The sequence below is a fragment of the Burkholderia sp. RF2-non_BP3 genome (assembly GCF_001522185.1).
Classification (GTDB): Bacteria; Pseudomonadota; Gammaproteobacteria; order Burkholderiales; family Burkholderiaceae; genus Burkholderia; species Burkholderia diffusa.
In genome coordinates, this window is sequence record NZ_LOSU01000033.1 from 394,152 (window position 1) to 451,822 (window position 57,671).

50 protein-coding genes (2 of these 50 cut by a window edge) are annotated in these 57,671 nt (G+C 67.2%); 24 read left to right on the plus strand and 26 right to left on the minus strand.

The features are described 5' to 3' along the window. The 6 genes from WS45_RS18095 to WS45_RS18120 form a co-directional block, all read left to right on the plus strand. On the plus strand, positions 1–668 hold the 3' end of the coding sequence (locus WS45_RS18095) for an NAD-dependent succinate-semialdehyde dehydrogenase (protein WP_059700947.1). 805 nt of this gene lie to the left of the window's left edge; only the last 668 of its 1,473 coding nucleotides appear in the window; its start codon lies beyond the left edge, outside the window; it ends in the stop codon at positions 666–668. Between the two features lie 190 nt (positions 669–858). Next, positions 859–2,379, plus strand: coding sequence for a GGDEF domain-containing protein (locus WS45_RS18100; protein WP_059700948.1), 1,521 nt, complete (start codon positions 859–861; stop codon positions 2,377–2,379). A 215-nt stretch (positions 2,380–2,594) separates the two neighbouring features. After that, positions 2,595–4,553 (plus strand): phosphatase PAP2 family protein, encoded by a 1,959-nt coding sequence (locus WS45_RS18105; RefSeq protein WP_059700949.1) that lies wholly within the window; start codon positions 2,595–2,597, stop codon positions 4,551–4,553. Between the two features lie 321 nt (positions 4,554–4,874). Then, positions 4,875–6,980, plus strand: a complete 2,106-nt coding sequence (locus tag WS45_RS18110; protein ID WP_059700950.1) for a TonB-dependent siderophore receptor — start codon at positions 4,875–4,877, stop codon at positions 6,978–6,980. Between the two features lie 225 nt (positions 6,981–7,205). Then, on the plus strand, positions 7,206–7,499 hold the full coding sequence (locus tag WS45_RS18115; protein ID WP_059700951.1) for a hypothetical protein: 294 nt from the start codon (positions 7,206–7,208) through the stop codon (positions 7,497–7,499). Positions 7,500–7,811: 312 nt separating this feature from the next. Further along, entirely contained in the window at positions 7,812–8,669 is an 858-nt protein-coding gene (locus WS45_RS18120; RefSeq protein WP_059690502.1) for an alpha/beta fold hydrolase, read from the plus strand. 31 nt (positions 8,670–8,700) lie between these two features. Here the strand turns inward: WS45_RS18120 and WS45_RS18125 are convergent, their stop codons facing one another. Then, positions 8,701–10,047: an MFS transporter gene (locus WS45_RS18125; RefSeq protein WP_059700953.1), complete on the minus strand. Its 1,347-nt coding sequence runs from the start codon at positions 10,045–10,047 to the stop codon at positions 8,701–8,703. A 294-nt stretch (positions 10,048–10,341) separates the two neighbouring features. On the opposite strand from WS45_RS18125, the gene WS45_RS18130 reads away from it, so the two are divergent. The 5 genes from WS45_RS18130 to WS45_RS18145 all read left to right on the plus strand — a co-directional run bounded on the left by WS45_RS18130 (position 10,342) and on the right by WS45_RS18145 (position 15,494). Continuing rightward, entirely contained in the window at positions 10,342–11,379 is a 1,038-nt protein-coding gene (locus WS45_RS18130) for a LacI family DNA-binding transcriptional regulator (RefSeq protein ID WP_082721959.1), read from the plus strand. Between the two features lie 242 nt (positions 11,380–11,621). Further along, positions 11,622–13,403, plus strand: coding sequence for an IlvD/Edd family dehydratase (locus WS45_RS18135; RefSeq protein ID WP_059700955.1), 1,782 nt, complete (start codon positions 11,622–11,624; stop codon positions 13,401–13,403). 35 nt (positions 13,404–13,438) lie between these two features. After that, positions 13,439–14,632: a fumarylacetoacetate hydrolase family protein gene (locus WS45_RS18140; protein ID WP_059700956.1), complete on the plus strand. Its 1,194-nt coding sequence runs from the start codon at positions 13,439–13,441 to the stop codon at positions 14,630–14,632. Between the two features lie 146 nt (positions 14,633–14,778). Then, the gene (locus WS45_RS35680) at positions 14,779–14,949 is read left to right on the plus strand and encodes a hypothetical protein (protein ID WP_162999306.1); all 171 of its coding nucleotides are present in this window, start codon (positions 14,779–14,781) and stop codon (positions 14,947–14,949) included. Positions 14,950–15,095: 146 nt separating this feature from the next. Further along, positions 15,096–15,494 carry a cupin domain-containing protein gene (locus WS45_RS18145; RefSeq protein ID WP_059700957.1) on the plus strand — a complete coding sequence of 133 codons (399 nt, stop codon included), beginning with the start codon at positions 15,096–15,098 and terminating at the stop codon, positions 15,492–15,494. A 52-nt stretch (positions 15,495–15,546) separates the two neighbouring features. On the opposite strand, the gene WS45_RS18150 is transcribed toward WS45_RS18145, so the two are convergent. Next, complete coding sequence (locus tag WS45_RS18150; RefSeq protein ID WP_059700958.1) at positions 15,547–16,422, minus strand: aldo/keto reductase family oxidoreductase; 876 nt, start codon at positions 16,420–16,422, stop codon at positions 15,547–15,549. A gap of 100 nt (positions 16,423–16,522) precedes the next feature. Between WS45_RS18150 and WS45_RS18155 the strand changes: the two genes are divergently transcribed. Next, positions 16,523–17,452: a LysR family transcriptional regulator gene (locus WS45_RS18155; protein ID WP_059700959.1), complete on the plus strand. Its 930-nt coding sequence runs from the start codon at positions 16,523–16,525 to the stop codon at positions 17,450–17,452. Positions 17,453–17,563: 111 nt separating this feature from the next. Next, on the plus strand, positions 17,564–18,520 hold the full coding sequence (locus tag WS45_RS18160; RefSeq protein WP_059700960.1) for a mannuronate-specific alginate lyase: 957 nt from the start codon (positions 17,564–17,566) through the stop codon (positions 18,518–18,520). Positions 18,521–18,547: 27 nt separating this feature from the next. Here WS45_RS18160 and WS45_RS18165 read toward each other — a convergent pair whose 3' ends face one another. From WS45_RS18165 to xylA, 5 genes are all read right to left on the minus strand, one after another. Continuing rightward, positions 18,548–19,747 carry a sugar ABC transporter permease gene (locus tag WS45_RS18165; protein WP_059536111.1) on the minus strand — a complete coding sequence of 400 codons (1,200 nt, stop codon included), beginning with the start codon at positions 19,745–19,747 and terminating at the stop codon, positions 18,548–18,550. Further along, positions 19,744–21,303, minus strand: a complete 1,560-nt coding sequence (gene xylG / locus WS45_RS18170; protein WP_059690492.1) for a D-xylose ABC transporter ATP-binding protein — start codon at positions 21,301–21,303, stop codon at positions 19,744–19,746. The genes WS45_RS18165 and xylG overlap by 4 nt, the downstream gene beginning before the upstream one ends. A 69-nt stretch (positions 21,304–21,372) precedes the next feature. Beyond that, on the minus strand, positions 21,373–22,401 hold the full coding sequence (gene xylF, locus WS45_RS18175; RefSeq protein ID WP_059536104.1) for a D-xylose ABC transporter substrate-binding protein: 1,029 nt from the start codon (positions 22,399–22,401) through the stop codon (positions 21,373–21,375). A 108-nt stretch (positions 22,402–22,509) separates the two neighbouring features. Continuing rightward, positions 22,510–23,988, minus strand: a complete 1,479-nt coding sequence (gene xylB / locus WS45_RS18180; protein ID WP_059690491.1) for a xylulokinase — start codon at positions 23,986–23,988, stop codon at positions 22,510–22,512. A gap of 4 nt (positions 23,989–23,992) precedes the next feature. Then, entirely contained in the window at positions 23,993–25,315 is a 1,323-nt protein-coding gene (xylA, locus tag WS45_RS18185; protein ID WP_059690555.1) for a xylose isomerase, read from the minus strand. A 263-nt stretch (positions 25,316–25,578) separates the two neighbouring features. Between xylA and WS45_RS18190 the strand changes: the two genes are divergently transcribed. The 5 genes from WS45_RS18190 to WS45_RS18210 all read left to right on the plus strand — a co-directional run bounded on the left by WS45_RS18190 (position 25,579) and on the right by WS45_RS18210 (position 30,472). Next, positions 25,579–26,772 (plus strand): XylR family transcriptional regulator, encoded by a 1,194-nt coding sequence (locus WS45_RS18190; RefSeq protein ID WP_059690490.1) that lies wholly within the window; start codon positions 25,579–25,581, stop codon positions 26,770–26,772. 27 nt (positions 26,773–26,799) lie between these two features. Further along, positions 26,800–27,888 carry an aldose epimerase family protein gene (locus tag WS45_RS18195; RefSeq protein ID WP_059536093.1) on the plus strand — a complete coding sequence of 363 codons (1,089 nt, stop codon included), beginning with the start codon at positions 26,800–26,802 and terminating at the stop codon, positions 27,886–27,888. A 265-nt stretch (positions 27,889–28,153) separates the two neighbouring features. Then, positions 28,154–28,918, plus strand: coding sequence for a LysR substrate-binding domain-containing protein (locus WS45_RS18200; protein WP_059701036.1), 765 nt, complete (start codon positions 28,154–28,156; stop codon positions 28,916–28,918). A 110-nt stretch (positions 28,919–29,028) separates the two neighbouring features. Continuing rightward, positions 29,029–29,304 carry a formaldehyde-responsive transcriptional repressor FrmR gene (gene frmR, locus WS45_RS18205; RefSeq protein ID WP_006753040.1) on the plus strand — a complete coding sequence of 92 codons (276 nt, stop codon included), beginning with the start codon at positions 29,029–29,031 and terminating at the stop codon, positions 29,302–29,304. A 58-nt stretch (positions 29,305–29,362) separates the two neighbouring features. Continuing rightward, positions 29,363–30,472, plus strand: a complete 1,110-nt coding sequence (locus WS45_RS18210; protein WP_059536073.1) for an S-(hydroxymethyl)glutathione dehydrogenase/class III alcohol dehydrogenase — start codon at positions 29,363–29,365, stop codon at positions 30,470–30,472. A gap of 117 nt (positions 30,473–30,589) precedes the next feature. Here the strand turns inward: WS45_RS18210 and WS45_RS18215 are convergent, their stop codons facing one another. The 17 genes from WS45_RS18215 to WS45_RS18295 all read right to left on the minus strand — a co-directional run bounded on the left by WS45_RS18215 (position 30,590) and on the right by WS45_RS18295 (position 48,409). Then, positions 30,590–31,573, minus strand: a complete 984-nt coding sequence (locus tag WS45_RS18215) for a hypothetical protein (RefSeq protein WP_059700961.1) — start codon at positions 31,571–31,573, stop codon at positions 30,590–30,592. Then, a complete protein-coding gene (locus tag WS45_RS18220; protein WP_059690487.1) occupies positions 31,570–32,088 on the minus strand; it encodes a (2Fe-2S)-binding protein in 519 nt (172 codons plus the stop codon). The genes WS45_RS18215 and WS45_RS18220 overlap by 4 nt, the downstream gene beginning before the upstream one ends. Continuing rightward, entirely contained in the window at positions 32,085–34,733 is a 2,649-nt protein-coding gene (locus tag WS45_RS18225; RefSeq protein ID WP_257140522.1) for a xanthine dehydrogenase family protein molybdopterin-binding subunit, read from the minus strand. The genes WS45_RS18220 and WS45_RS18225 overlap by 4 nt, the downstream gene beginning before the upstream one ends. A 920-nt stretch (positions 34,734–35,653) precedes the next feature. Next, positions 35,654–36,628, minus strand: coding sequence for a type II secretion system F family protein (locus WS45_RS18230; protein ID WP_059690485.1), 975 nt, complete (start codon positions 36,626–36,628; stop codon positions 35,654–35,656). A gap of 38 nt (positions 36,629–36,666) precedes the next feature. Next, a complete protein-coding gene (locus WS45_RS18235; protein WP_059700963.1) occupies positions 36,667–37,644 on the minus strand; it encodes a type II secretion system F family protein in 978 nt (325 codons plus the stop codon). 33 nt (positions 37,645–37,677) lie between these two features. Beyond that, the gene (locus tag WS45_RS18240) at positions 37,678–39,045 is read right to left on the minus strand and encodes a CpaF family protein (RefSeq protein ID WP_059536051.1); all 1,368 of its coding nucleotides are present in this window, start codon (positions 39,043–39,045) and stop codon (positions 37,678–37,680) included. A 19-nt stretch (positions 39,046–39,064) separates the two neighbouring features. Continuing rightward, positions 39,065–40,273 carry an AAA family ATPase gene (locus WS45_RS18245; RefSeq protein ID WP_059700964.1) on the minus strand — a complete coding sequence of 403 codons (1,209 nt, stop codon included), beginning with the start codon at positions 40,271–40,273 and terminating at the stop codon, positions 39,065–39,067. A gap of 22 nt (positions 40,274–40,295) precedes the next feature. Then, entirely contained in the window at positions 40,296–40,739 is a 444-nt protein-coding gene (locus tag WS45_RS18250) for a TadE/TadG family type IV pilus assembly protein (RefSeq protein WP_059536043.1), read from the minus strand. Continuing rightward, a complete protein-coding gene (locus WS45_RS18255) occupies positions 40,736–41,269 on the minus strand; it encodes a TadE/TadG family type IV pilus assembly protein (protein WP_059690483.1) in 534 nt (177 codons plus the stop codon). Before WS45_RS18255 ends, WS45_RS18250 begins: the two co-directional genes overlap by 4 nt. Positions 41,270–41,282: 13 nt before the next feature. Continuing rightward, a complete protein-coding gene (locus tag WS45_RS18260; protein ID WP_059690482.1) occupies positions 41,283–42,554 on the minus strand; it encodes a pilus assembly protein TadG-related protein in 1,272 nt (423 codons plus the stop codon). Between the two features lie 25 nt (positions 42,555–42,579). After that, a complete protein-coding gene (locus WS45_RS18265; protein WP_059700965.1) occupies positions 42,580–42,879 on the minus strand; it encodes a hypothetical protein in 300 nt (99 codons plus the stop codon). 20 nt (positions 42,880–42,899) lie between these two features. Continuing rightward, positions 42,900–44,852 carry a type II and III secretion system protein family protein gene (locus WS45_RS18270; protein ID WP_059700966.1) on the minus strand — a complete coding sequence of 651 codons (1,953 nt, stop codon included), beginning with the start codon at positions 44,850–44,852 and terminating at the stop codon, positions 42,900–42,902. Positions 44,853–44,967: 115 nt separating this feature from the next. Further along, on the minus strand, positions 44,968–45,813 hold the full coding sequence (cpaB, locus tag WS45_RS18275; protein WP_059536027.1) for a Flp pilus assembly protein CpaB: 846 nt from the start codon (positions 45,811–45,813) through the stop codon (positions 44,968–44,970). A 35-nt stretch (positions 45,814–45,848) separates the two neighbouring features. Beyond that, positions 45,849–47,249: an ATP-binding protein gene (locus tag WS45_RS18280; protein WP_059700967.1), complete on the minus strand. Its 1,401-nt coding sequence runs from the start codon at positions 47,247–47,249 to the stop codon at positions 45,849–45,851. Positions 47,250–47,281: 32 nt separating this feature from the next. Beyond that, positions 47,282–47,821, minus strand: coding sequence for an A24 family peptidase (locus tag WS45_RS18285; RefSeq protein ID WP_059700968.1), 540 nt, complete (start codon positions 47,819–47,821; stop codon positions 47,282–47,284). A gap of 31 nt (positions 47,822–47,852) precedes the next feature. Further along, on the minus strand, positions 47,853–48,059 hold the full coding sequence (locus WS45_RS18290; RefSeq protein WP_059536016.1) for a Flp family type IVb pilin: 207 nt from the start codon (positions 48,057–48,059) through the stop codon (positions 47,853–47,855). Between the two features lie 167 nt (positions 48,060–48,226). Beyond that, positions 48,227–48,409 carry a Flp family type IVb pilin gene (locus WS45_RS18295; RefSeq protein WP_059451855.1) on the minus strand — a complete coding sequence of 61 codons (183 nt, stop codon included), beginning with the start codon at positions 48,407–48,409 and terminating at the stop codon, positions 48,227–48,229. Between the two features lie 254 nt (positions 48,410–48,663). On the opposite strand from WS45_RS18295, the gene WS45_RS35095 reads away from it, so the two are divergent. The 6 genes from WS45_RS35095 (at position 48,664) to WS45_RS18320 (ending at position 54,907) form a co-directional block, all read left to right on the plus strand. Beyond that, positions 48,664–49,197 carry a hypothetical protein gene (locus WS45_RS35095; RefSeq protein WP_156437217.1) on the plus strand — a complete coding sequence of 178 codons (534 nt, stop codon included), beginning with the start codon at positions 48,664–48,666 and terminating at the stop codon, positions 49,195–49,197. 250 nt (positions 49,198–49,447) lie between these two features. Continuing rightward, positions 49,448–50,686 (plus strand): glycosyltransferase family 87 protein, encoded by a 1,239-nt coding sequence (locus WS45_RS18300; protein ID WP_059700969.1) that lies wholly within the window; start codon positions 49,448–49,450, stop codon positions 50,684–50,686. Next, on the plus strand, positions 50,683–52,062 hold the full coding sequence (locus WS45_RS18305; protein WP_059700970.1) for a glycosyltransferase family 87 protein: 1,380 nt from the start codon (positions 50,683–50,685) through the stop codon (positions 52,060–52,062). Before WS45_RS18300 ends, WS45_RS18305 begins: the two co-directional genes overlap by 4 nt. Before the next feature lie 28 nt (positions 52,063–52,090). Further along, on the plus strand, positions 52,091–53,134 hold the full coding sequence (locus WS45_RS18310) for a glycosyltransferase family 2 protein (RefSeq protein ID WP_059700971.1): 1,044 nt from the start codon (positions 52,091–52,093) through the stop codon (positions 53,132–53,134). Positions 53,135–53,149: 15 nt separating this feature from the next. Beyond that, the gene (locus WS45_RS18315) at positions 53,150–53,533 is read left to right on the plus strand and encodes a GtrA family protein (protein WP_059700972.1); all 384 of its coding nucleotides are present in this window, start codon (positions 53,150–53,152) and stop codon (positions 53,531–53,533) included. A gap of 294 nt (positions 53,534–53,827) precedes the next feature. Next, positions 53,828–54,907 (plus strand): extracellular catalytic domain type 1 short-chain-length polyhydroxyalkanoate depolymerase, encoded by a 1,080-nt coding sequence (locus tag WS45_RS18320; RefSeq protein WP_059700973.1) that lies wholly within the window; start codon positions 53,828–53,830, stop codon positions 54,905–54,907. Positions 54,908–54,925: 18 nt separating this feature from the next. Here WS45_RS18320 and WS45_RS18325 read toward each other — a convergent pair whose 3' ends face one another. Both WS45_RS18325 and WS45_RS18330 read right to left on the minus strand, forming a co-directional pair. After that, positions 54,926–56,698: a histidine kinase gene (locus WS45_RS18325; protein ID WP_059700974.1), complete on the minus strand. Its 1,773-nt coding sequence runs from the start codon at positions 56,696–56,698 to the stop codon at positions 54,926–54,928. An 81-nt stretch (positions 56,699–56,779) separates the two neighbouring features. Next, positions 56,780–57,671, minus strand: the 3' portion of a protein-coding gene (locus WS45_RS18330; protein WP_059700975.1) for an HD domain-containing phosphohydrolase. 515 nt of this gene lie beyond the right edge of the window; 892 of the gene's 1,407 nt are visible here — the last part of the coding sequence; the start codon falls outside the window, past its right edge; it ends in the stop codon at positions 56,780–56,782.

Below are 57,671 nucleotides of genomic sequence, written 5' to 3' on the forward strand. Positions count from 1 at the left end.
TATTCGACGATGCGGAACTCGACGCCGCGATCGACGGGCTGATGGCCGCCAAGTTCCGCAACGGCGGCCAGACCTGCGTATCGCCGAATCGCGTGTACGTGCAGGCCGGCGCCTACGATGCGTTCGCCGCGAAGCTCGCCGCGCGCGTCGCCGCGCTGAAGGTCGCGCCCGCGACTGATCCGGCCGCGCAGATCGGGCCAATGATCAACGCGCGCGCGGTCGATAAAATCGCGCGCCACGTCGGCGACGCCATCGAGCGCGGCGCGCGCGTGCTCGCCGGCGGCAAGCGTCTGCCCGAGCTCGGCCCGAACTATTACGCGCCGACGGTGCTCGCCGACGCCACCGCCGACATGCAGCTGACCTGCGAGGAAACCTTCGGCCCCGTCGCCGCGCTGTTCCGGTTCGACACCGAGGACGAAGCCGTCTCGGCCGCGAACGACACGCCGTTCGGGCTCGCCGCGTATTTCTACACGCAGGACGTGCGCCGCATCGCGCGCGTGTCGGCGCGGCTCGAAACGGGCATCGTCGGCATCAACGAAGGCGCGCTCGCGAGCGAAGCCGCGCCGTTCGGCGGCGTGAAGGAATCGGGCTACGGCCGCGAAGGCTCGCGCTACGGCCTCGACGATTATCTGTCGATCAAGTACCTGTGCCAGGGCGGGCTCGACTGAGCCTGCGCGACGGCCGGGATTCGCCGCTGTCGCGTGCTCGTTGCGCGGCGCACCCCGGACGCACACGTTTGCGGCACCCGTGCGGTCATTGCGTCGCATGCCGGCCTCGATTTCCGGGCATCCCTGCCGTTAACCCGGATTTGACCAGCGCCGCTGCGATCGCAGCCCGCTTCCCGCACGAGCGCGAGCAATGCCTGCATCCATTCCGATCGAGAAAGTTGCCGACTGGGCCGGCCGCCACCACCTGATCGTCGGCGTGCTGGGCACGCTGATGTCGCTCGCCGCACTCGGCATCAGCGCGGCGACGCTGTGGGCCGCACGCATCGAGGTCGTCGGACATGCGCACGAGACGTCGCGCAACGTCGCGGCCGTCCTGGTCAGCGAGATCGCGCGCACCGTCGAGACGTCCAACAACGCGCTCGTCTCGCTCGCCACCGATCTCGGCAATCCCGCCGTCGCGCGCATGGACGCCGGGCTGCGTCACGACGTGCTGTTCGAGCGCACGGCCGCGCAATACGTGACCGGCATGGGCGTGACGGACCGCTTCGGCCATTTGATCGACGGCTGTTGCAGCTCGACCCACAACTGGGATTTCAGCGATCGCGACTACTTCAAGGTCCATCGCGATGCGGACAACGTCGGCCTGTACGTGTCCGAGGCGTATCGCGCGCGTTCGCGCGGCAACACGGAATCGATCGCGCTGTCGCGGCGCATCGAGCGGGCGGATCACACGTTCGACGGAATCGCGGTGGTCGCCATCGACCTCGCGTACTTCGATCGGCTTCTGTCACGCCTGAACGTCGGGCCGCACGGCGTCAGCGCGATCCTGCGCGCCGACGGCACGATCCTCGCGAGAAACCCGCCGTTGACCGATCACCAGATGGTCCGCCTGCGCCGCTCGAAGTCGTTCGAACGCATGGTGAGCCGCGAATCGGGCTTCTATGCGGCGCGCTCGAGCATCGACGGCGTCGTGCGGCTTTATACGTTCCAGCGGGTGCCCGGCACGCCGTTGATCGCGGTCGTCGCACCGGCCGAGCATGACGTGCTGGCCGGCACCACGCATTTGACGTGGACGGTCGGCGTGTCCGCGTCCGTCATCGGTGCGCTGTTCTGCGCGGTGGTGTGGCTGCTCGCGTTCGCGCTGCGGGACAACCTGCGCAAGCAGACGCTGCTCACCGACCTGACGCGCACCGATCCGCTCACGGGCCTGCACAACCGTCGCGCGCTCGATGCCGCGCTCGCCGACGAATGGGAAAGGCTGCAGCACGGCAGCGACGGCAGCCTGTCGGTGCTGTTCATCGACGCCGATCACTTCAAGCAGTACAACGACCGCTTCGGTCATGCGCAAGGCGACACCGCGCTGCGCTTTCTCGCCGAGTGCATTCGCGCGCATACGCGGCGGCGCGGCGATCTTGCCGCGCGCTACGGCGGCGAAGAATTCGTCGTCGTATTGCCCGACACGGATGAAAGCGGCGCCGCGAAAGTCGCCGAGGCGATTCGCCGCGCCGTGGAGCGCAGCCGGCTCGACGGGTTCGACGCGACGATTCCGGCTTTCACGGTCAGCATCGGCTACGCGACCGGGCACCGTGCGCACCCGCGGTCCGTGCACGCGTTGTCGCATCAGGCAGACCTCGCCCTCTATGCGGCGAAGCGTCAGGGCAGAAACCGCGTGTGCCGCGCCGACGCGGAATGGGTCGCCCAACCGGCGTGAGCGCGCCGGATCCGATCGTCTTTTCGAACGCGCGCGCTGGCAGGACCGAACATCGCCGACGGCCCGATCGCCCCCGCCACGATGTTCAGCATCACGAATTCACCAAATAGTGAGAATTTTGGCGCATCGACCGCGCCCCGAAACAAATCCGTAACGGCTGCGTCACGATCGCCCACGACAATCCGCCATCTTCGACACTCAGGATGGAGCCTTGCATGTTTGCGTCACGAAGCCGTTTTCCGCTGCACGTCGTAGCATTGTCGAGTGCGATCGTTCTCGCCGCGTGCGGCGGCGGCGACGATGTCGCATCGACCACCACGACCAGCGCGGCCATGCCGGCACCGCCGGCCGACCCCGGCTTCGTCGACAGCGCGCCCGTGCCGAGCGTGCCGGCTTTTGTCGACAACATCGCGACCAACCAGCGCGGCGACGCGCGCTATGCCACGCTGTCGACCAACGCGGCCGTGCGCGTGGTGAGCCGCTTCCTCGACCTGTGGCAGCCGGCGACGATGCTCGTCGATGCCGGCGTGAGCGCGCCGGCCAACGGCGGGTTTCCGGCGATCTCGCCGTCGACCTGCTCGGGCCTGCCCGGCAGCGGCACGCCGTGCGGCACGAGCCTGAACGACACGGTGCTGGCCGCCAACGTTCAATATGTGATCAACGCAACGACCGCACGCACGCAGCAACAGGCCGACGCCGCGTACTTCGACGACCGGCGCGCCAAGGGCTACAGCGTGACCGACGGCATGGGCCCGCTCACCGGCGCGTGGCGCACGGCCGCGCAGCAGACGACCAGCATCACCAGCGTGCCCGCCGACGCGACCACGGTGCTGTACAACGATTCCGGCAACAACGTCGGCGTCGGCAGCAGCACGAACGCGAGCTTCGGCAAGGTCGTCGACCTGCTCAACGAAATGGGCAACAACGCGTCGACCGAACCGTCGAAGCGCTTCTACAAATACGCGCGGCCGTACCGCTGGAGCACCAGCGTCGTCGTCGCGCCGACGCTCGTGCCGGCGGAAAGCACGACGCCCGCGACCGACGGCGGCTTCATCAGCGGCCACACGGCCGAAGCGGTGCGCGACGCGATGACGATGGCGTGGCTCGTGCCGGAGCGCTTCCAGGAGATGGTCGGCCGCGGCCTCGAACTGGGCGAGAACCGCATCCTCGCCGGCATGCACTCGCCGCTCGACGTGATCGGCGGCCGCATGCTCGCGCTTGCCGTCAGCGCGGCGAACCTGACCGCGTACGCGAGCGATGCGCAGGCCGCGTACGGCCAGGCGCATCAGGCGCTGCAGCAGCTCACGGGCACGACCGACACGACGTTCGCCGCCTTCGCGCACTCGGGCACGACGGCCACCGACCGCTTCGCCGATTACGCGACGAACAAGACGGCCTTCGCGCGCCGCCTGACGTTCGGCTTCGGCGCGATCGAGTCGACCGACGCGCCGCCCGTCGTGCCGAAGGGCGCGGAGATCCTGCTGCAGACGCGCTTCCCGTACCTGAGCGCGGACCAGCGCCGCGTCGTGCTGAAGACGACCGAACTGCCGTCCGGCTATCCGGTCATGGACGATGCGGAAGGCTGGGGCCGCCTCAACCTGTTCACCGCGGCCGACGGTTACGGTGCATTCAACGGCAACGTGATCGTGTCGATGGACGCTTCGCAGGGCGGGTTCAATACCGCCGACCTGTGGCGCAACGACATCGCCGGCGCGGGCAAGCTGACGCTGCAAGGCAGCGGCACGCTGACGCTGGCGGGCAACAACAGCTATACGGGCGGCACGCAGGTGAGCGGCGGCATGCTCGCCGCGGCATCGGCAAGCGCGTTCGGCAATGGCGACGTGTACGTCGGCTCGGGCGGCAGCGTGAGGATTGCCGCCAGCGCGCCGGTGGTCATCGCGACGCGCTATACGCAGCTCGACAACACGACGCTCGAACTCGACATCGACGGCAACGGGGGCGGCCGCCTGCGCGTCGGCGGCCCGCTCACCGTCGCGGGCGGCACGCTGCACGTGAAGTTCGTGAACGGTTATGCGCCCAAGGCCGGCGACACCATCGCGCTGATCGACGGTGCAGCGGCTTCCGCGAAGTTCTCGGCGGTGACGGTCGACGGGTTCAAGGCGACGCCGGTTTATACGGCGACGGGCGTGTCGGTCAGGTTGTCGGCGGCATAGCCCGCCTCGGCCCGTCGATCCTTGCCACGGCGCCCCCTGCTGGCGGCGCCCGCCGGTCTCGCCCGTTTCGTCGTCGAGTCGTTCGACGGCCGCCGCGCCACGACCGGACGCCGGCGCCTGCACACACCCCACCTTCCACGACGCGTCCCGCGTGACGCGCCGCTTGCAGCCCGCATCGCATCATCTCCGAGCGCATGAAATTGAGATTGCAAATGCCTCTCATTTGCATTAAATTTCGGCGCGAATGTACTGTTTGGAACATAGCCGTCGGCGCAAGGCCCCTCCACCGTGCCCGAATGCAATCCATATCAAGGGATGGGAATGAGCAGGAAGAACTGGGCGGCCGCACCGATGGCCATCGTCGTCGGCGCGGCCGGCCTGAGCACCGCCGACGCGCAGGAAGCAACGCTGCCCACCATCGAGGTCTCGGGGCAGCGCGCGAGCGCGCCGTTTCGCACGCGCGAATCGACGAGCGCGACGCGCAGCGAGGCAGACGTGATGGAGATTCCGTTCGCGGTCAGCAGCGTCGATGCGAAACTCGTGCAAACCGTCGCCGCGACACGCGGCGAGGACCTGTACGATTGGGTCGCGGGTGTCTCGCGGCAGAACAACTTCGGCGGCCTGTGGGACAACTACGCGGTGCGCGGCTTCGCCGGCGACGGCAACACGTCCGGTACCGACTACCTCGTCAACGGCTTCTCGTGGAACCGCGGAATCAGCGTCCCGCGCGACACGGTCAACCTCGAGCGCATGGAAGTGCTCAAGGGGCCCGCGTCGGCGCTATACGGCCGCGGCGATCCGGGCGGGCTCATCAGCTATACGACCAGGCAGCCGCAGTTCGCGCGCTCGAACACCGTCAGTGTGTCGGCCGGCAGCTACGGCGCATTGCGCGAGACCTTCGATTCAACCGGGCCCGTCACGAAGTCGCTCGCGTACCGCTTCGTCGCGATGAACGAGAACAACGGCAGCTTCCGCGATACGGTGTCGAGCAAACGCTACCTGTTCGCGCCATCGTTCACGTGGGACATCGGCGCGGACACGACGCTCCATTACGAATTCGAGAGCGCACGCCAGCGCGCGCCGCTCGATCGCGGCGTGGTCGCGGTGGGCGGGCAGCTCGGCGCGATTCCGGTTTCGCGCTTTCTCGGCGAGCCCCGCGACGGCGACTACGACGTGCGCAACACGGGCCACCAGTTCACGCTCGAGCATCGCATCGATGCCGGCTGGTCGATCAACACCGGTTTCGCGCAGCGCACCACCGACCTGTCCGGACGATCGTCCGAGGCGTTCGCGCTGCAGCCCGACGGCCGCACGCTGTGGCGCCGCTACCGGCAAGTCGCGTTTCATTCGAACGATCTGCAAGGCCGCGTCGAGACGACCGGCGCGTTCCGCACCGGCGGCATCGGCCACACGCTCGTGCTGGGCGTCGATGCGTACCGCTTCAACTACGACCAGTTCGTCGCGCGCTCGACGCCCACTGCCGCCGCGCCGTATGCGATCGACATCTTCGATCCCGTCTACGGTCAGCCGGCCCCCGTACCGCGCACCGCGACCAATCTGCTCGAGCGCGACGACGGCCAGGGCCTCTACGCGCAGGACACGCTCGCGTTCGGGCCGCACTGGAAAATCCTCGCGGGACTGCGCTGGGATCGCTTTCACCAGTCGGTCGAGAATCGACTGAAGGGCACGACGAGCAGCCAGTTGCAGACTGCATTGAGTCCGCGCATCGGTATCGTGTATGAAATGAGCCCCGCGTTTTCCGTGTATGCGAACACCGCGTATTCGTTCCGGCCGAACAACGGCGCCGACGTCGATGGCCGCGCGTTCGATCCGGAGAAGGGGCATGGCTATGAGGTCGGCGCGAAATGGGCCGGCGCACGCTGGCTCGCGACCGTCGCGGCATTCCACGTCAACAAGCGCAACGTGCTGACCGCCGACCCGGCCAATCCAGGCTTCTCGCGCGCGGCCGGCGAAGTGCGCAGCCGCGGCGTCGAATTCGAATGGAACGGCGACCTGGGCCACGGCGTGCGCGGCCTCGTCAATCTTGCGTACGTCGACGCACAGGTCACGCGCGATGCCGTGCTGACACCCGGCGCGCGCCTCGTCGACATTCCGCGTCTGAGCGGCAGCGCGCTGCTCATGTACGAAACCACCGTCCCGTTCGCGGACAAGGCCGGCGCCGGCGCGGGCGTGATCTACGTCGGGCGCCGGGCCGGCAATACCGCGAACACGCAGGACGGTTTCGAACTGCCGGCCTATGCGACCGTGCAGCTCAACGGCTATGTGCAGGTCAACAAGCACCTGCGTGCGTCGGTCGTGCTGAACAATTTGTTCAATCGCACTACTTACGTCAGTTCCTACAACAGCCTGTGGGTCACACCGGGCGCGCCGCGCAGCCTGTTTGCATCGCTCTCCTACGCGTTCTAGCCTGATTCGGTCGCCCGTTGGCCGTCCCGTTGGCGGCCAACCACCATTCTGCTTCGAAGGTCTTCATTCTCAGTCGATACCGTCTGAGCGCACGTGCCCACGCGGCCCGTTGGCATGCGCTTTTCGCACAGATATTGACAAATTTCCCACACTTTTCGCGCGACTCATTCGTTAGCATTGTCGCCCTGCTTTTCCGATTCATATTTTCGCAACGAATGGTGAAAAATGAAGAAACCCATCCGACATGCATCCATGGCATTTGCGCTTTTGATATGCGCACAGCTTTCGCACGCGCACGCCATTGCTGCTGACACATCACCACGATCCAATGGCGCCCTGCCAGTGACGCCACCTCGACCGGATTCCATTTCGCAGCGCGTGAAAGTCGGTTTGTCGAGCGAGGAAACGACGCTCATCCTTCCGTGGTTCGTGGAGGAACTGATCGCGACAGCGAACACCAGCCATTCGCTGGATGAAGCAGCCAGCGATTATGCCGGGCGCTTGAAGCGTGGTCTTTGACCAATAGTCCGTTGCCCAACCTGGAATAGCCTGACAGTCGCCAGAAGCGATTCACCGCATCGGGCGTTTGCTGTTTCAGGGTGGCAAGGGGCTTCTCGTGGTCGTCGATGCCGGATGCCGAATACTGCGAGGCCGGTCGCTGACTACGTCACCCTTTGCACGAATTTGACTGCCGATGCGCTCCCCGACGTACTCACATGGCTTCAACGTCTGGAAGCCGCCGTCGGATACGACAACAACGATGAGTCCGGCCCTTGACCTTCACGTGGACGTCAGGGTTCACGCCGGCACCTTTTCATCAGGAGATGACGCATGAACCTCACACCGGACGAATTGAACCTGCCCCGGCTCGGTGCTCGTCCCGTTCGAACGCTGCAGTTGGACGGCGGTATCCTGGCCGCACAGGTGGGCAGCGAACCACCAGCGGTCATCGTACTGAACGGCGGACAAGCATTCGTCTCGAAGACGACCTCGCGTCGGCTGCGGCGCGACCTGCTCCGCGTTGCCGGTATCTTGCCGCCCGACACACCATTCGTATTGCTTGGCTATCCTGACAAGCCCGGCATGCAATACCGAATCGCCGACATCGTCGAGCAGATCGCACGTGGCATCGCCGCGCATTGGCGGTGCACGACGCTCATCGGCATCTCATTCGGCGGCGTCGTAGCGGCGCGCCTCGCGGCAGCCCACCCCGAACGCGTCTCGCGACTCGGACTGGTTTCGAGCGCGCATCGCCTTGCCCCGGACGGTTGCCGGCTCATCGAGCAGCAAATCGTTCATACGACCCGCTCCGATTTCGTCCGACTGCTCGAAACGATGTCCGGGTGCTTTCGCGCAAGCTGGCGCAACATGCTCTTGCGCGCAGCGTTGCTCAGCCGACGCCGCCACGTCGCGTCGTCGGTCAACGAGCGGCACGTCATTGTCCGCACCCTGCGCGCATTGCGTGACGACGCACGTGACGATTCGCCGTGGCCGCGTCGGATCCGCGCAGATACGTTGATCGTCGGTGGCGCAGACGACCCGATTTTCGCCGAGGCGGCGCGCGAAACTTCCGCGTGGGTGCCGTCGGTGACCCATCATGCGCTGCCCGGCGAAGGGCATATGGTGATGATCGAGCGCCGGAAGCAGGTTGCGCGACTCGTTCGGAACTGGCTCGACGCGCGCGCTTGATTTTCGCGTGACACGACTGACAGCCACGAACCTACTTCGCGGCCGGAGGAAACAGCACGCCGCGCGGAATCGACATGATCAGCACGCAACTGACCAGCAGGCAGGCGCCCAGCGCGTAGGTTCCGTTGTTGATGTTGCCGGTCATTTCCTTTGCGATGCCCGTGATCATCGAACCCGTGAAGCCGGACAGATTGCCCACCGAGTTGATCAGTGCAATGCCCGCGGCCGCGGCCGTGCCGGACAGTATCTGCCCCGGAAAGGTCCAGTAGATCGGCATCAGCGCCAGGATGCCGCACGTGGCGATGGTCAGGAACAGGATCGACAGCACCACGTTCTGTGCGCAAGCCGCGCTCATGATCAGGCCGACGCCGCCGATCAGCGCGGGAATCGCGGCGTGCAGCCGGCGTTCGCCGGTCTTGCGCGAGTGCGCCGCGTTCCACACCATCGCAAAGATGGCCGTCAGATACGGAACGGCGGTCAGCAGACCGATATGCATCGGGCTGCGCACGCCCGACGCGCGAATGATCGACGGCAGCCAGAAGGCCAGCCCGTAGAAGCCGGTATTGAAGGTGAGCAGGATGAAGGTCAGCAGCCAGACGCGCGGGCTGCGCAACGCGGCACCCACGCCATGCGACTTGTGCGCGGCCTCGGATTCGAGGTTGCGCGACAGCACCGCCTTTTCCTCGGCAGACAGCCACTTCGCCGACTGCGGGCCATCGCCGAGGCAGGCCAGCACGATGAACGCCACCACGATCGACGGCAGGCCTTCGAGCAGCAGCATCCATTGCCAGCCGCTCATGCCTGACAAGCCGTGCGTCTGCTCCATCAGCCAGCCGGAAATGACACTGCCCAGCGTCAGGCTCAGCGGGATCGCCACCAGGAAGCCCGACATGGCCACGCTTTGGCGACGCGCGGGAAACCAGTAATTCATGTACAGGATGACGCCCGGGAAAAAGCCGGCTTCGCACAGACCGAGCAGGAAGCGCAGCGTATAGAACATGGTGGACGTCTGCACGTGAAAGAACTGCGCGAGCGGCACGATGAAGGCCATCGACGACGACACGATGCCCCATGTGATCATGATCCGCGCGATCCAGAAGCGTGCGCCGTAGCGGTGCAGCAGCAAATTGCTCGGCATCTCGAACAGGAAATAGCCCCAGAAGAAAACGCTGGCGCCGAGCGCGTAGACGCTGTCGCTCAGGCTCAGGTCATCGAGCATCTGCAGCTTGGCGAAGCCTACGTTGACGCGGTCCAGGTAGGCCACGACGTAGCAGAGCAGCAGCAACGGCAGGATGCGCCGCATGACCTTGCGGTAGAGAGCGTCTTCGGACGAGCCGACCGCGGCCGGTGCGGCGGCGGTCTGCGTGAGGGATGGCATCGGTTTGTCTCCTGATTGTGTAGGACTTCTTCGTGCCGGCGGATTCGCTGAGGAACTGACGCGCCTATGTTACCGATAACATTCGCGCCCAAAAAAAGCGCCGATCTGGCGACGGGCGCAACCGGCGATCTGATACCGGTAACAGCTTCGAAGGTAGCATGCCGCGACGAGCGTGCTCAAGTCCCGATCGACAAGTGGTTTCCCTAGTGCCGCGCGAATCACCGGCGCGCGGCGGCGGCCCGCACGGCACCGGTATCATGTAGCCTTTCCAGGTTTCTCCCGATCGCGATTCCCATGCCCAGCCCCACCGCCGTCCGGCCTGCCGGACCGCCCCGCATGTCCGATGTAGCGCGCCTGGCCGGCGTATCGAAGATGACCGTCTCGCGCGTGCTGGCCGGCCACAGCGTGGCCGCCGAGACGCGCGAACGGGTCTGCAGGGCCATCGACGAGCTCGGTTACGTGGCCGACGCCGCCGCCGGTGCGCTGTCGTCCGGGCGGTCGGAATTTGTCGCGGTGCTGGTGCCGTCGCTGTCGAGTTCCAACTTCTCCGACACCGTGCGCGGCCTGACCGACGCACTCGAGCCGCATGGCCTGCAACTGCTGCTCGGCGACACCGACTACGACCTGGCGCGGGAAGAACGGCTGGTACGCTCCATGCTGCGTCACCAGCCGCGCTGCATCGCACTGACGGGTGCGCAGCACACCGATGCGACGCGCACGGTGCTGACGCGCTCGGGCATCCCCGTGGTCGAGATGTGGGACCTGCCCACGCATCCGATCGATACCGCGGTGGGCTTCTCGAACGTGTGCGCCGCACGCGCGATGGTGCGCCATCTGGCCGAGCGCGGCTACGAGCGCATCGGCTTTCTCGGCGGCGCCAGCGCACTGGACCGCCGTGGGCTGGACCGGCTCAAGGGATACCAGGCGGAGATCAAGGCGCTGGGGCTGGGCGAGCCGCGCGTCGTGCGGTTGGGCGAATCGCCGATCACCATGAGCCACGGCGGGCCCGCCATGGCAGCACTGCTGGAGACGTGGCCGGACACCACCGCGGTCATGTGCGTGAGCGACATGTCGGCGTTCGGCGCAATCATGGAATGCCATCGACGCGGACTGTCCGTGCCCGCGGACATGGCCGTGGCCGGCTTCGGGAACTTCGAAGTGGCGACATGCTGCCACCCGACCATCACCACGGTGTCGATCGACGCCTACGGCATCGGCCTGCGCACGGGCGAGGCCCTGCTCGCGGCGCTGCAGGCGCGCGACGGCGGCGAACGGATCGAGCCGCACCGCGTCCGCGTCGACTACACGATCGTCGCGCGGGAAAGCGCCTGACGAGCCGACTGCCGGACCTGTCGTCCTTCATGTGAAGCGGCGGCGTCCGATGCGCAACGTGCGCGACGTCATGGAGGCACCTCCCCCTCCTCCGTCGCCGCACGTTCCTCACCGCCTGCACCCACCCACACGCAAAATTCCCTTCCTCGACGCAAAAACCCCGTGCTAACATGCCCCGAAATGTTACCGGTAACTATCCGGCACAAAAAACCGGACACGGCCCTATTCGGAGACAACCCGCCATGCCGCAAACCCCTCGCCGCCTGCGCAGCCAGGAGTGGTTCGACGATCCCGCACACGCGGACATGACCGCGCTCTACGTCGAGCGATTCATGAACTACGGGTTGACGCGTGAGGAATTGCAGTCGGGCCGTCCCATCATCGGCATCGCGCAGACGGGCAGCGACCTGGCGCCGTGCAATCGCCACCACATCGAACTGGCCGAACGCACCAAGGCGGGCATTCGCGACGCGGGCGGCATCCCGATGGAATTTCCCGTGCATCCGCTGGCCGAGCAAAGCCGCCGGCCCACCGCGGCACTCGATCGCAACCTGGCGTATCTCGGGCTGGTGGAAGTCCTGCATGGCTTTCCGCTGGATGGCGTGGTCCTGACGACCGGATGCGACAAGACCACCCCCGCCTGCCTGATGGCCGCGGCCACCGTGGACATGCCCGCCATCGTGCTGTCGGGCGGACCGATGCTCGACGGCTGGCACGAGGGCAAGCGCGTCGGCTCGGGCACGGTGATCTGGCACGCCCGCAATCTGCTGGCTGCCGGCGATATCGACTACGAAGGTTTCATGCAGCTGACCACGGCATCGTCGCCGTCGATCGGCCACTGCAACACCATGGGCACGGCGCTGTCGATGAACAGCCTGGCCGAGGCGCTCGGCATGTCGCTGCCGGGGTGCGCGAGCATTCCCGCCGCCTACCGCGAGCGCGGCCAGATGGCATACGCGACGGGCAAGCGCGCCGTCGAGCTCGTCCGCGAAGACCTGCGCCCGTCGAAGATCATGACGCGCGCGGCCTTCGAGAATGCCATCGTCGTCGCCTCCGCGCTCGGCGCATCGACCAACTGCCCGCCGCACCTGATCGCCATCGCGCGCCACATGGGCGTGGCACTGAGCCTGGACGACTGGCAGCGCTTCGGCGAATCCGTGCCGCTGCTCGTCAACTGCATGCCGGCCGGCGAATACCTCGGGGAGAGCTTCCACCGCGCCGGCGGCGTGCCCGCCGTGCTGCGTCAACTCGATGCGGCCGGCCTGCTGCGGCGCGACTGCCTGACCGTGTCCGGCCGCGCGATCGGCGAGATCGCCGACACGGCGCAGGAGGCCGACCGCGACGTCATCCGCACGCCCGACGCGCCGCTCAAGCATGGCGCCGGCTTCATGGTGCTGTCCGGCAACTTCTTCGACAGCGCGATCATGAAGATGTCGGTCGTCGGCGAGGCCTTCCGGCAGACCTACCTTGCGGAGCCGGGCGCGGAGAACACCTTCGAGGCACGCGCCATCGTCTTCGAAGGCCCCGAGGACTACCACGCCCGCATCAACGACCCTCGGCTCGACATCGACGAACGCTGCATCCTGGTGATCCGGGGCTGCGGCACGGTCGGCTACCCGGGCAGTTCGGAAGTCGTCAACATGGCGCCGCCCGCCCATCTGGTGAAGCGTGGCGTGACGTCGCTGCCATGTCTCGGCGATGGACGCCAAAGCGGCACGTCGGCCAGCCCGTCGATCCTGAACGTGTCGCCGGAAGCGGCCGTCGGCGGCGGCCTGGCCCTGCTGCGCACGAACGATCGCATCCGCGTGGACCTGAATCGCCGCAGCGTCGACCTGCTCGTCGACGCAGAAGAACTCGCGCGCCGCCGCGAGACCGCAAGCTTCACCGTGCCGCAGGCGCAAACGCCGTGGCAGGCGCTCTATCGCCAGTTCGTGGGCCAGTTGTCCACCGGCGGCTGCCTCGAACCGGCCACGCTCTATCTGAAGGTCATCGAGCAGCGCGGCAACCCGCGCCATTCGCACTGATCCACCCGCCCACGACTCTTGCCGAGCTGACGACCATGCGTACTCCTTCCGTTTCCGACTGCCTGCCGCACGACCTTGCGCAGGCCCTGCTGATCGGCCGCGTCTGGCGGCACGACGGCGCCCACGCGGGCCCGAGCGTCGTCGCCGTGCGCGGCGGCGACGTGTTCGACATCACGCGCACCGTGCCGACCACCGCGGACCTGTTCGACCGCCCCGACGCCGTCGACATCGCCCGCACCGCCCCCGGCGAATCGCTCGGCCGCGTCGAGCCGCTGTTGCAGGCGGCACTGGACGGCGCGTCCGGCACGCTGCGCCTGCTCGCCCCGTGCGACGTGCAGGCCATCAAGGCGTGCGGCGTGACCTTTGCCGTCAGCCTGATCGAACGCGTGATCGAAGAACAGGCCGGCGGGGATCCTGCCAGGGCGACGGAAGTACGCGAAACCATCGTCGCGACCATCGGCACCGATCTGTCGAAGATCGTCCCCGGTTCGGACGCCGCCATGCGTCTGAAGGCGGAACTCGAGCGCCGCGGCGCGTGGTCGCAATACATGGAAGTCGGCATCGGCCCGGATGCCGAGGTGTTCTCCAAGTCGCAGCCCATGTCCGCGGTGGGCTTCGGCGCGGACGTGGGGCTGCTGCCCGGATCGGTGTGGAACAATCCGGAGCCGGAGATCGTGCTGGCGGTCGCCAGCAACGGCCGGCCGGTCGGCGCCACGCTCGGCAACGACGTGAATTTGCGCGACATCGAAGGCCGCTCCGCGCTGCTGCTCGGCAAATGCAAGGACAACAACGGTTCGTGCGCGATCGGCCCGTTCGTGCGGCTCTTCGACGGCGGCTTCACGCTGGACAGCGTGCGGCAGGCCAGCGTGTCGCTGCGCGTCGACGGCGCGGACGACGACTTCGTCCTCGACGGCATCAGCCACATGCGCGAGATCAGCCGCGACCCGGCCGATCTCGTCGCGCAGACCTGCGGCGCGCATCACCAGTATCCGGACGGCTTCATGCTGTTCCTGGGCACGATGTTCTCGCCGATCCAGGACCGCGACGCACCTGGCGGCGGATTCACGCATCACCTGGGCGACCGCGTCACCATCTCCACGCCCGCGCTCGGCGCGCTCGTCAACGTCGTGCGGCTTTGCACGGAGATCGCGCCGTGGACCTTCGGCGTGCGCGCGCTGTACGCCAATCTGGCCGCACGCGGCCTGCTCGATGCCGCGGCATGCCGTTGAGCCGATAAACCGCATGCCGCCCGCATCCGGCACGACGCAGCCGAACCGGGAACGAAATATGCGCGCATCCCGGTTTGCCGGTTGCACGGCAGGTTTTGCAACGCAGGCAACCGGCGTCATGACCCGCAATTACAAGGAGAAAAGCGATGACTCTGCTTATCTACCTGCTCGGATGGATCATTTTCATCGCCGGCGTGGCATGGGGCCTGATGACGCTGCACGTGTCGCAACACATCATCGAGATCGTCGCCGTCATTCTGTTCGGCATCGCGGTGATCACGGGCGCGACGCGCGCACGCAATCGCGACCGGACATAGCCCCTGAACGCGCGCCGGATGCCGCATGCGTTCAGGCGTCGTGCAGCACGGCGGCCGCGTCAATATAATCGGCTTTCCCGACGAATCGATGATCGGCGACGTGCCGGTTTCGATCGTGTATTCGTACAGCCGAATCTGGAGCCGAGATGACCCTACCCGCCGTTCCGTTTGCCGAATCGTTCGACCTCGAGGCTGCCTTCGCCGATGTATCGGAGTACTGGTCGCCGAAGGTCGTCGCGCAGGTCAACGATCAGTACGTGAAGGTCGCCAAGGTGCGCGGCCAGTTCGTGTGGCACGACCATGCGCATGAAGACGAGCTGTTCTTCGTCGTGCGCGGCCGCCTCAGGATCGAGTATGAAGGCGGCCGCGCCGTCGACTTGCCCGCCGGCTCGATGCACGTCGTGCCGCGCGGCACGCGGCACAATCCGGTCGCCGACGACGAATGCTGGGTCGTGCTGATCGAGCCCGTGCAGACGAAACACACCGGCGACGTCCAGTCGCCGCTGACCCGGACGATCGACGAGCAGTTGGGCCAAACGCGCTGAGTCCCGTGGCGGCGTCGCTTCGGCCATCCGCCGCGCGACGGCCGCACCGGGTTCAACCGCGAGCGGACACGACGCCGTCGAGTTCGCGCACGGCATCCTCCGGCAACGCCAGCGAACCGGCGGCAAGATTCTCGCGCAGATGCGCGACCGACGACGTTCCCGGAATCAGCAGGATGTTCGGCGCGCGGCGCAGCAGCCACGCGAGCGCGGTCTGCATCGGCGTCGCGCCGAGCCGCGCGGCGACGGTGTCGAGCGCGGACGACTGCAACGGATTGAAGCCGCCGAGCGGAAAGTACGGTACGTAGGCGATGCCGTCGCGGGCAAGCGCATCGACGAGATCGTCGTCGTCCCGATGCGCGAGGTTGTAGTGGTTCTGCACGCAGACGATGTCGCAGATCCGGCGCCCTTCCGCGACCTGCGCGGCCGTGACGTTGCTCAGCCCGATGTGCCGCACGAAGCCTTGCCGCTGCAGTTCGGCCAGCGCGGACAGCGGCGCCTCGATCGAGCCCTCGGCCGGGCCGTGCGTGTCGAACATGATGCGCAGATTGACCACGTCGAGCACGTCGAGACCGAGGTTGCGCAGGTTGTCCTGCACGGCGGCGGCGAGCGCTTCGGCCGAGAACGCCGGCAGCCACGAGCCGCCTTCGCCGCGCCTCGCGCCGATCTTGGTCACGATGAGCAGATCGTCGCGATACGGATGCAACGCTTCGCGAATCAGCCGGTTCGTCACGTGCGGGCCGTAGAAGTCGCTCGTGTCGATGTGGTCGACGCCCGATGCAACGGCCTCGCGGAGAACGGCAAGCGCCGCATCGCGGTCCCGGGGCGGGCCGAACACGCCGGGACCGGCGAGCTGCATCGCGCCATACCCGATGCGGTGAACGCGGCGGCCCGCGATGGAAAACGTGCCGGACTGGACGACGGGGGACATGATCGTGCTCCTGTGGCGAATGAATGAGCCGCAGGTTACGCCGCGACGCGCTGCGCGATAACCGGTCATAATCCGCACGACCTGTACGAAAGGGCGAACAATGCAAGTCGATCTGGGCGATCTGAACGCGTTCGTGGCGGTGGCGCGCGCGAAAGGCTTTCGTGAAGGTGCGCGCACGATCGGTGCGAGCGCGTCCGGCCTGAGCGAAGCGGTGCGCCGGCTGGAAGCGCAACTCGGCGTGCGGCTGCTGCACCGCACGACGCGCAGCGTGGCGCCGACCGAAGCCGGCGAGCGCCTGCTCGCGCGGCTCGCGCCGGCGCTGGGCGAGGTGGAGGCGGCGCTCGACGTCGTCAATACGTTTCGGGAGCGGCCGGTCGGCACGCTGAAGCTCAACGTACCGACGAGCGCGGCGCGGCTCGTGCTGCCGTCGATCGTCCCGCGCTTTCTCGACGCGTATCCGGAGATCCGGCTCGAGATCGTGGCGGACGAAAGCTTCGTCGATATCCTCGCGGCCGGCTGCGACGCGGGCATCCGTTACGACGAGCGCCTCGAACAGGACATGATCGCCGTGCCCATCGGCCCGCGTTCGCAACGCTTCGCCACCGCCGCGGCGCCCGCCTATCTCGACCGTCGCGGCCGTCCGACCCATCCGCGCGAACTGCTCGATCACGCATGCCTGCGCGGCCGGTTCGCGAGCGGCGCGATGCCGGCGTGGGAATACGAGCGCGCCGGCGAAGTGGTCCGCGTGGAGCCGTCGGGGCCGCTCGTCGTGCAGATCGGCGGCGCCGTCGATCTCGTCGTGGACGCCGCCTGTGCGGGGCTCGGCATCGTGCATCTTTACGAAGACTGGCTTCGTCCGCATCTCGCGAGCGGCGCGCTCGAGCCCGTGCTCGACGGCTGGTGGCGGCCGTTCTCCGGCCCGTATCTGTACTATCCGGGGCGGCGTTTCGTGCCGGCTCCGCTACGCGCCTTCGTCGATTTCATCAAGGCGGATGTCGAGCAACAGGCGTTCATCGAGAAAGGCGGATGAAAGACCTCGACGCTAGACTGCGTGCGGCACGTCCCTCGCGTAAGCGGGCGCGGCTCGCCGCTCGGCCCGCCACGGCCTGCGTGCCCTTTCACCGTCATCGACGAGGCTCGCATGCGCCATCCGACGAAACGCCCGCTGTTCGCCATGCTGCTGGCCGCCGCCGCACTGTCGTGCGCCGTGCCGCCTGCGCGTGCGTGCGACGTGCCCGCCCCCGTCACGCGCATCGATCCCCCCGGCTACTACGACGATGCGGCCGGCTATGCGCGCGCGGTGAAGCCGATGCGCGATTTCATCGCGCGGCTCAATGCGTCAGCCGACAACGGCGACTGGTCGTGCGCGGTGACGCTGCTCGAAAGCTGGGCGCAAGCCGACGCGCTGATGGGGCCGATCTCCGGTTATCAGGGCTATTACGAGCGTTCGTGGGCCGGCACCGACTTCGCGATGGTGATCCTGCGCATGCCGCGCGACGTGCGCGACGCGAACCGCGCGCGGCTCGATGCAATCGGTCCGTGGCTCGAACGGATCGCGATCGCCACCCGCGATTCGGAGGCGATCAACCATCTGCACAACAATCTCGTGTACTGGGCCGGGCTCGACCTGATCGCGATCGGCAGCGTGACGGACAACGCAAACCTCGTCGATTCCGGACTGCTGAGCGTGCGCGAGGGCATTCGCGACATCGGCCCCGACGGGGCGCTCGCGCGCGAAGTGAAACGCGGCAACCGCGCGCTGCACTACCACACGTTCGCGTTGCTGCCGCTCGTGTTCGCGGCCGAACTCGTGCAACGGCGCCATATCGATCTCTATCGGGAAAACGATCACGCGATCGGCCGTCTCGCGAATCTCGTGATCGACGCGGTGGACGATCCCGCGAGCTTCGCGAAAATCACGCCGATCCGCCAGGACCTGTTCCCGTGGACGCTGCGCGACGAGCTCGGCTGGGTCGAACCGTACTACGCGCGCTTCGGCGATCGCCGCCTGCCGGCGATCATTGCACCGCGCCGCCCGTTCAGCGAATGGCGGCTCGGCGGCAACGTGACGGCGGCGTGGGGCGCGCCGCTGCGGTAAGCGGCAAGCGCCTCCACGCAGACCGCCTCACCGCCGGTTCGAACGCGACACGACGTCGATCCACACCGCCAGCACCAGCACCGCGCCCTTGACGATCATCTGCCAGTACGCGTCGACGTCGAGCATCGACATCCCGTTGTCGAGGCTCGCCATCACGAGCGCGCCGATCAGCGCGCCATAGACGGTGCCCGACCCGCCGCGCATCGACGTGCCGCCGATGAAGCATGCGGCGATCGCGTCGAGCTCGCCCATCGTGCCGGCCGACGGCGAGCCGGCCGCGAGCCGCGCGGTGTTGACGATGCCCGCGAACGCGCACATCAGCCCCATCAGCGCGAAGATCGCGAGCTTCACACGATCGGTGTCGACGCCCGACAGCCGCGTCGCCTCCAGGTTCGAACCCACCGCATAAATGCGCCGGCCGAACACGGTCTGCGTCGCGATCCACGAGAACGCGCCGAGCAGCGCGAGCAGCAGCAGCACGGGCACCGGGATGCCGCCGTAGCGGTCGAGCGTCGCGACGAACGCGAACAGCACCGCGCCGGCGCCGACCACTTTCGCGACGTCCTGCCACAGCGGCGCGACCGCGAGCCGATAGCGGTGCCGCGTGCCGCGCTGCCGAATGACCAGCAGCGCGACGAGCGCGAACAGCAGCACCGCGAGGCCGTCGCCGGCCGCGCGCGGCAGATAGCCCTGCCCGATGAACACGAAGCCGTCGGACACCGGCGCGATCGTCGAGCCGCCCGTCACGCCGAGCAGGATGCCGCGGAACGCGAGCATCCCGCCCAGCCCGACGATGAACGACGGCACGCGCCGGTAGGTCGACCACCAGCCGTTGAACAACCCGACCAGCACGCCGAGCGCGAGCACGGCCGGCACCGTCGCGGCGACAGGCCAGTGGCGATTGACGTCGAGGATCGCCGCAATGCCGCCGAGCAGCCCGAGCAGCGAGCCGACCGACAGGTCGATCTCGCCCGCGATGATCACGAACACCATCCCGCATGCGAGCATCCCGGTGATCGACATCTGCCGCAGCAGGTTCGACACGTTGCGCGGCGTGACGAACGCGCCGTCGGTCAGCACCGAGAAAAACACCCAGATCGCCGCGACCGCGAACAGCAGCGCGAGCACCTTGTAGCGCACGAAGATCTGTCGAAGCGGATGGCGATGCGTGCGGCGCGCGTCGGCGTCCGGCGGCACGGCGGAAGAGGAGGAAAGTTCGCTATTCATGTGGCACTCGCTGCAATGGGTTCGGCCGGCTGCCGCGCGGGCTTCAGCGCGGCGCCGAGTATCTGTTCCTGCGTGAGACCGTCATTGACGAAATCGCCGCGCAGCTCGCCTTCTCCGATCACGAGCACGCGATCGGCAAGCCCGAGCACTTCCGGCAACTCCGACGACACGACGATCAGCGCGACGCCGCGTTGCGCGAGCGCGAAGATCAGCCGGTAGATCTCGGCCTTGGCGCCCACGTCGACACCGCGGGTCGGCTCGTCGAGGATCAGCACCTGCGGGTCGGCCAGCAGCATCCTGGCGAGCACCGCCTTCTGCTGGTTGCCGCCGGACAGGCTCGCGATCGGCAGAAAGGGATGCGCGGCACGCACCGACAGCCGCTGCATCTCGGTGCGGATCGCGTCGAGTTCGGCGGCCGCGTCGATCCGCCCGTGGGCGGCGAAACGGCGCAGCACCGACAACGTGATGTTGTGGCCGACGCCGAGCTGCGGCACGATCCCGTGACGCTTGCGGTCCTCGGGCACCATCGCGATGCCCGCGCGGATCGCATCGGCCGGCGAACGGATCGCGAGCGGCCGGCCGTTCATCCGCACGCTCGCCGTGCTCGCGCCCGGATATGCGCCGAAGATCGCCTGCATCAGCTCGGTGCGGCCGGCGCCGACCAGCCCCGCGACGCCGAGGATCTCGCCGCGCCGCACGCTGAACGACACGTCGTCGACGCGCTTGCGGCGCGGGTTCGCCACGTCGTGACAAGTCACGTTGCGCGCTTCCAGCACGACGTCGCCGATCTCGTGCGGCTCGCGCGGATACAGGTTGCGGATCTCGCGGCCGACCATCATCGCGATGATCCGGTCGGTCGTCATCCCGCGCATCGGCTCGGTCGCCACGTGGCGGCCGTCGCGGATCACGGTCACGGTGTCGCACACCGCGTCGACTTCGTCGAGCTTGTGCGAGATGTACACGCATGCGACGCCGCGGCGCTTCAGGTCGCGCACGATGTCGAGCAGGATGCGCGTCTCGGCCGCACTCAGCGACGACGACGGCTCGTCGAGGATCAGCAGCTTCGCGCGCTTGTTCAGCGCCTTCGCGATCTCGATCAGCTGCTGATGGCCGCCGCCGTAGTTCATCACCGGCTGCGCGACGTTGATCGCGTCGATCCGCAGCTCGCGCAACAGTGCCTCGGAACGCCGCACCATCTCCGCGTAGTGCATGCGCCCGCCGGGCAGCGTGATCTCGTTGCCGAGGAAGATGTTCTCCGCGACCGACAGCTCGGGCACGAGCATCAGTTCCTGGTGGATGATCACGATGCCCGCGCGCTCGGTATCGCGCACGCCGGACGCGACGAGCGGCGCGCCTTCCCAGCGGATCTCGCCATCCCACGTGCCGTGCGGGTAAACGCCCGACAGCACCTTCATCAACGTCGACTTGCCGGCGCCGTTCTCGCCGCACAGCCCGACGCACTCGCCGGGCCGCACGGTCAGATCGATTCCGTCGAGCGCCTTCACGCCATCGAATGCCTTGACGATGCCGCGCATCGTCAGCAAGGGTTCGGTCATACGTTCATTGCCTCGCAGTGAGCATGCGGCCGCACCTGGCCGGCCGCATGCATCCTGCCCGTCGCGCCGTTACTGGCTCGCGAGCTGGGCCTGGGTATAGAAGCCGTCCTTCACGACGACGTCGACGTTGCGCTTGGTCAGCAGCGTCGGCTGCAACAGCACCGTGTCGACCTTCTTCTTCCCGTTGTCGTACTGCGCGTTGAACGCGGGCTTCGTGCCCTTCGCGAGATCGACCGCGAGCTTCGCGGCTTCGCTCGCGATCAGCTTCAGCGGCTTGTAGACGGTCATCGTCTGCGTGCCGGCGATCACGCGCTTGACCGCCGCGAGGTCCGCGTCCTGCCCCGACACCGGCACCTTGCCGGCCAGGTGTTGCGCGGCGAGCGCCTGGATCGCGCCGCCTGCGGTACCGTCGTTCGACGCGACGATCGCGTCGATCCGGTTGTTGTTCGCGGTGAGCGCATCCTCGACGATGCGCAGTGCGGTCGATGCGCTCCATTCGGGCACCCACTGCTGGCCGACGACCTTGATGTCGCCGCGATCGATCGCCGGCTTCAGCACCTTCAACTGGCCCTCGCGCAGCATCTTCGCGTTGTTGTCGGTCGGCGCGCCGCCGAGCAGGAAATAGTTGCCCTTCGGCTTTGCATCGAACACGCCCTTCGCCTGCAGTTCGCCGACCTTCTCGTTGTCGAACGAGATGTACGCGTCGACGTCCGCATCGAGGATCAGACGGTCGTACGACACGACCTTGATGCCGGCCTTCCTCGCTTCGGCGACGACGTTGCCGAGCGTCTTCGAATTGAACGGCACGATCACGATCACGTCGACGCCGCGCGAGATCAGGTTCTCGATCTGCGAAATCTGCCGCTCCTCGCTCGCATCGGCCGACTGCACCGACACCTTCGCGCCGAGCTTCGTCGCGGCCGCGACGAAATAGTCGCGATCGCGCGACCAGCGCTCGACGCGCAGGTCGTCGATGCAGAAGCCGATCTCGGGCTTGTCCTTGCTCGCATGCGCGAGCGGCGCGCCGAGCGCGAAGAGCGCCAGCGCTGCGGCGCCGGCAAGGGAACTCAATACGGTACGACGCGTCACGGATTTCATGTCTCCACTCCTTGTTATTGGACAACTCACGAACACCGGGCGGCCGCGGGAATGCGCCGCCCGCATCGAGTCACTGCAAAGCACGGGATCGCACCGGCGAAGCGCCGGTCACGCGCCCGTCGCAAACACCGGCTCGAGCGCGCGGTAAAGCGCGCGAAACGTCGGCCGCCGCGCATCGCGATACCACGCGTGTCGCGCGGGATCGGGCTCGCGCACCGCGACGATCGGCGGCTGCGGACACACGTCGTCGAGCGACGCATCCGGTTCGAGCGCGAGATGCGCGAGCCGTGCGGCGCCGAGTGCCGGGCCGACCTCGCCGCCCGCGCGCAGCGTCAGCGCGCGACCGCTCAGGTCGGCGAGCATCTGCGTCCAGTACGCGCTGCGCGAGCCGCCGCCGATCACCGTGATGCCTTCGGGCGCCAGTCCGGCCGCATGCAGCGCATCGATGCCGTCGAGCAACGCGAAGCCGACGCCTTCGAGCGTTGCGTTCGCGAGATCCGCGCGCTGCGTGTCGGGCGTGAGCCCGTAAAACACGCCCTTCGCATTCACGTCGTTGTGCGGCGTGCGCTCGCCGCTCAGGTAAGGCAGGAACCACGGGCGGCTGGCGCGCGCGTTCGCCTCGGCATCGGCGAGGAGTGCGGCAACGCCGTCGTAACCGGCCAGTTGCGCGGTGAAGTCGATGCAGCCGGCCGCGTTCAGCATCACCGACATCAAATGCCAGGTATCGGGCAGGGCGTGGCAGAAGCTGTGCACCGCCGATTCGGGGTTCGCGCGAAACCCGTCCGACACCGCGAAATAGACACCCGACGTGCCGAGCGACAGCAACGCGTCGCCGGGCCGCACGATCCCGACGCCCACCGCGCCGGCCGCGTTGTCGCCGCCGCCGGCCACCACCGGAATCTCGCGCAGCCCGAGCGCGCGCGCGACGGCCGGCAGCAGCGTGCCGGTCACGCGGTTGCCCTCGAACACGGCCGGCATCTGCGCGCGCGACAGCCCGCACGCGGCGAGCAGCGTATCGTCGTAGTCGCGCTTCGCGACGTCGAGCCAGAGCGTGCCGGCGGCATCCGACGGATCGGTCGCGAACGCGCCGGTCAGCCGGTAGCGCAGGTAATCCTTCGGCAGCAGCACGTGTGCGATGCGCGCGAACACGTCGGGCTCGTGGTGGCGCACCCACAGCAGTTTCGGCGCGGTGAAGCCCGGCATCGCGACGTTGCCCGTCACCGCGCGCAGCGCGGGTACGAGCCGCTCGAGTTCCGCGCACTCCGCGTCCGCACGGCCGTCGTTCCACAGGATCGCGGGGCGCAGCACGTCGCGGTGCGCATCGAGCAGCGTCGCGCCGTGCATCTGCCCGGTCAGTCCCAGCGCGTCGATGTCGCGCGGATCGATGTCGGCCGCGCGCGCCTCATCGACGACCGCGGCCAGCGCGCCGCACGCGGCGTCCCACCAGTCGCGCGGCGCCTGTTCGGACCAGCGCGGCCGCGGCCGGCTCACCGTCAGCGTGCGGCTCGCGCTCGCCCGCACCACACCGTCGCGGTCGAGCAGCACCGCCTTCACGCCCGACGTGCCGAGATCGAGTCCGATGTACATGGCGTCAGCGCAGCCCGTAGATCGCCTGGTTCACGATGTTCTCGAGCCGCTCCTGCGCGCCGCTCACATGCCGCGGGTCCACGCCGCGCGCGAGCGCGTCGTCCGCGAGCGACTGCAGCGTATAGCCGCCCGACAGGATCTTGCGGCCGAACGCGTCGTCCCACTGCGCGTAGCGCTGCCGGCGCAGCGCATCGAGCCGGTCGTTCTCGACCAGCACGGCCGCGCGTTCGAGCGCGAGCGCGAGCACGTCGATCGCGCCGACGTGGCCGTAGAACAGGTCTTCCGGATCGATGCTCTGGCGCCGCACCTTCGCGTCGAAGTTCATCCCGCCGGTCGTGAAGCCGCCGTGGCGCAGGATCTCGTAGAACGCGAGCGTCAGTTCCTCGACGCTGTTCGGGAACTGGTCGGTATCCCAACCGTTCTGCGGATCGCCGCGGTTCGCGTCGACGCTGCCGAACACGCCGAGTGCGAACGCATTCGCGATCTCGTGATGGAACGAGTGGCCGGCGAGCGTCGCGTGGTTCGCCTCGATGTTCACGCGAATCTCGTTCTGCAGTCCGTACTGCATGAGGAAGCCGTGCACGGTCGCGACGTCGTAGTCGTACTGATGCTTGGTCGGCTCCTGCGGTTTCGGCTCGATCAGCAGCGCACCCTTGAAGCCGATCCGGTGCTTGTGCTCGACGACCATCGACAGGAAACGCGCGAACTGATCGCGCTCGCGCTTCAGGTCGGTATTGAGCAGCGTCTCGTACCCTTCGCGGCCGCCCCACAGCACGTAGTTCTCGCCGCCGAGCCGGTGTGTCGCGTCGAGCGCGTGGCGCACCTGGGTCGCGGCCCACGCGAACACGTCGGGGTTCGGATTCGTCGCGGCGCCCGCCGCGAAGCGCGGGTGCGAGAACAGGTTCGCAGTGCCCCACAGCAGCCGCACGCCGCTCGCCTGCTGGCGCTCGCCGAGATAGTCGACCATCCGTGCGAAATTGGCCGCGTACTCGCGCAGGCTGTCGCCTTCCGGCGCGACGTCGGTGTCGTGGAACGTGTAGAAAGGCGTGCCGAGCTTCGTGAAGAACTCGAATGCGGCATCGGCCTTCATCCGCGCACGTTCGAGCGCGTCGCCCGGCTGCTGCCACGGCCGCCGGAACGCGCCCTGCCCGAAGATGTCGTGCCCCGGCCATACGAACGTATGCCAGTAGCAGACCGCGATCCGCAGATGCTCGGCGAGCGTCTTGCCGAGCACGCGTTTCTCGGGGTCGTAATAGTGGTAAGCCAGCGGGTTGTCCGACTGCGGACCTTCGTAGCGAATGGCGGGAATGTGTTCGAAATACGACATGGTGTCTCCGTGCTGGGTCTTGGTGCAGCGCAACGCGCGTCGCGACGACGCACGCGGTCGAATCCGGTTGGCTGGATCGTGCCCGCGCGACTGCCGGCCGGCAATTGCGAAATTGCGCAGCACGCTTAACGTTTCTTGCCAGCCGCTGCGCGCGGCGTGCGTTCCGTCCTACAATCGCCGGACACCAGAGAACCGCGCGGCACCGCCCGCGCGCCCCGGAGACAATGGCGAGACGCCCGAGCGGCGCCCGCCCCGAGACCGACATGACCCGTGCCTCTTCCGCCCAGACGCCGCACCGCATCGCGCTGCTGTTCAACGCGAACAAGGTCTACGACCGCGAGATCATCAGCGGCATCGGCCAGTACCTGCACACGACGCGCGTCGTGTGGGACCTGTTCCTCGAAGACGACTTCCGCTGCCGGCTTGCCGGCATCGAACGCTTCGACGGCGACGGCATCATCGCGGACTTCGACGATCCGGCCGTCGCCGACGCGCTCGCCGGCTCGCCGCTGCCGATCGTCGCGGTCGGCTCGTCGTATGAGGATCCAGCGCAGTACCCGGACGGCGTCCCATATATTGCGACGGACAACCCGAAGCTCGTGTCGCTCGCCTATACGCATCTGATCGGCGCGGGGCTCACGCATTTCGCGATGTACAGCCTGCCGGTCGCGCAGGAGAACCGCTGGGCGCAGCAGCGTGAGCTCGCGCTCGACCGGCTCGCGCGCGCGGACGGGCTCGACGCGCCGATCTACCGCGGCGTGTCCACGAGCGCATCGGGCTGGAATCACGCGATCGAGCAGTTGATCGGCTGGCTGCATGCGCTGCCGAAGCCCGTCGGCGTGATCGCGGTCACGGATGCGCGCGCGCGGCATCTGCTGCAGGCGTGCCTGCTCGCCGGCATCGCGGTGCCGGAACAGGTCGCGATCATCGGCATCGACAACGATCCGCTCACGCGCACGCTGACGCGCATTCCGCTGTCGTCGGTGATCCAGGGCACCGAGGAAATGGGCCGCACCGCCGCGCACCTGCTGCACCGGATGCTGCGCGGCGCGAGGTTTCCCGGGCAGCGCATCCTCGTGCCCCCGGTCGGCATCAACGTGCTCGAATCGACGCGCCACCAGCCGCTCGCGAGCCCGCACGTGATGCGCGCCCGGCATTTCATCCGGCAGTACGCGTGCCAGGGGATCAAGACCGAACAGGTCGCCGACTATGTCGGCGTGTCGCGCTCGCTGCTCGAAGAGCACTTCCGGCGCGAACTGCAGCGCACCGTGCACCAGGAAATCCTGCGTCACAAGATCGAGGCCGCGCAGGCGCTGCTCGCGAGCCGCAATGCGTCGAGCGCGGAAGTCGCGATCCGCTGCGGCTTCACGTCGCTGCAATACATGTATGCGGTGTTCCGCCGCGAACTCGGCTGCACGCCGCGCGAGTATCAGGAACGCGCGGCATCGGCTCACTGAATTCACCGCTCACGAGCGAACCCACACATGCATATCGACACCGACTCCCCCCGCCCGGCATCCGACGTCGGCCGCATTCCGTCCGAACCGTGGGGCACGCTGCCCGGCGGCGACCCGGTGCGGCGCTACACGCTGCGCAACGCGCACGGCATGCGCGTCGTCGTCAGCGATCTCGGCGCGACCGTCGTGTCGTGGCTCGCCCCCGACCGCACCGGGCGCTTCGCCGATATCGTGCTGGCGCACGACACGCCGGCCGAGTACCTCGAATCGGGTGCGTACCTCGGCGCGACGGTCGGCCGCTGGGCCAACCGGATCGCGGACGCGCGCTTCACGCTCGACGGCATCGATTACACGCTCGACCGCAACGAGAACGGCAATCTGCTGCACGGCGGCGCAAGCGGCTTTCATCGCGCGCGCTGGGACGTGATCGACGACCGCGGCGAGCTGACGCTGCGGCTCGATTCGCCGGAAGGCGATGCGGGATTCCCCGGCAACGTGAGCGTGCAGGTGCGCTACGTGCTCGACGACGACGGCACGCTGACGATCGACTATTCGGCACGAACCGATGCGCCGACCCCGCTGAACCTCACGAATCACAGCTACTTCAACCTCAGCGGACGCGCGGGCAGCGACGTGCGCGGCCACCTGCTGCAGGTCGACGCCGACGCGTTCGTCGAAGTCGACGACGCGCTGATCCCGACCGGCACGGCCGACGTGACCGGCACCGCGTTCGATTTCCGGCAGAGCGCGCCGATCGGCGCCCGCCTCGACTGGCCGCATGCGCAGCTCGCGCGCGGGCGCGGCTTCGATCACTGTTACGTGCTGCGCGACCCTACGCGCGGCGTGCGGCCCGTCGCGTCGATCTACGATCCGGAAAGCGGTCGGGAGCTCACCGTGTCGACGGATCAGCGCGGGCTGCAGCTCTATACGGGTAACTATCTGGATGGCGTGCGCGTGGGCGGCGGCATCCCGTGCGTGCGGCATGCGGCGCTGTGCGTCGAAGCCGGGTTCTATCCGAACCAGGTCAACATGGACGCGTTGCGCGATGAAACCATCCTTCATCCGGGCCAGACCTATCGCCAGACGACCCGGTATCGGGTCGGCATTCGCGGATAGCAGGCAACGCACGCGTTCTTTGCGTCGGCATCGGCGGTTGCGCTCGCGCAGCGTTGGCCGCCAGGCCGGTGCGGTTTCCGACGTCACAGATCGGGGCGCCGGAGCTCGTCGCGGGAATCAACGGGGGGGCGCGGGGTTGACGCACGGAGCGCGCCGCGTCGACGTCGCGCATCGGCCGGCCGTTCACGCATTCGCGTTTCTGCGTGAATGGCCAGCCGTCCCGCTTTCGATCCCGATCCGGTCAGAACTTGTGCCGAATCCCCGCATGCTCACGCACGCGAAGCTCGTGCTCAAGCAGCTCGAGCATGCGCAAAGCGATCTCGAACGAATGCGCGGGCGCGTCGAGGGGCGGCTGAGCGTCGGCGTCACGCCGTGGCTGACGATGACGTTCCTCGCGGAAACCGTGCTGCGGTTTCGCGAGCGGATGCCCGACGTGCGCCTCGAACTCTACGAAGCGCTGATGGCCGTCGCGCAACCGCTGCTGCGCGACGGCAGCATGGATTTCGCGCTGGGTCACGTGCAGGCCGGCGGCGGCGCGCAGGAATTCGCGTTCGAGCCGCTGCTGCGCTACGAGACGTCGGTGATGGTGCGCGCCGGGCATCCGCTCGAACGCGCGAAGTCGGTGCACGACCTGCTCGAATGCGACTGGGTGCTGAATTCGTCGGCCGACGGCCAGGCCGCGCTCGTCGACTATCTGTTTACGCGGCACGGCGCACGGATCGACGAGCGGCGCATCGTGCGCGCGCAATCGGTCGCGATGCTGCAGACGATGCTCGAGCAGGCCGGCATGTGCACGTGGTGCCCGACGATCCTCGCGGCGGTGCCGCCGTTCGGTGAGCGGATGCGCGTGCTGTCGCTCAGGGAGACCTTCGAGCCGAGCGAACTCGGCATCGTCACGCGCCGCAGCAGCACGCTGAGCGATGCCGCGCGCTGCTTCATCGACTGCCTGCTGCAGGTGATCCGTCGGCATGCGCGGTCGGCGCGCAGCGAGGACCTTGCACTGTTCCGCACGCTCACGCTGCTGATCTGACGATGTGCCGGGCAGGCGCACGCGCGCGGCGCCTGCCCGGCAGCGATCCCGTATACCTCCGCGCCGCATTGCTCTATACTGCCCCCCAGTATCCGGAACCCACCGATCCCATGCCCCATTCCCCCGAAGAAAAGAAACGCGTCCTGACCCGCGTGCGCCGTGTTCGCGGGCAACTGAACGCGCTCGAGCAAGCGCTCGAGGAGGGGGCGGACTGTGGCCCGATACTTCAGCAACTGGCTGCCATCCGCGGCGCGATCAACGGCGTGATGGCCGGCGTGCTCGAAAGCCATTTGCGCGAGGAATTCACCCAGCTCGCGGATGCCCCGCGGCCCTCGTCCGGATCGATCGACGATATCGTGACCCTCGTCCGGTCCTACTTGCGCTGACCGGCGCAGGTTCGTCGACGTCCGAGCCATTCGATGATTCTTTTTTGACAGGATTGCCATGAAATCACGTGCCGCAGTTGCGTTCGAGGCGGGTAAGCCGCTCCAGATCGTCGAAATCGACGTCGAACCGCCCCGCAAGGGCGAAGTGCTCATCAAGATCACCCATACCGGCGTCTGTCACACCGATGCCTTCACGTTGTCGGGCGACGATCCGGAAGGCATCTTTCCCGCCGTGCTGGGCCACGAAGGCGCCGGCATCGTGGTGGAAGTCGGCGAAGGCGTGACGAGCGTGAAACCCGGCGACCACGTCATTCCGCTGTACACCGCCGAATGCGGCGAGTGCCTGTTCTGCAAGAGCGGCAAGACGAATCTGTGCGTGTCGGTGCGCGCCACCCAGGGCAAGGGCGTGATGCCCGACGGCACCACGCGCTTCAGCTACAACGGCCAGCCGATCTATCACTACATGGGCTGCTCGACGTTCAGCGAATACACCGTCGTCGCCGAAGTCTCGCTCGCGAAGATCAACCCGGACGCGAACCCGGAGCAGGTGTGCCTGCTGGGCTGCGGCGTCACGACCGGCCTCGGCGCGGTGAAGAACACCGCGAAGGTGCAGGAAGGCGATACGGTGGCCGTATTCGGTCTCGGCGGCATCGGCCTCGCGGTGATTCAGGGCGCCAAGCTCGCGAAGGCCGGCCGCATCATCGCGATCGACACCAACCCCGGCAAGTTCGACCTCGCGCGCGTGTTCGGCGCAACCGACTGCGTCAATCCGAAGGACCACGAAAAGCCCATCCAGCAAGTGATCGTCGACATGACCGGCTGGGGCGTCGACCACAGCTTCGAGTGCATCGGCAACGTCAACGTGATGCGCGCCGCGCTCGAATGCGCGCACCGCGGCTGGGGCCAGTCCGTCATCATCGGCGTCGCGGGCGCCGGCCAGGAAATCTCCACGCGCCCGTTCCAGCTCGTCACCGGTCGCCGCTGGCTCGGTACGGCATTCGGCGGCGTGAAGGGCCGCTCCGAACTGCCGGGCATGGTCGAGGAAGCGATGGCCGGCACGATCCAGCTGGCGCCGTTCGTCACGCACACGAAGCCGCTCACCGGCATCAACGAAGCGTTCGACCTGATGCACGAAGGCAAGTCCATCCGGACCGTCGTGCATTTCTGAAATACGCGCAACGAGATCGGCTGAAGTAACCGGTCTCGTTGCGCGATACCGCCGGCACGCCAGGCGCTCGGCCCGGACGTGCCGGCGATCGGAACCGGCGCCCAACCCGCGCGCGACCTATTTGGCCGCCTGCGCGGCCGGCGTGAAACTGCACTTCGGATCGTTCTTGCCCCGCGCCGAACAGCATTCGAGCAGGTCGCTCACCGACTTCGCGTTCGCCGCATTCCATTCATACAGGCTCTTGTTGTTGTCGATCGGCATCCAGTGCGTCATCGGATACCGGCTCGCACGCGCGTTGCTTCCCTTCGGCGGCGGCAGCAAACCCGCGGCCAGCGGCACGTAGATCTTGCAGCTGTTCTGATCGCCGATCCGGTGACAGCCGATGCAGGTATTGCCCGGCGTGCTGATCGCGTGCGACGTCCACGACGCGAAGTCGGCGCCGAGATTCACGTACTTGCCCCACGGATCGGTCGGCACCTTGTTCCAGACCTGGCCGATCCACGGACTGTACATGACCGGGCTCGCGTCGTGACACGACACGCAGCGCTTCGTCGCGGTCGCGGCCGGCTTCCACCAGAACTCCGCCGCGGACGGATGGCCGGGCGGTGGCGTCGCCTCGTTCGGCGGCGGCACGCGCGCGGCGTTCATGCCCTCGGCGCCGCCCTTCTCCGCATGAAACCAGCAGGTCTTGCCGTTGCCCGCATGATGCAGCACGATGTCGACTTCGTCGTAATACGGGCTCCGGTTCGCGCGGATCTGCTTGCGGCGGCAAAACGCCGAGATCTGCGTGTCGCCGCGCGACAGGTCGAGGATCTTCGAATACGGCGTGCACTGTCCGGACGTCGGCGCGTCGTAGGGCAACAGCGCCGGGCGATCGCACGTCATGTGCGCCGCGTAGCGCGCGGGCACGCGGCCGTTGACGGTGATCGGCACATCGGTGCCGTCATTGCAGTCGAACGCGGGAATCTCGCCGATTTCGTCGGTGCACTGCTGCGCATATTCGTGCAGCGACGTATCGCCGCTTGCGGCCGCGAGCGCGAGCGGCGCGACCTGTGCGGCCAGCATCGTCGCCAGCGCGACGACGCAGGTTCTCATCGTCATGCCGCCCCCTTCGTGTAGCGTATCGCCACCTTGCGAATGGCCTCGATGTACTTCACGTAACCGGTGCAACGACAGATGTTGCCGCCCACCCAGGTTTCGATCATCGCGTCGAGATCGCGCTCGTGCACCGGCTGCGCGCGTAGATGATCGAGCATCGCGGTCGCAGCCATCAGGAAACCCGACACGCAGTAACCGCACTGGAACGCGAACGACTCGAGAAAACTCTGCTGCAGCGGCGACAGCGCGCCGCCCTGCGCGAGCCCCTCGATCGTGTACACGTGCATGTCCGCCATCGCGCTGACCGGCGTCGAGCACGACAGCGTCTTTTCCATCGGCGCATCGGGCGCATTGCGCACGCCGACCGTGCACGCGCGGCACACGCCGATGCCACAGCACAGCTTGGTGCCCGTCAGGTCCTGCCGCTCGTGCAGGAAGTCGATGAGGTTCATGTCCGCGTCGGCCGCGTCCGCTTCGACGGGCTTGCCGTTGACGATCATTCGGACCGGATTGCTCATTGCAGTGCCTCCCGAATCTTCTCCGGCGTCACGGGCGTCACCCGGAACCGCCGCCCCGTCGCCATCGCGAGCGCATTGAGCAGCGCCGGCGCGATCGGACACATCACCGCTTCCGCGATACCGCGTGCGTTCGCGGGATCGCCGCCGGGCGGCGGTAATGCGATCAGCTCCTGCACGGGGATGTCCGGCAGCCGCGTGACCTCGTAGCGATCCAGATTCCATCGGCCGCCGCCCGGCCCGTCCGGCCCCAGCGGACAGGTTTCGGTCAGCACGTTGCCGATACCCATCGCAACCGCGCCCTGCGACTGCCCTTCCACGAGCTCCGGCGACAACTGCCGGCCAACGCTCACCGCCGTCACCACGCGTTCGACCTTCACGCGCCCGGTCGCCGAATCGACGGACACCGCGACGAGCGTCGCCGACGGCGCGTAGGTCGTGCGCCCGTAAAGCGTCGTATTGACCGGCGGCGGCTGCAGCACGCGCTTCAACGGCGTCAGGTGATACGGATCGAGGCCGACCGCCACGTAGTCGTAGTCGATCTGCGCATTGCCGGACGCGAACGGATAGGTTCCCTTCCAGAAATACCCGGCATAACTCGCATGCACGGCCGCAATCGTCTGTAATCCTAGCTTCCTGATCGTGCCGAGCAGCGCCGCCCACGGAATCGGCGCGAGGCCGTTCGCGGCGAGTGCGCGATCGGTCCAGCGCACATCCTCCGCACGCACGGGTATGCCCCACCACGCGCGCGCAGCGGGCAGCACGCTCTGCAGAAACAGCACCTGCGCGGCGCCCTTGACCGCGTGGTACTGATGGAATGCGCCGAGACAGGCGCTCGACGAACCGTAGGTGTAGCAGACGTACTTGCTGTCGTCGGGCGGACTGCTCGAACGCTTCAACCCGAGCGCGTTGAACGGCCCGATCTCGCTCATCGCAATCGTTTGCGCGTTTTGCCCGAGAAACTCGGCCGGCGCGAGACCGAGCGTCGTGGCCGCGCCGTTGCCCATGTCGGTGTATGGCGTGACCACGCGCAGGTTGCCGTCGGGCAGGATCTGCACCATGCCGAACATCCCGTCGCCGGAAGTGCCGTATGCTTCGTTCGCCATCGCGAGGCCGACGCCGTAGCGGAGGCCGCGCGCGCTGCGCTCGGCACGAATCTGCTCACGCTCGAGCCATAACGGATGACGTTCGAGCCGGTCGAGCAGCGCGTCCAGCTGCAGGTCGAACAGGATCGGCGCGCCCGTGATCGCGCGGCCCTTGCCGAGATCGGGCGCCTTGCCGAGCAGGTTGGCGCGCCGGATCTCGAACGGCGACATCCCCAGCCGGCGTGCAGCCTCGTCCATCAGCGTCTCGATCGCCATGAACGCCTGCGGCCCGCCGAAGCCGCGCTGCGAACCGCCGAAGACTTCCCGCGTGTAGGTCGACGCGGCCTGCGCGCGTGCCCGCGGAATCTCGTAGCAGCTCATCGCGCTCAACGCGGCAAGCTGCGCGACGTACGGCGACAGGTTCTTCTTTCCGCCGCCGTTCATCAGGAAATCGCAGGTGATCGCTTCGAGCTTGCCGCGGCGGTCGAACCACAGCGATTCGGAGAACTGCGTTTCGCAGCGTTTCAGGCCAACCTGGAATTGCTCGTAGCGCGACTGCTGCCAACGCAGCGCGCCCTTCGCGAACGGTGCCGCCAGGGCCAGATACAGCGGGAAGTAGGATTTGTCGCGTCCGCCGAATCCACCGCCCGGGTAGCACGCGATGACCTGGGCCTCCTTGACCGCGACGGCGCTGCCGTCGAACAGCGCACACGCACCATTCGCATCGTCGTTCGCCGACTGCGTGCCGAGCACGAGGCTGATCTTCGACGCGGACGCGTCGTACCACGCGAGTCCCGCTTCGGGCTCCATGAACATCGGGTCCATCGCCGGCGTCTCGAACCCCTCGTCGCCCGTCGCCCGAATGCCGATCCACGTGCCGGCGGCCGCGTGGCTGGCGATCGTCGCATCGATGTTGGCGACCGCCGCCTCACGTTCCTCCAGGTACTTCGCCGTCGGCTTGCCGTTGCCGTCGGTCTGGTAGTTGTCGACGTAGCTGAACCGCCGCGCGTCGTCGCGCACGTAGACGGTCACGGGCGAATACGGCACGACCGGTGCGGCCTGGCCGGTGCCGACCGGCGCGCCGTAGCGGATCACGCCGCGATTGAAATCGAGCAGCTTCCTCGCGCGACGATAGATGTCGAAGTTCTCGAAGATCAACAGCGCGGCCGGTTGCCCGTAGCAGTCCGCCGGGTAACCCACTCGCGCGAGCCAGTAGATGTCCTGGTTCGCGATCGGATCGGGCCCCGGTGCAAGCTTGATCCTGCGCGCGCTCAGCAATGCGTTGTCGACGATGGCGATCGGCCGCAGTTCGTGCGGCAGCACGCCGAGATCGTAGCCCTGATACACGGCGTCGACCCGGTCGCAGCGCAGTGCATAAAGCCAGTTTTCCTGCTGCGGCCAGCCGACGAAGTCGCGGGACTTGAAGTCGCGCGCGTAGATCTTCTGGCCCGTTACCTTCGGCATGCCATCGATGCGCCAGCGCGCCTTTCCGGGCACCGGCGCCCAGCTCGGGCCGTCCGCATCGGCCTGCGTCTCGCCTGCGGCGAGTACGAGTGCCGGCAAATGCGTAACCGAAACGGCAACGACGGCGCCGCTGCCGGCGAGCTTCAGAAACGTCCGGCGTGTCACAGGCACATGGATGGCCATGCTGCGTCCCTCGTTCGAATTGTTATGTCGGTCCGTCGAGTGCGCGACGTGCGTCGCCACGCCGGCCGCGAGCGGCCCGATACGCGTGTGCGTCGGTGCACAGGATGTCGGTGAGAAAGCGGTGTTCCGGGCGCGGTTGCGCGCGCCGGCCGTCAGGAATCGGGAGGGAGACGACGCGCGCCGAAGTCCGGCGGCATCGCGGGTTCGGTCCGCGCGGGTGGGCGCCTGTTCGATGAAGCGTCAGGCGGCGTGCATCGCGCTGCGTATTCGTTCATGATTCCCCCGGCCCCGATCGTGCTTGACTGGCCTGTCGCCCGTATCGTCGGGCAGTCGCTCGATTTTCAGGCGCTGTGTTCGTTCTTTCCGCGACGCGGGGCGATCGTCCCGTTCGCGGCATCATTCGAGCCTGATTTTGAACAATCGTAGGAATTCGAATCGACGATTTCAAGGAGATTTTCGGGCGCGATGACGCGCGCATCGGCGGCGGCATCTGTCGATACGTGCCGCGGCCGCGCGGCGGTTGCCTGCGTCGACCAGCAATCCGGTAAACAATCGCTCGCGTTATCGACACGAATGGATTCAGCCGTGACGGCTGGTCCATTCCGGGCGGTTTTCCGTCCAGGGTTAGCCGTAGGGGGCCACCCGCGCGGGCAGTGGACTACGGCTGTCTCCATGGTCGACCATGGGTCCGGGTTGCGTTGACGCCGCTATGATCGACCTGTCTCGCGGCGCCGCCCGGGGGGAGGAGGAGCCTCCCATGAAGACGGTGACCGTGCCGGCCCGCGATGCCCGGTCGGCACATACATCCGGTTCGCGCGGCAGTCCCGCGCCGCTGCTTACTGCCCGATGCTCGTGAAGGTCGGCAGCAGCACGCGATATACGTGAATCATCGCCGGCCCGAGCAACACGCACATCAGCGCCGGGAAGATGCAGAAGATCAGCGGGAACAGCAGCTTCAGCGCGATCTTCGCGGCGCGCTCCTCGGCGCGCATCCGCCGCCGCGTGCGCAGCATGTCGGACAGCACGCGCAGCGATTCGGCGATGCTCGTGCCGAAGCGGTCGGCCTGGATCAGCATCGCGCAGAACGATTCGATGTCCTCGACGCCGGTCCGCAGTGCCAGATTGCGCAGCGCGGTTTCCTTGGTGAACCCGGAACGCATCTCGAGCAGCAGCAAGTCGAGCTCGCTCGCGACCACTTCGCTGCGAAAGCGCAGTTCCTCGCTCACCCTCATCAGCGCCGCATCGAGCCCGAGCCCTGCTTCGACGCATACGGTCAGCAGGTCGAGCGCATCCGGAAAGTCCTCGAAGATCACCCGCTGACGCGTCGCGATCCGCCGCTTGAGGATCACGTTCGGCACGTAGTAGCCGATCCCGGCGAGCGCGACGAGAATGAACGACAGCAGCATGCGTTGACCCGCGAGCCGGGTCGTGGCGAGTGCCAGCAGCGCCGCGCCCGGCAGCGCCAGCGCGAGTACCGTCTTCGCCGCGAAGTAAAGCGCGCCCGCGTTCGGATCGCGCCAGCCGGCGTTCATCAGCCGGATCCGCAGCGGTGAATTCTCCCAGCCCTCCTGCGGCACCGACAGCCGGGAAATCGGTTGCGACAGCTCGACGAGCTTCGCGACCCAGCGCGATGCCTGCCCGCCGCCGTCGCCCGCGCCGGCGCCGATGCCGACACTTGCTCCGCTCGCCTGCTGGATCCGGCGCTCCATGTTGCGCGGCGCAAACAGCAGCATCGCGACCAGCACGCCGCCGGCGACGAAGATGAACAAGCCGGCCAGCATCACGGTATGTACTACGCTCAGGTTTTGCATGACAGCCTCGAATCGGTTCGTGAAGCCTGAGACACGCGTCAGACGCGAATCCGGATGATGCGGCGAATCCACAGCATGCCGAATGCCATCGACCCCAGCATCACGCCAACCATCTTGATGCCGGCCGGATCCTGCCAGAGCACCGACAGAAACTCCCGGTTCAACACCGCCATCATGCCCGCCGTGCCGAATGGCAGCAGCCCGAGGATCCAGGCCGACAGCCGCCCTTCCGCCGACAGCACGCGGACCTTGTCGAACAGCTTGAAGCGCTCGCGAACCAGCGATGCGATGCTGTCGAGCAGCTCGGCCAGGTTGCCGCCGGTTTCGCGCTGGATCAGCACCGCGATCACGAAGTAGCGCAGGTCATGGGCCGGCACGCGCGTCGCGAGGTTCACCAGCGCATCGTGCAGCGATACGCCGTAGTTGATCTCGTCGAACGTGATCCGGAATTCACCGCCCATCGGATCCGGAAACTCCTCGCCGACCATCCCGAGCGCGCTCGTGAAGGAGTGGCCGGAGCGCAGCGCGCGCGCGATCATGTCGCAGACATCCGGCAGCTGGCGCTCGAGCTTGAGCATCCGCCGGTTGCGATGCCGCATCACGTACAAGGCCGGAAAGCACGCGGTCAGCAACGCAATCGGCACCACGGCGATCAGCGGCAACGGAGTGAACAACAGGACGAGCATCGCCGTCACCGGCAATACCGCGCTGTACACGACGAGCTTCGCCACCGTCCAGTCGAGCCCCGATTGCTGCAGCAGCAGATCCACCGACTGCACACGCGGCACGCGCAGCAGCAGCCGGTCGAACGGTTTCGACTCGTCGAGCATCCGCTTCTTGAGAATCGACAGCCGCTCCTGCTGCACGCTGCCGCCGGCCGACATCGCGCGCAGGCGCGACTCGATGCGGCGTGCCGCGGCACCGTGGCGTGAGTTCCACCATTGATAGACACCTTCGATCGCGAGCACGACCGCGACGAAGGTGAGAATCACAAAACCGTAGAATATCGAGTCCATGAGACCTCCCCGGAATCAGACGAACGCGCGCCGTCACTTCGTCTCGTAACGCTGCGCCGGGTCGTAGAGTGAATCCGGCAGGTTGATGCCGAACGCCTGCAGCCGCTCGGCGAACTTCGGCCGCACGCCGGTCGCGCAGAAGTGTCCGCGCACCGTTCCGTCGCGATCCATGCCGGTGCGCTTGAACGTGAAGATCTCCTGCATGTTGATGATGTCGCCTTCCATCCCGGTCAGCTCCTGGATGCTGACGATCTTGCGCTTGCCGTCGGTGAGCCGCGTCGCCTGGACCACCACCGAGATCGCCGACGCGATCTGCTGACGCATCGTCTTCGGCGGCAGCGTCAGGCCGCCGACGCTGATCATGTTCTCGAGCCGCGTGAGCGCATCGCGCGGCGTGTTGGCGTGGATCGTCGCGAGCGAGCCTTCGTGGCCGGTGTTCATCGCGTTGAGCATGTCGAGCGCTTCCGCGCCGCGCACTTCGCCGAGAATGATCCGGTCGGGCCGCATCCGCAGCGCGTTGCGCACGAGCGTGCGCTGCGTGATCTCGCCCTTGCCCTCGATGTTCGGCGGCCGCGTTTCGAGTCGCAGCACGTGGGGCTGCTGAAGCTGCAGCTCCGCCGCATCCTCGATCGTCACGATCCGCTCCGATCGCGGGATGAAGCCCGACAGGATGTTGAGCAGCGTCGTCTTGCCGCTGCCGGTCCCGCCCGACACGAGCACGTTCACTTTCGCCCTGGCCAGCGCATCGAGCAGTTCCGCCATCGGCGGCGTGAGGCTCTGGTAACTCACGAGGTCGTCCATCTTCAGCGGGTTGACCGCGAAACGCCGGATCGACATCAGCGGCCCGTCGATCGCCGACGGTGGAATGATCGCGTTCACGCGCGAGCCGTCCGGCAAACGCGCATCGACCATCGGCGTCGATTCGTCGATGCGGCGCCCGACCCGCGACACGATCTTCTCGATCACCTTCATCAGGTGCGCGTCGTCGTAGAACGTCACGTCGGTCAGCTCGAGCTGGCCGGCGCGCTCGACGTACACCTGGCGGTACGTGTTCACGAGGATGTCGGAGATGCCGGGGTCGCGCAGCAGCGCCTCCAGCGGTCCGAAGCCGAACATTTCGTCGTACACGTCGATCACGAGCTGGCGCCGCTCGATGTCGTTCGCGAGCAGGCGCTCCTCGTCGAGGATGCGCGAGATCAGCGCCGCGATTTCCTGCCGGACCTGTTCCTGCGGCAGGCGTGACAGGCGCTCCAGCTCGACCCGCTCAAGAACCGCCAGATGAATTTCACGGCGCAGCTTCTGGTACGCGTCGCGTACCGACGAATGCGTCGCACCTGCCGGTTCGGTGCCCGCCGCCTGCGGCTGCGTCCGGTACAAGGACATCTGTTCGCGCAATGACATGATGGTTTCCCCGAAAGATTCACATGGACTTGAGCTTCGGCGTGGCCTTGCGGCCGAACAGCCGTGACATCAACGGTTCGCTGCTGGACGTGTCGTGCCGGGTGCGCACGTCCCCTTCGACGATCTGCTTCGCACAGGCCTGCAACGCACGCGTCACCGCGGCGCTGCGTGCGACGCGCGAGACCGGATGCCCCTGGTCGAGCGCCTCGCGCACGGTGTCGGCATCGTCGGGTATCGTGCTGCTCGCGTGCAGGCCGAGCACTTCCTCGAGCGCGGTGCGGGACCGTTCGCTCGCGCGCGTCATCCGGTTCACCACCAGCCGCATCTGGTCGGTCGGGTAGCCGAGCGACACGAGAATCTCCAGCAGCCGGCGGCCCGCGCGCACGTGCGGCATCGCCGGCTGCAGCACGAGCTGGATCTGGTCGCTGCGATCCAGTGCGATCATCGACAGCGGATTGATGCTCACGCCGATGTCGAAGATCACGAAGTCGTAGCGCGGCGCCGCGACGCCGAGGATCCATTCGAGCGCATCCTCGCGCATCTCCGCGGCCTTGACCGGGTCGCCCGCACCCGCGAGCACGTGGAAGTTCTGCGTCACGTGCGCGACGCTCGCGTCGAGAAACGCGCCGTCCAGTCGCTCGATCTGCGCGCACAGCTGCGGCAGCGTCGACGGCGGCGTCTCGTCGCTGACGAGGAACGCGGCATCCGCGAACTGCTGGTTCAGATCGACCAGCAGCACGCGGCGCTTGTGGGTTTCGGCGATCTCGTACGCAACGTTGCTCGCGGCGAAGCTCGTGCCCGCGCCGCCCTTGCACGACATGAACGACACGAAGCGCGTATCGTCGCCGTCGCGCCGCGTGCTCTGCGCGGCGGCACGCTCGAGCGCGCGGGCGAGCGCCGCGGGATCGAGCGGCCACTGCAGCACGTCGCGCGCGCCGGCCCGCATCGCGTCGAGCAGCACGTTCGGCGCCGCATCGGCCGTCACCAGAATGCAGGTCAGGCCCGGGTGCAGCCGGCAGATCCGTTCGAGCGCCGACAGCTCGGACGCGTCGGTCGTCGCGCCGTCGATCAGCAGGATGTCGAATGAATCGAGCCCGTCCGTTCGATGCTCGATCTGGGACGGCCGTCCATGCGCTCGGGTCACGCGATAGTGTCCGCTGTCGGTGACCAGGCGCGCGGTCTGCGTGAGCCGGGCGGTATCGTCGGCAGCTACGAGGATATTGATCATGACTGTGCCTCGTCGGTTTCGATTATTGACAGGCGCTACCGCCCGTCGAGGAGTTCAGGCTTTCCCGCGACATCGTCGTGGTGAACGGCGGCATCGTGATCGCGACGTTCGCGATCGGAATCATCGTCCTGACCGTGACGTTGGTGATGCTGACGGTCACGAACGAGCAGGAGCTCACGTCGCAACCTGACGGCGTGTAGCTCACCGACACGTTCGCGTTCGACAGCATCGGCATCAGCGACTTCACGCGCTTCACGACGCCGGCGGCGTTCACGTCGCAGACGATCGCCGTGCGTGCGCCGAGCCGGATGGCCTCGGTCGCGGTGTTCCAGTAAAACAGCACGCGCCCGAATTCGAAGATGCCGATCAGCAGCATGATCAGGATCGATGCGATCAGCGCGAACTCGACGATCGTCGCGCCGCGTTGGCCGCGACGGCGCGACAGCGGAAAGGGACGCGCGTTCATGACACTTGCCTCATCACGGTGACGATGTTGCCGAAGGTGATCGACGACAGCCCCGGGTAGGCCGGAATCGGCTGGTACTGGTAGCCCTTCACCTTCACCTCGACGACGTTGATGCTGCCGGTCGCCGTGCCGCTTGCCGCGTTGTTCGTCGAGTCGTAGGTCGGCAGATTCGCGAACTGCGGCGGGTCGGACGCGTCGGCGCAATCGGTCGAATGCGCGGCGTCGCACACGATCACCATCGATGTCGTGAGCCCCGGCACCAGCTCGGTGCCGGCAGACCCGCAGGTCGTGTTGCCGTAGACGACCAGGCACTGCGCCGCCGCGAGCGGATACGCGCTGTCGGCCGGCAGATAGACCGACAGGTAGCGCGCTGCGTCGCGCGTCGCCTTGGTGAGGGTCTCGTACTGATAGATCGCGCGGCCGAACTCGGCCACACCGGTCGCGAGCACGATCATCGGCATCAGCACGAGCGCGAACTCGACCGCGGCGACACCGCGCATGCGCGACCGGCGAATCGGGAACCTTTTCATGATCGCGTCTCCTCTATTGAACGAGCATCGGCACCTTGAGGCCGACCGAGCTGCCGCTGCCCGGCAAACCGTGCGTCGCGCAAGGCGTGTTGCCGGATGACGCCGAGCCGAGGTATTCGAGATGCGCGACGACCCCGCCGGCGCCCGGGCTGAACGGCAGCGGATCGAGCATCAGCACGCAGTCCCACTGCGTGACGGTCAGCTGGTTGCTTGCCCCACTCAGCGTCGAGCAGTCGCCCTCGGGGGCAAGCGCGACGCGACGGTCGCCGCCGAACGTCTGATAGTTGCTTGCCGTGGCGGTCCCATTGGTCGCAATGCCGCTGCCGGCCGGCGGCGCGCCGTCGCCCTGGTAGGACTTGAAGCTTGCGCGATCGAGCACGAACTGCGTGTACGCGTCGCCGACGATGCCCGCGGTTCCCGGCGGCCCGTAGTTGGGGCCGACGTATGCGTAGCCGGTGAAGTCCGGCTGGCCGCTCGAGCCGTTGGCGCCGTTCGTGTAGATGCCGAAACGGGTATTCCAGGCGCGCAGCGACGCGGACTTCAGGCCCGTCGAACCGAGCTTGGGCGGCGACGTGATGTTGCAGGTATTGCCGGACAATTCGCTCGCGATGGTCGTTTCGTTCGTCGAACCGTCGAGCGCGGCCCAGCCGAAATTTCCGGGCCCGTACGTCGACGACGAGCCGGACGGCGACGCGATCCAGTCGCCCACCTTGTACGGCGCGGTGGACGACGCCCGGCACACGAACACCGGGATCGCACAGGTGGTCTGCCCGGCGCCCACCGTCGCGATCGCGCTCGCCGATACCTGCGCCGCGTTCGCGACCTGCACGCCGGGAATCGTGTTGAGCACTTCGATGAACCAGTGCGCGATGTTGGTCAACTGCGCGGTGCACTTCACATACTTGATGTTCGCCGGCGTGGCGACCGCCGTCTTCGTCAGGAACGAATTGGTCAGCGAATCGCTGAACGTGACGTTCGAATCCGTTTGCATCTGCACCGCGTTCTGCTGAAAGAACGCGAAATTCGAGTGGCCGGCGGCGATGCCGTCCGCCTCCGCGACCTGCAGGCTGATGGCCGACGTGAGGTCGCGCGCAGCGGACAGCGCGCATGAGTCGGCGCTGTTCTGAAGTTCGCTGCGCGTGACGTACAGCTTGCCAAGGTCCAGCGCGAGACCGACGAACCCGATCATCACCGCCAGTGCGAGGCCGACGATGATCGCGACGGCGCCTTGCTGGCGACGCATACCGCGACGCGTGAGTTTCGGATGACGAGCTGCGCTGGACATGGCGTTCTCCCTGAGCGTGCCTGTGTTATTGCCCCGACGACTTGCCGATCCCGATCACGAATGCATTCGCTTTCGGTTCGGGCTGCCTGAACGACTTGTCGTAGTTGTCGAGCGCGGACGCGGCGGCACTGCCGTCGACCCCCTGCCGCGAGGCCGCGTGTTCGGCGGCATGCGGATCGATGATCTGGGCTTGCGTGACGGCGCGGACCGAGTCGCCGAAGCGGCTGTCCCACACCGGCGTGGACGACATGCAGCCGGCAAGCGCGAACGCGAGCGGGACGGCGAGCGCCGCACGGCGCACGAATACGAGGTAGGCGGATTTCATGAGCTTCCCCTTGGATGGCTTCAACGATCGTTGGACGCGGGTTCCGCATTCGCCCGCGCGATCTGCGCGTGGGCGGCGGCCGGCAGACTCTGCTTCGAACGCGGCGCCGGTTTTGCCGGCGTGTCGGAGCCGGCCGCCGCGAGACGCGCGGCAGCGGCTTCGATGCGCGCGATCCGTGCCGCGCTGGCCGCGTCGGCCTGTGGTTGCGGCCGCAACGGCACGGCAGGCACCGGTTCGACGTTCACCGCCCCCGCCGTGGCGGCCGCTGCGGCCGCCGGCTTCTCGGGCTGCGCCGGCACCGGTGCCGGTGCCGGTGCTTCGGCAGGTTGCGGCGCACGCGGTGCGGGCAGTGCGGCGGCCGGTGCAGCCGATTGCGGCGCGGGAGCCGGTGCCGGCGTCTGCGGTGCATTCATCGCGCCGCTCGCCGGTTGCGCGCCCGCCTTGCGGACACCCTTGCGGCCTTCCATGTTGCCGGTCGCATACACGTCTGCTTCGTTGGGCTTCGAGAAGCTGTCGGTCGGCAGCGGCAGGTCGGCGGTCTGCAACGGCCTCACCAGGTGCGGCGTGATCACGAAGATCAGCTCGGTGCGGTCCTGCTGGAACGACGTGCTGCGGAACAGCGCGCCGAGCACCGGCACCTCGCCGACACCGGGGATCGCCTTCAGCGCGCCGCTCGCGTTGTCCTTGATCAGCCCGCCGATCGCGAACGATTCGCCGTCGCCCATCTGGACCGTCGTCGACGCGCGCCGGGTCGTGATCAGCGGCAGGATCGAGGTGCCGCCGATGTTGGTCGCGCTCAGCGTGACCCCCGTCTGCGACAGTTCCGACACTTCCGGCGCGACCTTCAGGCTGATCCGGCCGTTGCCCAGCACCGTCGGCGTGAACTTCAGCGCGACGCCGAACTCCTCTTCCTGCAGCGTGATCGACGACGTGCCCGTCCCGCTGCTCTGCGGTACCGGGATGAAGATCTTGCCGCCGGCGAGGAACGTCGCCTCCTGGCCGCTGATCGTCACGAGGTTCGGCTCCGCGAGGATCTTGACGAGGTTGTCGGTGTTCTGCGCATCGGCCGCGATGCTGAACGGCTTGTTGTTCGCCTTGTTGAAGACCGCGGCGCTCGCGACACCCGCGAGCAGGTTGCTGACGAGCGCGCCGCTCCAGGAGCCGAAGCCGCCCTGGATGTTGAATGCGCTGCCCATCTGGTTGATCAGCGTCTTCGACACTTCGGCGACCTTCACCTCGAGCATCACCTGCTGCGGCGACGTGACGGCCAGCATGTTCAGCACGCCGGCGCCCTTGCCGCTGCCGTCGCCGGCGCTTTCGCTGTACGCGCGGGCGATCTGCACCGCCTGCTGCGCGGCCTGCGAGTTCGACACGTTGCCCGCCAGCACGATCGTGCCGGCGGCAGTCGAGACGTGGATGTCGCGCTCGTTCGGCATCAGCTGCGTCAGCGACGCCTGCAGGCCGCCGGCGTCCGCGCCGACCGCCACGTCGATCACGCGGCATGCACCGCTGCGGCCCTGCACGATCATGTTGGTCGTGCCGACCGTCAGCCCGAGGATGTACAGCGTCTGCGGCGACACCATCGTCGCCTGCGCGACGGCCGGGTTGCCGATGGTCCGGTTGCGGACCGGCTCCGGCATCGGCACCAGCAGCGACTTGCCGAGCGGCACGCTGACGCTGGTCGACTCGCGCACCGCGCCCACGCAATTCGGTCCGCGCAGCGGGCCTGCCGACGCGGCAGGCGCGGCGGCAACCGCCGGCGCCATGCTGATCGTCATCTGCATCGGCCCCTTGGCGACGGCAGCCGGCGCGCTCGCGCCGCCCTTCATCAGCGCAGCCGATTCCGCGCCTTCCTGGGCCAGCGCGCTGTATACCGTCAGCCACCCCGTACACAGGATCGCGGCCATCATCGTGCCCCGTGCGATGCGTGTGCGCACCGGGCCGGTACCTGAATGTTGCGGATTGATCTTCATTTCGTCTGATCCCCCGAGTGACCGGCGAGCCGCCGGTTGTCGACTTCCAAGGCCGCCGTGCCCTGACGGCGGCCGATCTGGTTGATGTGTTTGTCTGGATGTGTGTTCTACGGCTTCAGAAGCATTCGACGCTGCCCCGCACGCCGGTCAGCACGCCGACACAATCGTGGCGCGCCTCCGGTGCCGCGTGCGATGCGACGTGCACGCGCACGGTGCGTACGCGTTCGTGTACCGGTGCGGGCGGTGCATCCGGCACCGGAGCCTTGCCGAGCAGCGTCAGCTTGGTCGCGCCGTCGGTCGTCAGCGTCTTCTGGTCGACCTGGTTGCGCAGCACGAGCGACAGCGTGCCGACGCTGCGCGCGAGGTCGAGGCGTTCGGCCTGGTCGGGCGTGACTTCGAGCGTCACCGCGTTGACCACCTTCGGTGCGGTGTCGTCGCGGCTGACCTGCTGCGCGACGGCCAGCACCAGGATGTGCTCGAGCACGATCTTGGAGATGCTCTGCCCGTCGGTCTTGCCCTGCTGTTCCTGCGTGTTGACGATCACGTCGACGTAGTTGCCCGGCAGCGCGAAGCCCGCGACGCCGACCACGTCGTTCACGCGCACGGTGATCGCACGGCTGCCGTCGGCGATCACGGCGGACAGCCCGCCTTTCGTGCCGACCGGCGCGAGTTTCGACTCGATCACCGGCTCGCCGCGCGCGAGGCTCGTGCGCACGACGCGCCCCTCGAGTTCCTTCGTGTCGGTGAACGCGCCGGTCGGCACGCTGCCCGACGGCCAGCTCACCATGCGGATCTGGTTCGGCCCGAGCGGCTCGCCCAGGTTCAGGTCGGTGGTCGCCACCGCGACCGACGTGACCGAGCTGCTGGATGTATTCATCAACCAGCGGGACGCGAACACGACCGCGGCAAGCCCCGCGACCATCGCGACGATCAGCATCATGAGCGCTCGACTGTTTTTCATGGCAATGCTCCTCAACGAATCGTGAAAGAAACGGCTCAACCGGTTATGACTGTGTGACCGCCGTGCTCGGCAGGCGGCAGATATCCGCCGTCGCGCTCGGGCGCCGTGCCGAAATAACTGGCCCATGCGTCGTGCAGCGCGTCGTGCGTCACTTCGGGCGGATCGCCGCGATACCGCGCGCCGGCGGCGACGAGGCGCAGCAGATCCATCGGGAAGCATGCGAGATATGCCTTGCCGGTCGGCAGGTGCAGCCGGTGCAGCAGATAGTCGAAGGCGTCCTGCGTCGACACCAGTCCGAGCGACTCGCATGCGGCGTCGAACACCGCGCGGTAGTGGTCGATCGACAGCGGGCCGACGTGAAGCTTGGAACCGAGCCGGCGCAGGAATGCGTCGTCGGCGAACTGCTCCGGCGCCAGGTTGCTCGAGAACACCGGCCAGACGTCGAACGGCAGCACGAATCGATTGCCGGACTCGAGCGTCAGGAAGTCGACGCCGCGATCGAGCGGACGCAGCCAGCGGTTGAGCAGGTCGCGCGGCTCGACGCGCTGGCGGCCGAGATCGTCGACGATGTACATGCCCATGTTCGCCTTCATGTGCGGCGGCGCCTGGTAGAAGCCCGCCGCCTCATCGCGGCGCAGGTCGAGCTCGTCGAGCGTCAGCTCGCCGCCGGACATCACGACCGGCCGCTCGCACAGGCGCCAGCGGCGATCGATCGACTGGCCCTCCGTTTGCGACGGCGCGTCGACGTGCACGAGCGGATCGTAGATCTGGATCACCTCCCCGGCCGCATAGATCGCATACGGCACCGGTACATGGCCGCCCATCAACGCACCGAGCCGCTCGGCGAGGAAGGTCTTGCCGCTGCCGGCGGGGCCGTAGATCAGCAGCGGACGGCCGGAGTTCAGCGCGGCGGCCGCCGAGTCGAGTACCGACGTGTCCATCACGACGCCTTCGAATACGGCCCATACGTCGTTCTGGGCCACGCGCAGCTTGCGCACCGAATGGGTGGACACGCAGTCGAGATACGCGTCGAGCGTCACCGGCGCGGGGCCGCTGTACGTGCTGCGCGCGCACTCTTCGAGCGCGGCCACGCGGCCCGCGTCGGTCAGGCGGAACGTCACGTCGAGGTCCGTCTTGCCGCGATGGGTGAGTTCGACCAGATGCTCGCGTACCAGGAACGCGAAGATGTCGTCGAGCACCGCGAGCGGCAGGCAGTGGCGCTCGATCAGGTCGCCGTAGGACGGCCGGCCGAGCACCAGCGTCGACTTCAGCACGAGCCCCGCGACGAACGACTGGCTCAGTCCGGTTTCCTCGAGCGAGCGCGGCGCGGCAGGCAACTGCGTGCCCGGCTTCGCATAAGCCTCCCGCAACGGCGACGGATGCGGCAGGTGTGTAACCTGCGCGTCGCGCTTCGGTTCGGTGGGGATCGTGTTCATGTGCGTTTCATCCTCGTTGCGGGTTCGTCGCGCTAGACGCGCGAAACGAACAGCATGCCCAGCGTGCCGGCGGCAATCGCGACGCCATACGGCAACGCGCCGACCGACGCGACTTCCACGGGGCCGTCGGTTGCCCCTGCATACGCGCGGATCGAGCGATGCGCGATCAGCGCCCGGACGTTCGCCCACATCTGGCGCATGCGCCCGCGCACCAGCACAAGGCCGATCGCGCCGATCCCGCCGGCCAGAAAGGTGGCCAGCACGATGTAGAACGTCATCTGCGCGCCGACCCATGCGCCGATCGCCAGCATCAGCTTCACGTCGCCTGCAGCCATTCCGCGCAGCAGATAGAACGGCAGCAGCATGCCGAAGCCGGTCGCCGCGCCGCCAAGCCACGCGAGTGCGCCGGCCTGGACCCCGTGCAGCGCGCACTGGGCGATCAGCGCACCGGCCAGCCCGATCGCGACGAGCCGGTTCGGGATGCGTCGGCTCGTGATGTCCGTGCTGGCCGCGACGACGACGAGCACCGTCACGCACAACGGGACCGGATAAGGCAGCGCGGCAGGCAACATGGCGAACCTCGATTGGCTGTATTAGTCGGAATCACTGACCCAGTGCGGTATTGACCGCCGCGGTCACGATCGACGCGATCATGTTGTACGCGTCTTCAACCGAACCTTTCAGTGTGACCACGCTTCCCAGCACGATGGTGGCGAATACTGCCGCGATCAGCGCGTACTCGATCGACGTCACCCCCTGCTCGTCGCCGATCCATCGCGATACCGCTACCGCACGTCCGCTGGTCCGCATGACAGCCTCCGATTCGGTTGGTCAAGAGAGCGGGGAGACTCGCGCAGTGCACCGGCCGAGTCGTCCGCCGTTCGATCCATTCGACATCTGTTGGTTGAGTGTCCGGCCCTGCACGATCGACGGGATGGCGACGAACGGGCCGGACCCACCGTTCGCCGCCCCGCCATTCAGATCGCCGCGTTGAGATCGTCTGCAATCGTGTTGAAGACGGTCTTGAGGTCGTTGCCGACCAGCGTCAGTGCTGCAACGAGGCCAACTGCGATCAGTGCGGCAATCAGGCCGTATTCGATGGCCGTCACGCCTTGTTCGTCTTGAACGAAACCGCGGATCTTCTGGATGAACGTGGACATGGCTACTCTCCTTTCGCACTACTATAAAAATCCCGTTGTCGGGGATCGACGCGGGGAGCGGGGGTACTACCGGAACAACACAAGGATTCGGATGCTGCGCTCAGCGACGCACACGGCAGGGTACGAGCCTGGCCTGGCGAACGATGGTCGGTGAGCTGATGCGTGCGATATCCATGCGCGCTGCGATCTGGCGAATGACGCGATCGAGCAGAACGGCGAAACGACCGTTCCGTGCATGAATACGGATTGAGCGGATGACGCTGATGCGTCGATGCGACTGCGGGTCTTCTGCGCGGCATGCGAGCCGCGGCGTGCTCTGGTCTTTCATTTTTATTCCCCAATGCTGTCATGTGATTCTTTTTGCGCGGACAATGCCGTCGCCTATTCGCCCAGTCGACGTTTCCGGCGGTTTTCAAGGCCTGGGCGGCGTATTCCCCGACGCGCCCTCGATCCGTTGCTTTCCGCAGGTGATTGAATCCGGTCTTGTCAGCCTGTTGCTTCAACCGGTCGTTCATCACGTCGTCGACTGTCGTGCGGACCTTGACGCAAAGAGCAGGCCAGCCGGAGGGAAAACGAGGCGCATCAAGGGTTCCGGCGATTCACCCGTCGACCGGGTTTCGGCGCACCGCACAAAATGTTTCAGATTTGATATACGCATGCGGGCCGGCGCCGCGTGCCGGCAGCGCGCCGCCGTGCTGTGCAAGGGCGCCAAAAAATTTTCTCGGGATTTTCCCGAATCTGGATCACCCGTCGCCCGACGCGCATTCCGCATACCGCCGGAGCGGTGAAAAACACGGAATGTTTCAAGCGAGAAACATCGTTTGCGCCGGTGCGGTTTTCTCAGACGTGAAAACCCGCTTTTCAGCCATATCGCCGTCGAATCGCGATTCCACGATTCAGCCCGCGGTTTGCGTCACGCGATTTTTTCTCCAACAATGCATTCACCGGACAGCGCCATCGAGCGCGATTCGATTCGGATACACGACAACACAAAATGGCTGCCGAAGCTCAGGCAGCCTTCACTGCAAACGGGGCATCATGTACACAGCCAATCGTGGAGTGCGCTATCGCGCCAAACGCTGTGCTCAATGGTTGACGGCTGACCGGATCGTTCCGTACAGCTGCGTCATGCTGCTGCTGTGCGTGACCTTTCTGATCGTCTGGGGCGTCGTAACGGACGCCTTCACGTCCCAGTCGACTGCCCGACCGGGTGTCGACTTCTCCGTCTTCTGGACCGCGTCGCAACTCGTGCTGCAAGGCCACGCCGCAGCGATCTACGATCCGGTCTTCTTCTCTCATGCCGAGGTCGCGCGGTTCGGTGCCTACATCGGTCACCAATCGCTGCCCTGGCTCTATCCGCCGACGATGCTGCTGTTCATCGCGCCGGTTGCCCTCGTGCCTTTCCTGCCCGCGTATTTCCTCTTTTTTGCGGGCAGTCTTTTATGCTACGCGTATGCCGCCCTGAGACTGTCGGGCCTGCGTGCGCACCTGCCCGTTCCGCGCGCCGCGGCGCTCGCGGTGCTCGCCTATTCGGGCGTGTTCGCGTCCATCCTGTACGGGCAAAACAGCATCCTGACCGCCGGCATCGCCGCGCTCGCGCTGCATTTCCTCGGCCGACGCCCGATCGTCGCCGGCATGCTGATCGGGTTGCTCGCCATCAAGCCGCAGATGGCGATGGTGTTTCCGTTCGTGCTGATCGCGACGCGCTCGTGGCGAACCTTCATGTCGGCGGCGATCACGACCGTGCTGTTCACCGTGGCCGGCATTGCACTGACCGGCACGGGCTCCCTGAGCGGCCTGGCCCATGCGATGTCGATCGTGCGCGGCATGCACTTCACCCTTCCCGCCTACTGGTTCGTTTCGCCGACGACGTTCGCGGCGCTCCGCCTCGCGGGTGCATCGATTCCGGCCTCGCTCGCCGCGCAAGCCGCCGTGGGATTGCTCGCCATCACCGCCGCCGTTCAGGTCTGGCGTCGCACGGACGACATGCGGCTGCGCGGCGCGGCGCTGGTGGTCGCCACGCTGTTGTCGACGCCCTATCTGTGGCATTACGAACTGGCCTGGCTCGGCATCGCGGTCTTCTGCCTGATCGCCCACGGACTCGATGAAGGCTGGCTGCCGGGAGATCAGATCGTGATCGTGCTCGCATGGCTGTTGCCGGTATTCGAGGTGTTCAACCGGATCACGCGGCTGCCGCAGATCGGCCCGGTCGTGCTGCTCGCCGTCCTGTTCGTCGTCGTGCGTCGCTCGACCCTCGCGTCGCGGAATGCGCAATGAAAACGCCACTCTCCCTTCTGCACGTCGATTCGGCCCTCGACGCTCATCCGGAACTGCCGATCGCCGGCCCGCGCCGTTTCCCGCATTGGCTCAATCGCGATCGGGTACGCCTCTATGCGGCGGCCGTACTGTTCACCGAGTTGCTGTTCATCTGCATCTATCTCGCACGCGTGCATGGGTCGCATACGTCCGTGCCCGAACCGCTCGCGCAGGATTTCGCACCGATCTGGAGCGCCGCGCGGCTCGCCGCGCTCGGGCATGCGGTGGACGCATGGCAGTTCTCCTCGCTCTTCGCGATCGAGAAACTCGCGATCCCGACGCTGAACGCCGCGGACGGCTCGCTGCCGTGGCTCTATCCGCCGACCATGCTGCTGTTGGTGCTTCCGCTCGGCTGGATGCCGTACCTGCTCGCGCTGGTGCTGTGGCTTGGCGGGACCTGCATGCTGTTCGCGGTGACGATCCGCGCCACCGTGCAGCGCGATGCCGCGCTGCTCTGCGCGCTCGCATTCCCCGGCGCGTTCCTCACGGTGATCGTCGGGCAGACGAGCCTGCTGACCGCGACGCTCGCCGGCCTCGGACTGCTGACGCTGAATCGCCGCTCCGTCATCGCCGGCATCTGCTTCGGTCTGCTGACGATGAAGCCGCAGATGGCGGTCCTGTTTCCGCTCGCGCTGCTTTGCGCCGGACAATGGCGCGCACTGGCCGCATGGGCCGCGACGATCGCTGCTGGCGTCGTACTGACGACGCTCGCGTTCGGGATCGGGTCGTGGATCGCGTTCGCGCACGGCATCAACGACGCGTATCAGACGGTCAATGCGGGCCACGTCAAGCTCGCGCGCATGCCGACCGTGTTCGCGCTCGCCACCCTCGCCGGCTGGCCTGCCTACATCGCGCGCGGCCTGCAGCTGCTGTCGGCCGCGGCCGCCGCGATCGCCGTCGTGTACGCGTGGCGCGGCGCGTGTTCGTACGCGCTGCGCGCCGCCACGCTCGCCTGCGCATGCCTGATCGTCAGCCCGTACCTGTACGACTACGACCTGACCTGGTACGGGCTCGTGATCGCGTGGTATGCGCGCTATGCGTGGACGCACGGCTGGCGCCGCTTCGATCGCGAATGGCTGATGCTGATGTGGGCGACGCCGCTCGCCGGCCTCGCGATCGTCACGCATCTGCCGTTCCAGTTCATGCCGCTCGTCACGCTGGCATCGCTGGCGCTGCTCGTCAGCCGGATTGCACAAGAAAGGCACGACGTGCCGTCGATGCCCGACGCACGCGACAACTCGACCGAGACTGGCTTCCCGCATCCGGTCCGCTCACACCACCGCCCGGCGCACGGACTGCGCCGCACCGGCCGCCCGACCTTCGGTGCCGGCCGCTGACACGCACGTCATCACAGGGGAACCCATCATGCGCGAACCACTCTACACACCGCTCGTCTCGCTGGTCGTACCGTTCTACAACGAAGGCGAGGCCGTCGAACGCTTCTTCGACGCCGTGATTCCGCTGATGGCCGAACTCGATTCGATCCGCTTCGAAATCGTCTGCGTGAACGACGGCAGCCGCGACGACACCCTCGAACGCCTGATCCGGGTCAGCATGATCGACCGCCGCGTGCGCGTCATCGATCTCACCCGCAACTTCGGCAAGGAAGCGGCACTGACGGCCGGCCTCGACGAAGCGGCCGGCGACGCGGTGATTCCGCTCGACGCCGACCTGCAGGACCCGCCGAGCCTGATTCCGGTGATGCTCGAACACTGGCGCGACGGCGCGGAAGTCGTCGCCGCGAAGCGCAGCAGCCGCGCATGCGATTCGTTCGCGAAGCGCACCGCCGCCGCGATCTACTACCGCGTGCACAACATGCTGTCGGACGTGAAGCTGCCGGAGAACGTCGGCGACTTCCGGCTGATGGACCGCAAGGTCGTGAACGCGCTGCGCAGCCTGCCCGAGCGCCATCGCTTCATGAAGGGGCTGTTCGCGTGGGTCGGCTACCAGACCGTGATCATCGAATATCAGCGTGAAGCGCGCAGCGCCGGGCACTCGAAATTCTCCGGCTGGAAGCTGTGGAACTTCGCGCTCGAGGGAATCACGAGCTTCAGCACCGTGCCGCTGCGCAGCTGGACCTACATCGGCCTCAGCATCGCCGCACTCGCGTTCCTGTACGGCGCGTTCATCGTGGGCCGCACGCTGCTGTTCGGCAACCCGGTGCTCGGCTATGCGTCGCTGCTGTCGGTGACGCTGTTCATCGGCGGGATCGAGCTCGTCGGCATCGGCGTGGTCGGCGAGTACATCGGACGCATCTACGACGAGTCGAAACAACGCCCGGTCTATCTGATTCGCCGCCGCTACCAGACGCACGCCAAGGTGATCGAACTGCCGGTCGCGCGCGATACGCGGCGCCCGAACGCACGCCGCCGCGCGCAGCCGGCCCGCGTGCGGGTGGGCGAGCGCTGAGCAGCGGAGGCAGCGATGTTCGACCTGCTTTATGCCGAGCGCGTGCGGCTGGCGCGCTTCGGCCTGTCCGGACTCGGCTCGACCGCGCTGCATTTGCTGGTCGCCTCCGCGATGTATGCGCTGTTCGACGCGACTCAGGTGACCGCCAACGCCGTCGCGTTCGTCTGCGCGACGGCGTTCTCGTATCTCGCGAATACGCTGTGGAGCTTCTCGTCGACCGTGCATTCGCGCAGCTTGCTGCGCTATCTGACCGTCGCGCTGGCCGGCTTCGCCGAAACGATGCTGCTCGCGCGTGCGGCCGAACTGCTCGACATGCCGCGCGGTGCGGCGATCGTCGCAATCGCGCTACTGATCCCGCCGACGATGTTCGTGATGCACCGGCTGTGGACGTATCGATAACCGCAGGCAGTGGGGTCAAAGCATTCACCGATTGGTCACGGAACCATCGCACCCGAGGCGAGCGACGCCTGCTAGCATGATGCGTGGCCGGCCCGAATCGGGGCGCTGCCGGATGGACGTCGCGGGGTGCGGGGTTCCGTCGATCGGTCGCTTCCCCGTGTCGGCCGTGCCGGCGCACCTCGACGCGGATGCTTCCCGCGGCACGCATTGTGCGCTGCCCCCGCATTCGCCCGCCATCCAGCGGCCGGCTTCGCCGCATGCTGTCGCACGCCCCCGCCGGCACGAGATCCGTCCATGCCCAGGAAAAAATCCAGCCTCTGGCTACGCCCGTTCGACCTGTTTTCCGCCGCGACGAGTACGCGACCCAAAAGGAAGACGACCAAACCGGCCACAGCGGCCAAGCGCGCCGCCAACATACGGCCCCCGCGTCGCCCGGGTTCGACGACCGCCGCGCGGACATCGCCGCACCAGGCACCCGGCACGTGGCTGCGCTCGTTTCATTCCGCGCGCCCGGCCGCCGGCCGCCTCGTCAACCATCTCGCGTACGCGCTGTACCTGCCCGCCGCTTCGGCGCCGAGCGACGGCATGCCCGTCGTCGTGATGCTGCACGGCTGCAAGCAGACGGCCGAGTCGTTCGCCGCGGGCACGCGCATCTGCCGCATCGCCGAGCGCGCCGGGTTTGCCGTGCTGTTTCCCGAACAGGCGAAGACCGCCCATTCGCATCGCTGCTGGAACTGGCATGGCGATGCATCGCAGTCGGAGGCCCCGGCGATCGCGTCGCTGATCGATGCGATCGTGCAGGCGCGCGGGTTCGACCGCGACCGAATCTACCTGGCCGGCATGTCGGCCGGCGCAGGGCTCGCGGCACGGCTGGCGATCGAGTCTCCCGACCTGTTCGCGGCCGTCGGCCTGCACTCCGGTCCGGCCATCGCGCCGCCGTTGTCGACGATGGCCGCGATGAGCCTGATGCGCCGCGGCCTGCACGACGATCCGATAGGCGTCGTCGACGCCTGCGTCGACGTACGCGCTTATCCGGGGATGCCCGCGCTCGTCGTGCATGGCGGACTCGATACGGTCGTCGCCGAGCAAAACGCGCGACAGCTCGGCGTCGCGTTTGCGCGGATCAATCGGCTCGTCGACGAGCACGGTGAACTGCGTGTCGGCGAGCAACATACGTACGCGCACGACGACGCGGATTACACCGACTATCTGCGCGGCGGCCGGCTGATCGTCCGCGTCTGCATCGTGCGCCGTCTGGCGCACGCGTGGAGCGGCGGCGATCCGCGCGAAGCGTTCCACTCCGCGACGGGACCGGACGCGACCGCGATGTTCTGGAATTTCTTTCGCAGGCGACGGCGCAAGCGGGCGCGGTGACGAGGCGTCACCTGTCGCTCACGCCTGTTGCTCGACTGCCTCCACCGCATCCGCGCTGCCTTCCGCGCGCCGGATCGGCAGTCGAACGCAGAACGTCGTGCCGCGCCCCGGCTCGCTCGTCACGTCGATCGTGCCGCGATGGCGTTCGACGATGCCATGCGACACCGACAACCCCAGCCCCGTGCCCTGCCCGACCGGCTTCGTCGTGAAGAACGGATCGAAGATCCGCCGAACGACGTCGGGCGTCATGCCGGTTCCGGTATCGCTGATCGCAATCGACACCTGCTCGCCGTCGCTCGACGTGCGGATCGTGATCACGCCGCGCGTCGGAATCGCATGTGCGGCGTTGACGAGCAGGTTCATGAATACCTGGTTCAACTGCGACGGAAGGCATTCGACTTGCGGCACGTCGCCGTATTCGCGGACGATGTCGGCCTTGTACTTGAGTTCGTTGTGGACGACGTTGAGCGTGCTCTCGAGGCCCGCGTGGATATCCACCACGCTCCACTCGCCGCTCCCCGGCCGCGAGAAATCGCGCAGGTCCTGCACGATGCGCCGCACCCGCACCGCACCGTCGATCGATTCGTCGATCAGCGTCACGATCTCGTCGCGCACGTAGTCCAGATCGGCCGCGACGCGCATCGCCGTCAGCGCGTCGCGCGTCGCCGGCTCCAGCTGCGTCAGCGCGGCGTCATGCGCGGCGATGACGTCGAGCAGGCTTCGCACCCACGTCCTCAGCGTATTGAGGTTCGCGCTGATGAAGCCGATTGGATTGTTGATCTCGTGCGCGACGCCGGCCGCGAGCTGACCGATCGACGCGAGTTTCTCCGATTGCAGCAACTGCACGTGGGTTTCCTCGAGCGCCCGCAGCAGGCGCCGCTGTTCGTCCTTCTCCTGTTCGAGCCGACTCTGAGCCGCCCGGCGCTCGTCGATCTCGGTCGCCATGTTCTCGCGCGTGCGCTGCAGCATCGCCGTCGTCTGCTCGTAACGCTGCAACGCCGCTTCGAGTTCCGCGGTCCGCAATCGCACCAGCCGTTCGAGCGTGTCCGTCATGCCGCGCAGAAAGGTCGTGCGCGCATCGAAGCGGCAGACGAGCAGCGTGACGATCAGCGTCGCCATCGTGAACAGCGCGATGGTCGTCGCGAGCCACGGCGCGTCGATGCCGTTCGCGGCGCCGCAGCGCGCATCCGGCGCGAAATGCGCGGCCGCCATCGCCGTGTAGTGCATGCCCGTGATCGCGATGCCCATGATCAGCGCGGCGCCGATGCGTTGCGCGGTCGCATGGCGAGCCTGTTGCGCACGCAACGTCTGCGCCATCCAGAGCGCGACGGTCGACGCGATCACCGCGACGCCGATCGACGCCGCGAACAGCGCGGGATCGTAGCGAATACCCGGCGCCATGTGCATCGCGGCCATGCCCGTGTAATGCATTCCGACGATCCCGGCGCCCATCAGCATGCCGCCCGCCAGCAGGCGCCGTCGACCCAACCGCGCGCGCGTAACGACGTTCAGCGCGAAATACGACACGAGCACCGCGATCGCCAGCGATGCGCCGGTATCCGGCAGCGCATAGCCGAGCGGAATCGGCAGCGACAGCGCCAGCATGCCGACGAAATGCATCGACCAGATTCCGGTGCCCATCGCGGCCGCGCCGCCGGCCAGCCACGCGCGCTTGAGCGTCGGGTTGTCGAGCAGCGAAATGAATGCGGCCAGATCAAGCGCCGTATAGGAAGCCAGCGTCGCGATGACGAGCGACAGCAGGACAAGCAGCAGGTCGTAGGTGCCATGCATGATCGAGCGCCCCGGTCGAATTGAACGCGATGCCGCGACGCGCGCCGATCGCGCGCCACGGTCGAGCCGTCCCGCGCGACGTCAGTCAGGCGGCGTGCCGGCGGGCGACTGCGTCGACGCGGCGGCGCCGGTCGTCACGAGAATGTCGAACGTCGTGCCTTCGCGTGCCTCGAAACGGCGCACGAGCTCGATCTGGTGCCCCGACATCACGCTGCCCTTCGTCATCAACAGCACCCCGCGATGCGTGCGCAGATCGTCGGCGAGCTGCATTCCCTCGCGCAACTGCTCGGACCGGATCTCCGCGACGGACGCCGCGATGCGCAGGCTCGCCGGATCCCGCATCAGGTCGATGAAGCGCGCGACGAGCAGCGGGTCGTATCGCACGCCGGCCTGCGAGTGCAGCACGTCGATCGCCTGCTCGACCGAATGCGGCGAACCGATCTCGCCGTTGCGCAACCCTTCGAAATCGCGCGCGATCGCGACGATCCGCGAGCCGAGCGGAATCGCGTCGCCCGCGAGCCCGTCCGGCGTGCCGCGTCCATTGAACCGCTCGTACTGGTGCAGCACGATCGACGCGACCTTGTGCAATTGCGCGACCGGCGTGAGCACCATCTGCGCGCGCAGCGGGTGTTGCTGGAACAGGCTGTGTTCGTCCGTGGTCATCTTCACGAGCGGCTTGTGCAACAGCTCGTCGGGCAGCGACAGCTTGCCGATGCCGTGCAGCAGTCCCGCGAAATACACGTCCTGCGCGTGCAGGCTGCTCATCCCCGCCGACAGCGCGAGACGGCGCGCGATCTCGCCGACGCGCATCGCATGCCCGCTCGCCGATCCGCAGCGCATCTCGATCATGCTCGCGCAGACCTGCACCATCGCGGTGAAACTGCTTTTCAGGTCATGCTGCGCCGCTTCGAGAAACATCACGGTTTGCCCGAGTTCCTCGGTGCGCGCGCGAACCTGCGTTTCGAGTTCCGTA

Excerpts from the sequence above, each read along its gene's own strand:
- WS45_RS18100 (WP_059700948.1), top strand. The coding sequence starts at position 859 with ATGCCTGCATCCATTCCGATCGAGAAAGTTGCCGACTGGGCCGGCCGC.
- WS45_RS18105 (WP_059700949.1), top strand. The coding sequence starts at position 2,595 with ATGTTTGCGTCACGAAGCCGTTTTCCGCTGCACGTCGTAGCATTGTCG.
- WS45_RS18110 (WP_059700950.1), top strand. The coding sequence starts at position 4,875 with ATGAGCAGGAAGAACTGGGCGGCCGCACCGATGGCCATCGTCGTCGGC.
- WS45_RS18115 (WP_059700951.1), top strand. The coding sequence starts at position 7,206 with ATGAAGAAACCCATCCGACATGCATCCATGGCATTTGCGCTTTTGATA.
- WS45_RS18120 (WP_059690502.1), top strand. The coding sequence starts at position 7,812 with ATGAACCTCACACCGGACGAATTGAACCTGCCCCGGCTCGGTGCTCGT.
- WS45_RS18125 (WP_059700953.1), bottom strand. The coding sequence starts at position 10,047 with ATGCCATCCCTCACGCAGACCGCCGCCGCACCGGCCGCGGTCGGCTCG.
- WS45_RS18130 (WP_082721959.1), top strand. The coding sequence starts at position 10,342 with ATGCCCAGCCCCACCGCCGTCCGGCCTGCCGGACCGCCCCGCATGTCC.
- WS45_RS18135 (WP_059700955.1), top strand. The coding sequence starts at position 11,622 with ATGCCGCAAACCCCTCGCCGCCTGCGCAGCCAGGAGTGGTTCGACGAT.
- WS45_RS18140 (WP_059700956.1), top strand. The coding sequence starts at position 13,439 with ATGCGTACTCCTTCCGTTTCCGACTGCCTGCCGCACGACCTTGCGCAG.
- WS45_RS35680 (WP_162999306.1), top strand. The coding sequence starts at position 14,779 with ATGACTCTGCTTATCTACCTGCTCGGATGGATCATTTTCATCGCCGGC.
- WS45_RS18145 (WP_059700957.1), top strand. The coding sequence starts at position 15,096 with ATGACCCTACCCGCCGTTCCGTTTGCCGAATCGTTCGACCTCGAGGCT.
- WS45_RS18150 (WP_059700958.1), bottom strand. The coding sequence starts at position 16,422 with ATGTCCCCCGTCGTCCAGTCCGGCACGTTTTCCATCGCGGGCCGCCGC.
- WS45_RS18155 (WP_059700959.1), top strand. The coding sequence starts at position 16,523 with ATGCAAGTCGATCTGGGCGATCTGAACGCGTTCGTGGCGGTGGCGCGC.
- WS45_RS18160 (WP_059700960.1), top strand. The coding sequence starts at position 17,564 with ATGCGCCATCCGACGAAACGCCCGCTGTTCGCCATGCTGCTGGCCGCC.
- WS45_RS18165 (WP_059536111.1), bottom strand. The coding sequence starts at position 19,747 with ATGAATAGCGAACTTTCCTCCTCTTCCGCCGTGCCGCCGGACGCCGAC.
- xylG (WP_059690492.1), bottom strand. The coding sequence starts at position 21,303 with ATGACCGAACCCTTGCTGACGATGCGCGGCATCGTCAAGGCATTCGAT.
- xylF (WP_059536104.1), bottom strand. The coding sequence starts at position 22,401 with ATGAAATCCGTGACGCGTCGTACCGTATTGAGTTCCCTTGCCGGCGCC.
- xylB (WP_059690491.1), bottom strand. The coding sequence starts at position 23,988 with ATGTACATCGGACTCGATCTCGGCACGTCGGGCGTGAAGGCGGTGCTG.
- xylA (WP_059690555.1), bottom strand. The coding sequence starts at position 25,315 with ATGTCGTATTTCGAACACATTCCCGCCATTCGCTACGAAGGTCCGCAG.
- WS45_RS18190 (WP_059690490.1), top strand. The coding sequence starts at position 25,579 with ATGACCCGTGCCTCTTCCGCCCAGACGCCGCACCGCATCGCGCTGCTG.
- WS45_RS18195 (WP_059536093.1), top strand. The coding sequence starts at position 26,800 with ATGCATATCGACACCGACTCCCCCCGCCCGGCATCCGACGTCGGCCGC.
- WS45_RS18200 (WP_059701036.1), top strand. The coding sequence starts at position 28,154 with ATGCTCACGCACGCGAAGCTCGTGCTCAAGCAGCTCGAGCATGCGCAA.
- frmR (WP_006753040.1), top strand. The coding sequence starts at position 29,029 with ATGCCCCATTCCCCCGAAGAAAAGAAACGCGTCCTGACCCGCGTGCGC.
- WS45_RS18210 (WP_059536073.1), top strand. The coding sequence starts at position 29,363 with ATGAAATCACGTGCCGCAGTTGCGTTCGAGGCGGGTAAGCCGCTCCAG.
- WS45_RS18215 (WP_059700961.1), bottom strand. The coding sequence starts at position 31,573 with ATGACGATGAGAACCTGCGTCGTCGCGCTGGCGACGATGCTGGCCGCA.
- WS45_RS18220 (WP_059690487.1), bottom strand. The coding sequence starts at position 32,088 with ATGAGCAATCCGGTCCGAATGATCGTCAACGGCAAGCCCGTCGAAGCG.
- WS45_RS18230 (WP_059690485.1), bottom strand. The coding sequence starts at position 36,628 with ATGCAAAACCTGAGCGTAGTACATACCGTGATGCTGGCCGGCTTGTTC.
- WS45_RS18235 (WP_059700963.1), bottom strand. The coding sequence starts at position 37,644 with ATGGACTCGATATTCTACGGTTTTGTGATTCTCACCTTCGTCGCGGTC.
- WS45_RS18240 (WP_059536051.1), bottom strand. The coding sequence starts at position 39,045 with ATGTCATTGCGCGAACAGATGTCCTTGTACCGGACGCAGCCGCAGGCG.
- WS45_RS18245 (WP_059700964.1), bottom strand. The coding sequence starts at position 40,273 with ATGATCAATATCCTCGTAGCTGCCGACGATACCGCCCGGCTCACGCAG.
- WS45_RS18250 (WP_059536043.1), bottom strand. The coding sequence starts at position 40,739 with ATGAACGCGCGTCCCTTTCCGCTGTCGCGCCGTCGCGGCCAACGCGGC.
- WS45_RS18255 (WP_059690483.1), bottom strand. The coding sequence starts at position 41,269 with ATGAAAAGGTTCCCGATTCGCCGGTCGCGCATGCGCGGTGTCGCCGCG.
- WS45_RS18260 (WP_059690482.1), bottom strand. The coding sequence starts at position 42,554 with ATGTCCAGCGCAGCTCGTCATCCGAAACTCACGCGTCGCGGTATGCGT.
- WS45_RS18265 (WP_059700965.1), bottom strand. The coding sequence starts at position 42,879 with ATGAAATCCGCCTACCTCGTATTCGTGCGCCGTGCGGCGCTCGCCGTC.
- WS45_RS18270 (WP_059700966.1), bottom strand. The coding sequence starts at position 44,852 with ATGAAGATCAATCCGCAACATTCAGGTACCGGCCCGGTGCGCACACGC.
- cpaB (WP_059536027.1), bottom strand. The coding sequence starts at position 45,813 with ATGAAAAACAGTCGAGCGCTCATGATGCTGATCGTCGCGATGGTCGCG.
- WS45_RS18280 (WP_059700967.1), bottom strand. The coding sequence starts at position 47,249 with ATGAACACGATCCCCACCGAACCGAAGCGCGACGCGCAGGTTACACAC.
- WS45_RS18285 (WP_059700968.1), bottom strand. The coding sequence starts at position 47,821 with ATGTTGCCTGCCGCGCTGCCTTATCCGGTCCCGTTGTGCGTGACGGTG.
- WS45_RS18290 (WP_059536016.1), bottom strand. The coding sequence starts at position 48,059 with ATGCGGACCAGCGGACGTGCGGTAGCGGTATCGCGATGGATCGGCGAC.
- WS45_RS18295 (WP_059451855.1), bottom strand. The coding sequence starts at position 48,409 with ATGTCCACGTTCATCCAGAAGATCCGCGGTTTCGTTCAAGACGAACAA.
- WS45_RS35095 (WP_156437217.1), top strand. The coding sequence starts at position 48,664 with ATGACGCTGATGCGTCGATGCGACTGCGGGTCTTCTGCGCGGCATGCG.
- WS45_RS18300 (WP_059700969.1), top strand. The coding sequence starts at position 49,448 with ATGTACACAGCCAATCGTGGAGTGCGCTATCGCGCCAAACGCTGTGCT.
- WS45_RS18305 (WP_059700970.1), top strand. The coding sequence starts at position 50,683 with ATGAAAACGCCACTCTCCCTTCTGCACGTCGATTCGGCCCTCGACGCT.
- WS45_RS18310 (WP_059700971.1), top strand. The coding sequence starts at position 52,091 with ATGCGCGAACCACTCTACACACCGCTCGTCTCGCTGGTCGTACCGTTC.
- WS45_RS18315 (WP_059700972.1), top strand. The coding sequence starts at position 53,150 with ATGTTCGACCTGCTTTATGCCGAGCGCGTGCGGCTGGCGCGCTTCGGC.
- WS45_RS18320 (WP_059700973.1), top strand. The coding sequence starts at position 53,828 with ATGCCCAGGAAAAAATCCAGCCTCTGGCTACGCCCGTTCGACCTGTTT.
- WS45_RS18325 (WP_059700974.1), bottom strand. The coding sequence starts at position 56,698 with ATGCATGGCACCTACGACCTGCTGCTTGTCCTGCTGTCGCTCGTCATC.